General features: G+C 72.7%; 48 protein-coding genes and 2 pseudogenes (1 of these 50 running past the window's edge). 13 read left to right on the top strand and 37 right to left on the bottom strand.

Annotation, left to right across the window (positions count from 1 at the left end):
* Positions 1-1,290 carry the 5' portion of an FAD-binding dehydrogenase gene (locus tag FFT21_RS20460; protein ID WP_137815528.1) on the bottom strand. 360 nt of this gene lie to the left of the window's left edge, so 1,290 of the gene's 1,650 nt are visible here — the first part of the coding sequence; the start codon lies at positions 1,288-1,290; its stop codon lies beyond the left edge, outside the window.
* 140 nt (positions 1,291-1,430) lie between these two features.
* Here FFT21_RS20460 and FFT21_RS20455 point away from each other — a divergent pair, with 140 nt between their 5' ends.
* Positions 1,431-2,660, top strand: a complete 1,230-nt coding sequence (locus FFT21_RS20455) for an alpha-hydroxy acid oxidase (protein ID WP_137815527.1) — start codon at positions 1,431-1,433, stop codon at positions 2,658-2,660.
* 42 nt (positions 2,661-2,702) lie between these two features.
* On the opposite strand, the gene FFT21_RS20450 is transcribed toward FFT21_RS20455, so the two are convergent.
* A complete protein-coding gene (locus FFT21_RS20450) occupies positions 2,703-3,896 on the bottom strand; it encodes a M20 metallopeptidase family protein (protein WP_137815526.1) in 1,194 nt (397 codons plus the stop codon).
* Positions 3,897-4,185: 289 nt separating this feature from the next.
* Here FFT21_RS20450 and FFT21_RS20445 point away from each other — a divergent pair, with 289 nt between their 5' ends.
* The gene (locus FFT21_RS20445) at positions 4,186-4,398 is read left to right on the top strand and encodes a hypothetical protein (protein ID WP_137815525.1); all 213 of its coding nucleotides are present in this window, start codon (positions 4,186-4,188) and stop codon (positions 4,396-4,398) included.
* Positions 4,399-4,429: 31 nt separating this feature from the next.
* On the opposite strand, the gene FFT21_RS20440 is transcribed toward FFT21_RS20445, so the two are convergent.
* The 3 genes from FFT21_RS20440 to FFT21_RS20430 form a co-directional block, all read right to left on the bottom strand.
* Positions 4,430-4,972 (bottom strand): hypothetical protein, encoded by a 543-nt coding sequence (locus FFT21_RS20440; protein ID WP_137815524.1) that lies wholly within the window; start codon positions 4,970-4,972, stop codon positions 4,430-4,432.
* A 271-nt stretch (positions 4,973-5,243) separates the two neighbouring features.
* Positions 5,244-5,459 (bottom strand): hypothetical protein, encoded by a 216-nt coding sequence (locus FFT21_RS20435; protein WP_137815523.1) that lies wholly within the window; start codon positions 5,457-5,459, stop codon positions 5,244-5,246.
* A gap of 77 nt (positions 5,460-5,536) precedes the next feature.
* Complete coding sequence (locus tag FFT21_RS20430; protein WP_137815522.1) at positions 5,537-5,938, bottom strand: hypothetical protein; 402 nt, start codon at positions 5,936-5,938, stop codon at positions 5,537-5,539.
* 406 nt (positions 5,939-6,344) lie between these two features.
* Between FFT21_RS20430 and FFT21_RS20425 the strand changes: the two genes are divergently transcribed.
* Positions 6,345-7,610: a cytochrome P450 gene (locus FFT21_RS20425; protein WP_371856844.1), complete on the top strand. Its 1,266-nt coding sequence runs from the start codon at positions 6,345-6,347 to the stop codon at positions 7,608-7,610.
* A 108-nt stretch (positions 7,611-7,718) separates the two neighbouring features.
* Here the strand turns inward: FFT21_RS20425 and FFT21_RS20420 are convergent, their stop codons facing one another.
* Positions 7,719-8,054, bottom strand: coding sequence for a hypothetical protein (locus tag FFT21_RS20420; RefSeq protein ID WP_137815520.1), 336 nt, complete (start codon positions 8,052-8,054; stop codon positions 7,719-7,721).
* Between the two features lie 358 nt (positions 8,055-8,412).
* On the opposite strand from FFT21_RS20420, the gene FFT21_RS20415 reads away from it, so the two are divergent.
* Both FFT21_RS20415 and FFT21_RS20410 read left to right on the top strand, forming a co-directional pair.
* Positions 8,413-8,874 carry a MarR family winged helix-turn-helix transcriptional regulator gene (locus FFT21_RS20415; RefSeq protein ID WP_137815519.1) on the top strand — a complete coding sequence of 154 codons (462 nt, stop codon included), beginning with the start codon at positions 8,413-8,415 and terminating at the stop codon, positions 8,872-8,874.
* Between the two features lie 101 nt (positions 8,875-8,975).
* Positions 8,976-9,563, top strand: coding sequence for a hemerythrin domain-containing protein (locus FFT21_RS20410; RefSeq protein WP_225978589.1), 588 nt, complete (start codon positions 8,976-8,978; stop codon positions 9,561-9,563).
* Between the two features lie 88 nt (positions 9,564-9,651).
* Here the strand turns inward: FFT21_RS20410 and FFT21_RS20405 are convergent, their stop codons facing one another.
* The 3 genes from FFT21_RS20405 to FFT21_RS20395 all read right to left on the bottom strand — a co-directional run bounded on the left by FFT21_RS20405 (position 9,652) and on the right by FFT21_RS20395 (position 11,888).
* Positions 9,652-10,176, bottom strand: coding sequence for a hypothetical protein (locus FFT21_RS20405; protein WP_137815517.1), 525 nt, complete (start codon positions 10,174-10,176; stop codon positions 9,652-9,654).
* A gap of 203 nt (positions 10,177-10,379) precedes the next feature.
* Complete coding sequence (locus tag FFT21_RS20400) at positions 10,380-11,282, bottom strand: oxygenase MpaB family protein (protein WP_137815516.1); 903 nt, start codon at positions 11,280-11,282, stop codon at positions 10,380-10,382.
* A gap of 27 nt (positions 11,283-11,309) precedes the next feature.
* On the bottom strand, positions 11,310-11,888 hold the full coding sequence (locus tag FFT21_RS20395; protein ID WP_137815515.1) for an acyltransferase: 579 nt from the start codon (positions 11,886-11,888) through the stop codon (positions 11,310-11,312).
* Between the two features lie 422 nt (positions 11,889-12,310).
* On the opposite strand from FFT21_RS20395, the gene FFT21_RS20390 reads away from it, so the two are divergent.
* Together FFT21_RS20390 and FFT21_RS20385 are read left to right on the top strand one after the other, a co-directional pair.
* Positions 12,311-14,011, top strand: a complete 1,701-nt coding sequence (locus FFT21_RS20390; RefSeq protein WP_137815514.1) for a hypothetical protein — start codon at positions 12,311-12,313, stop codon at positions 14,009-14,011.
* Positions 13,995-14,657 carry a phosphatase PAP2 family protein gene (locus FFT21_RS20385; protein WP_137815513.1) on the top strand — a complete coding sequence of 221 codons (663 nt, stop codon included), beginning with the start codon at positions 13,995-13,997 and terminating at the stop codon, positions 14,655-14,657. The genes FFT21_RS20390 and FFT21_RS20385 overlap by 17 nt, the downstream gene beginning before the upstream one ends.
* Before the next feature lie 238 nt (positions 14,658-14,895).
* Here FFT21_RS20385 and FFT21_RS20380 read toward each other — a convergent pair whose 3' ends face one another.
* The 23 genes and pseudogenes from FFT21_RS20380 to FFT21_RS20270 form a co-directional block, all read right to left on the bottom strand.
* The gene (locus FFT21_RS20380) at positions 14,896-16,218 is read right to left on the bottom strand and encodes a glutamate-1-semialdehyde 2,1-aminomutase (protein ID WP_225978588.1); all 1,323 of its coding nucleotides are present in this window, start codon (positions 16,216-16,218) and stop codon (positions 14,896-14,898) included.
* 5 nt (positions 16,219-16,223) lie between these two features.
* Positions 16,224-16,772 (bottom strand): dTDP-4-dehydrorhamnose 3,5-epimerase, encoded by a 549-nt coding sequence (rfbC, locus tag FFT21_RS20375; protein ID WP_137815512.1) that lies wholly within the window; start codon positions 16,770-16,772, stop codon positions 16,224-16,226.
* Entirely contained in the window at positions 16,769-18,007 is a 1,239-nt protein-coding gene (locus FFT21_RS20370) for a polysaccharide pyruvyl transferase family protein (RefSeq protein ID WP_137815511.1), read from the bottom strand. Before FFT21_RS20370 ends, rfbC begins: the two co-directional genes overlap by 4 nt.
* Entirely contained in the window at positions 18,004-18,954 is a 951-nt protein-coding gene (locus tag FFT21_RS20365) for a glycosyltransferase family 2 protein (RefSeq protein WP_137815510.1), read from the bottom strand. Before FFT21_RS20365 ends, FFT21_RS20370 begins: the two co-directional genes overlap by 4 nt.
* Positions 18,951-20,210 carry an MATE family efflux transporter gene (locus FFT21_RS20360; protein ID WP_137815509.1) on the bottom strand — a complete coding sequence of 420 codons (1,260 nt, stop codon included), beginning with the start codon at positions 20,208-20,210 and terminating at the stop codon, positions 18,951-18,953. The genes FFT21_RS20365 and FFT21_RS20360 overlap by 4 nt, the downstream gene beginning before the upstream one ends.
* Positions 20,207-21,517: a DUF4910 domain-containing protein gene (locus FFT21_RS20355; RefSeq protein WP_225978597.1), complete on the bottom strand. Its 1,311-nt coding sequence runs from the start codon at positions 21,515-21,517 to the stop codon at positions 20,207-20,209. Before FFT21_RS20355 ends, FFT21_RS20360 begins: the two co-directional genes overlap by 4 nt.
* Positions 21,517-22,539, bottom strand: coding sequence for an NAD-dependent epimerase/dehydratase family protein (locus FFT21_RS20350; RefSeq protein WP_137815508.1), 1,023 nt, complete (start codon positions 22,537-22,539; stop codon positions 21,517-21,519). Before FFT21_RS20350 ends, FFT21_RS20355 begins: the two co-directional genes overlap by 1 nt.
* A 3-nt stretch (positions 22,540-22,542) precedes the next feature.
* Complete coding sequence (locus FFT21_RS20345) at positions 22,543-23,190, bottom strand: PIG-L deacetylase family protein (protein WP_137815507.1); 648 nt, start codon at positions 23,188-23,190, stop codon at positions 22,543-22,545.
* Positions 23,187-23,984 (bottom strand): glycosyltransferase family protein, encoded by a 798-nt coding sequence (locus tag FFT21_RS20340; protein WP_137815506.1) that lies wholly within the window; start codon positions 23,982-23,984, stop codon positions 23,187-23,189. Before FFT21_RS20340 ends, FFT21_RS20345 begins: the two co-directional genes overlap by 4 nt.
* The gene (locus tag FFT21_RS20335) at positions 23,981-25,216 is read right to left on the bottom strand and encodes a class I SAM-dependent methyltransferase (protein WP_137815505.1); all 1,236 of its coding nucleotides are present in this window, start codon (positions 25,214-25,216) and stop codon (positions 23,981-23,983) included. The genes FFT21_RS20340 and FFT21_RS20335 overlap by 4 nt, the downstream gene beginning before the upstream one ends.
* A 199-nt stretch (positions 25,217-25,415) precedes the next feature.
* Positions 25,416-26,618, bottom strand: a complete 1,203-nt coding sequence (locus tag FFT21_RS20330; protein ID WP_137815504.1) for a glycosyltransferase — start codon at positions 26,616-26,618, stop codon at positions 25,416-25,418.
* Positions 26,615-27,847, bottom strand: a complete 1,233-nt coding sequence (locus tag FFT21_RS20325; protein WP_225978587.1) for an O-antigen ligase family protein — start codon at positions 27,845-27,847, stop codon at positions 26,615-26,617. Before FFT21_RS20325 ends, FFT21_RS20330 begins: the two co-directional genes overlap by 4 nt.
* A gap of 1 nt (position 27,848) precedes the next feature.
* Positions 27,849-29,378 (bottom strand): right-handed parallel beta-helix repeat-containing protein, encoded by a 1,530-nt coding sequence (locus tag FFT21_RS20320; protein WP_225978596.1) that lies wholly within the window; start codon positions 29,376-29,378, stop codon positions 27,849-27,851.
* A gap of 18 nt (positions 29,379-29,396) precedes the next feature.
* The gene (locus FFT21_RS20315) at positions 29,397-31,343 is read right to left on the bottom strand and encodes an alginate lyase family protein (protein WP_137815503.1); all 1,947 of its coding nucleotides are present in this window, start codon (positions 31,341-31,343) and stop codon (positions 29,397-29,399) included.
* A complete protein-coding gene (locus FFT21_RS20310) occupies positions 31,340-33,511 on the bottom strand; it encodes a bi-domain-containing oxidoreductase (protein WP_137815502.1) in 2,172 nt (723 codons plus the stop codon). Before FFT21_RS20310 ends, FFT21_RS20315 begins: the two co-directional genes overlap by 4 nt.
* Positions 33,512-33,526: 15 nt before the next feature.
* Positions 33,527-35,437 carry an asparagine synthase (glutamine-hydrolyzing) gene (gene asnB, locus FFT21_RS20305; RefSeq protein ID WP_137815501.1) on the bottom strand — a complete coding sequence of 637 codons (1,911 nt, stop codon included), beginning with the start codon at positions 35,435-35,437 and terminating at the stop codon, positions 33,527-33,529.
* A gap of 4 nt (positions 35,438-35,441) precedes the next feature.
* Entirely contained in the window at positions 35,442-37,064 is a 1,623-nt protein-coding gene (locus FFT21_RS20300) for a Wzz/FepE/Etk N-terminal domain-containing protein (RefSeq protein ID WP_225978586.1), read from the bottom strand.
* A complete protein-coding gene (locus FFT21_RS20295) occupies positions 37,061-38,488 on the bottom strand; it encodes a GumC domain-containing protein (protein ID WP_137815500.1) in 1,428 nt (475 codons plus the stop codon). Before FFT21_RS20295 ends, FFT21_RS20300 begins: the two co-directional genes overlap by 4 nt.
* A 40-nt stretch (positions 38,489-38,528) precedes the next feature.
* Positions 38,529-39,707: a glycosyltransferase family 4 protein gene (locus FFT21_RS20290; protein ID WP_137815499.1), complete on the bottom strand. Its 1,179-nt coding sequence runs from the start codon at positions 39,705-39,707 to the stop codon at positions 38,529-38,531.
* On the bottom strand, positions 39,697-41,013 hold the full coding sequence (locus tag FFT21_RS20285) for a nucleotide sugar dehydrogenase (protein ID WP_137815498.1): 1,317 nt from the start codon (positions 41,011-41,013) through the stop codon (positions 39,697-39,699). The genes FFT21_RS20290 and FFT21_RS20285 overlap by 11 nt, the downstream gene beginning before the upstream one ends.
* Positions 41,014-41,053: 40 nt before the next feature.
* Positions 41,054-42,517, bottom strand: a complete 1,464-nt coding sequence (locus FFT21_RS20280; protein ID WP_225978595.1) for a sugar transferase — start codon at positions 42,515-42,517, stop codon at positions 41,054-41,056.
* Positions 42,518-43,657: 1,140 nt separating this feature from the next.
* A pseudogene (locus tag FFT21_RS20275) lies at positions 43,658-45,280 on the bottom strand (monocarboxylic acid transporter); the annotation flags it as partial.
* A gap of 5 nt (positions 45,281-45,285) precedes the next feature.
* Positions 45,286-45,630 carry a DUF485 domain-containing protein gene (locus FFT21_RS20270; protein WP_192909654.1) on the bottom strand — a complete coding sequence of 115 codons (345 nt, stop codon included), beginning with the start codon at positions 45,628-45,630 and terminating at the stop codon, positions 45,286-45,288.
* Between the two features lie 176 nt (positions 45,631-45,806).
* Here FFT21_RS20270 and FFT21_RS20265 point away from each other — a divergent pair, with 176 nt between their 5' ends.
* On the top strand, positions 45,807-47,786 hold the full coding sequence (locus FFT21_RS20265; RefSeq protein ID WP_192909653.1) for an amino acid transporter: 1,980 nt from the start codon (positions 45,807-45,809) through the stop codon (positions 47,784-47,786).
* 224 nt (positions 47,787-48,010) lie between these two features.
* Positions 48,011-49,342 carry an MFS transporter gene (locus FFT21_RS20260; protein WP_137815496.1) on the top strand — a complete coding sequence of 444 codons (1,332 nt, stop codon included), beginning with the start codon at positions 48,011-48,013 and terminating at the stop codon, positions 49,340-49,342.
* On the opposite strand, the gene FFT21_RS20255 is transcribed toward FFT21_RS20260, so the two are convergent.
* Positions 49,339-49,731 (bottom strand): type III secretion system chaperone family protein, encoded by a 393-nt coding sequence (locus FFT21_RS20255; RefSeq protein WP_137815495.1) that lies wholly within the window; start codon positions 49,729-49,731, stop codon positions 49,339-49,341. The genes FFT21_RS20260 and FFT21_RS20255 overlap by 4 nt on opposite strands.
* A 235-nt stretch (positions 49,732-49,966) precedes the next feature.
* Here FFT21_RS20255 and FFT21_RS20250 point away from each other — a divergent pair, with 235 nt between their 5' ends.
* From FFT21_RS20250 to FFT21_RS20240, 3 genes are all read left to right on the top strand, one after another.
* Positions 49,967-50,821, top strand: coding sequence for a S1 family serine peptidase (locus FFT21_RS20250; protein ID WP_137815494.1), 855 nt, complete (start codon positions 49,967-49,969; stop codon positions 50,819-50,821).
* Positions 50,822-51,057: 236 nt separating this feature from the next.
* Complete coding sequence (locus FFT21_RS20245; protein WP_137815493.1) at positions 51,058-52,002, top strand: S1C family serine protease; 945 nt, start codon at positions 51,058-51,060, stop codon at positions 52,000-52,002.
* Positions 52,003-52,220: 218 nt separating this feature from the next.
* On the top strand, positions 52,221-53,639 hold the full coding sequence (locus FFT21_RS20240) for a sialidase family protein (protein ID WP_137815492.1): 1,419 nt from the start codon (positions 52,221-52,223) through the stop codon (positions 53,637-53,639).
* A gap of 4 nt (positions 53,640-53,643) precedes the next feature.
* On the opposite strand, the gene FFT21_RS20235 is transcribed toward FFT21_RS20240, so the two are convergent.
* Genes FFT21_RS20235 through FFT21_RS20225 form a run of 3 tightly spaced genes read right to left on the bottom strand, consistent with a single transcriptional unit; the run spans position 53,644 to position 56,658 of the window.
* A complete protein-coding gene (locus tag FFT21_RS20235) occupies positions 53,644-54,480 on the bottom strand; it encodes an alpha/beta hydrolase family protein (protein ID WP_137815491.1) in 837 nt (278 codons plus the stop codon).
* Complete coding sequence (kynU, locus tag FFT21_RS20230; RefSeq protein WP_137815490.1) at positions 54,477-55,700, bottom strand: kynureninase; 1,224 nt, start codon at positions 55,698-55,700, stop codon at positions 54,477-54,479. The genes FFT21_RS20235 and kynU overlap by 4 nt, the downstream gene beginning before the upstream one ends.
* A complete protein-coding gene (locus FFT21_RS20225; protein WP_137815489.1) occupies positions 55,693-56,658 on the bottom strand; it encodes a tryptophan 2,3-dioxygenase in 966 nt (321 codons plus the stop codon). Before FFT21_RS20225 ends, kynU begins: the two co-directional genes overlap by 8 nt.
* A gap of 138 nt (positions 56,659-56,796) precedes the next feature.
* Between FFT21_RS20225 and FFT21_RS20220 the strand changes: the two genes are divergently transcribed.
* Positions 56,797-57,249 (top strand): Lrp/AsnC family transcriptional regulator, encoded by a 453-nt coding sequence (locus tag FFT21_RS20220; protein WP_225978585.1) that lies wholly within the window; start codon positions 56,797-56,799, stop codon positions 57,247-57,249.
* Positions 57,250-57,526: 277 nt separating this feature from the next.
* On the opposite strand, the pseudogene FFT21_RS20215 reads toward FFT21_RS20220, so the two are convergent.
* Positions 57,527-57,671, bottom strand: a pseudogene (locus FFT21_RS20215) (IS30 family transposase); the annotation flags it as partial.

Raw genomic sequence — 57,671 nt, 5'->3', positions numbered from 1 at the left:
GTCGATCTCGCGGTCCCGGGCGACGATCTCCCGCTCCAGGTCGGCGAGGTCGATCAGCTTCTCGCCGGTGAGCGCGTTCATCCGGTCCACCAGCGCCGGCAGGCCGCGCTCCACGACGAAGTCCTCGCCGTGCTCCAGGAAAGCGGTGACCGGTCCGGGCGCGCCCTTCTTCACGCGCTGCAGCACCTTGCCGATGTCCTTGCCGGTCAGGTCAGGGTTCTGCTCGGAACCGGACAGCGCGAACTCCCGCTCGATGATCTTCTGGGTGAGCACGAACCAGGTGTGCTCGTAGCCGGTGGACATGATGTGCTCGAGCGTGCCGAGCGTGTCGAAGCCGGGGAACAGCGGCACCGGCAGCCGCCGGCCGCGCGCGTCGAACCACAGCGACGACGGGCCGGGCAGGATGCGGATGCCGTGCAGCGGCCAGATCGGGTTCCAGTTCTGGATGCCCTCGGTGTAGTGCCACATCCGGTCCGGGTTGATCACGGTTCCGCCGGCGGCCTCGGTGATCTCCAGCATGCGCCCGTCCACGTGCGCCGGCACTCCGGACAGCAGGTGCTTCGGCGGCTGGCCCAGCCGGGCCGGCCAGTTGCGGCGGACCAGGTCGTGGTTGCCGCCGATGCCGCCGGAGGTGACGATCACGGCCTGGGCGCGCAGTTCGAAGTCGCCGACCACGGTGCGCGAACTCGCCTCGCCGCGGGCCGCGTCGCTGGGTTCCAGCACGCTGCCGCGCACCCCGTCGACCGCGCCGCCGGTGACGGTCAACTCGTCCACCCGGTGCCGGAACCGCAGCTCCACCAGGCCCCGCTCGGCGGCGGCACGCACCGCGCGCTCGAACGGCGCGACCACGCCCGGGCCGGTACCCCAGGTGATGTGGAAGCGCGGCACCGAGTTGCCGTGCCCGACGGCGCCGTAGCCGCCGCGCTCGGCCCAGCCGACCACCGGGAAGAAGCGGATGCCCTTGCTGGTCAGCCAGCGCCGCTTCTCGCCGGCGGCGAAGTGCACGTACGCCTCGGCCCAGCGGCGCGGCCAGTGGTCCTCCTCCCGGTCGAACGCGGCCGTGCCCATCCAGTCCTGCAGCGCCAGGTCGAGCGAGTCCTTCACGCCCATGCGGCGCTGCTCCGGCGAGTCCACCAGGAACAGCCCGCCGAACGACCAGAACGCCTGGCCGCCCAGCGACGCCTCCGGCTCCTGGTCCAGCACGATCACCCGGCGGCCGGCGGCGGCGAGTTCCGCCGTGGCCACCAGCCCGGCGAGTCCCGCGCCGACGACGATGACGTCCGCGTCCATAGCCCGGTTCATAGCGTGCTATCGAAACATGTTCGCGTTGTGCCCGGGAGTCCACCCGGCCCCGGGGTCCGAGTCGATCTGCCAATCGCTCTCCCGGCCGATCTTTGACCCTCCGCGGGCCCGGATGCAGGATGCTTCGCGTGACGAAGCGCCGTCTGCCCCGCTGGTCCGAGCTGAAACCCCTGCTGCGCACGGAAGGCTTCGACGCCTCGGCCACCAACAGGAGGCTGCGGCGCGCGGCGTCGATCTCCGACCTGCGCGAGATCGCCCGCCGGCGCACGCCACGGGCGGTGTTCGACTACACCGACGGCGCTGCCGGCGACGAGGTGTCCGCGGCCCGGTCCCGCCGGGCGTTCGAGCGGGTGGAGTTCGTGCCCCGGGTGCTGCGCGACGTCTCCGTGGTGGACACCAGCACGAGGATGCTCGGCAAGCCGGTGCCCATCCCGCTGGCGCTGGGACCGACCGGGTTCACCAGGATGATGCACCACGCCGGCGAGCCGGCGGTGGCGCGGGCGGCGGGCCGGTTCGGGCTGCCCTACACGCTGTCCACCATGGGCACCACCTCGCTGGAGCGCCTCGCCGCGCAGGCGCCGAGCACCCGGCGCTGGTTCCAGCTCTACCTGTGGCGGGACCGGGACGCGAGCGCGGACTTCGTCAAGCGAGCGATCGACTGCGGCTACGACACGCTGATGCTCACCGTGGACACCCCGATCGGCGGGGCGCGGCTGCGGGATGCGCGCAACGGCATGACCATCCCGCCGGCGCTGCGGCTGCGCACCTTCGTGGACGGGGCGCGGCACCCGCACTGGTGGTTCAATTTCCTGACCACCGAGCCGCTGGAGTTCGCCTCGCTGAAGCACTTCGCCGGCACCCCGGCGGAGCTGTCCAACAAGATCTTCGACCCCAGCGCCACCATCGACGACGTGCGCTGGCTGCGCGAGGCGTGGCCGGGCAAGCTGGTCGTCAAGGGCGTGCAGACCGTCGAGGACGCCGAGGCGTGCGTGGCCGCCGGGGCGGACGCGCTGGTGGTGTCCAACCACGGCGCCCGGCAACTGGACCGCTCGCCCACGCCGCTGGAGCTGCTGCCGGGCATCGCGGCCCGGTGCGGCGAGCGCGCGGAGATCTACCTGGACGGCGGGGTGCGGTCCGGCGGCGACATCGCCGCCGCCGTGGCGCTGGGCGCGCGAGGCGTGCTGATCGGCCGGGCCTACCTGTACGGGCTGATGGCCGGCGGGGAGCGCGGCGTCGACCACGCCCTGCGGCTGCTCACCACCGAGTTCACCGCGACCATGCGGCTGCTCGGCGTCACCTCCGTCGCCGAGTTGACCGGGGAGCGGGTGCGGATGCGCGGCTGCCCGTGCTGCTCGTGACCGGCCGCTGCTGACCGGCGACCGGGGTCGGCCGGCTCATGGTCAGTCGGCCCGGTTGAGCCGGCGGACGGCGAGTTCGGCCAGCAGCGCCGCACCGTCGGCGAGCACCCGGTCGTCGAAGGCGGCCAGCGGGGAGTGGTTGTTCGGCGCGGACTCCGGCTCGCCGGAGAGGCACGCGCCGAGGAACACGTACGCACCGGGCACCTCGCGCAGCACCCGGGAGAAGTCCTCGGAGCCGGGCAGCGGGTTCTCCATCGGGGCGAACCGGTCCTCGCCGAACACCTCCCGCACGGTGTCCGCGACCAAGTCGTACTCGGCCGGGTCGTTCACGGTGGCCGGGTACTCGTCGGCGTACTCCACGTCGGCGCGCAGGCCGTGCGCGGCCGCGATCTCCCGGCAGACCCGCACGGCCGCGTCCCGCACCCGCGCCCTGGCCGCCTCGGAGAAGGTGCGCACGGTCGCCTCGAACACCGCCTCGTCCGGGATGACGTTGCGGCGCGTGCCGGCGTGGAACGTGCCGACGGTGACCACCACCGGATCGAACACGTCGATCGAGCGGGTCACCATGGTCTGCAGCGCGGTGACCATCTCGCAGGCCGCCGGCACCGGGTCCAGCGCGCGGTGCGGCATGGAGCCGTGCCCGCCGCTGCCGTGCACGCGCACCAGTAACGCGTCGGAGGCAGCCATCATGGTGCCGGGGCGGCAGACGAACCGCCCGGCCGGGAACAGCGCGGAGAACACATGCAGCCCGTACGCGGCCGCGAGCGGCCGGCCGGCGGCGTCCAGGACGCCCTCCCGGATCATGTGGCCCGCGCCGTCCCAGCCCTCCTCGCCGGGCTGGAACATGAACACCACGTCCCCGGCCAGTTCCTCGCGCCGGGCGGCGAGCAGCCGGGCGGCGCCGACCAGACCGGCGGTGTGCAGGTCGTGCCCGCAGGCGTGCATCGCGCCGTCGTGCCGGGAGGTGAAGGGCAGCCCGGTGCGCTCGGTCACCGGCAGCGCGTCCATGTCCCCGCGCAGCAGCACCGCCGGACCCGGCCGGCCGCCGCGCAGCACCGCGGTCACCGAGGACAGCGCCGACCCGGTGCTGACCTCCAGGGGCAGGCCGTCGAGCGCGGCGAGCACCCGCTCCCGGGTGCGCGGCAGTTCGAGGCCGACCTCGGGGATCTGGTGCAGCTCGCGGCGCAGCGCCACGAGGTCGTCCTGCAGTGCCGCCGCATCCTCCACCAGGCTCATCCGGGTACTCCTCGGCTCGCGGGTTCGCTCACTCGGCCGGGCCATCATGCGCGGCCGGACCCGACCGGCTCAACGCGCCGCCGGCCACCGACCGCCGGTGCTCGCCGGCCGCCGTCCCCGCGGGCCGCGCCGGTACCGCCGGTCGGGTCCCGCGTGTCACGGGGGTCATGCTTCCCCCCGCTGCGGATTTCCGGCATGGTGACCAACGCACCGGGAAGGAGTCTCGGAGAGGGCGGCGCGGAAGGCACCGTCGGGAGCAGGCCCGTCAACCACCAGCAGGGGTGTTTCGATGCCGACCATTGTGCTGATCCTGGCCACCGTGGCCGTGGTGTTCGGCGTGATGAAGAAACATCACCATGGTTGGGTCGCCTTCGCCGCGGTCGTGCTCGGCATCGCACTGATGCACTCCCCGCTCGCGGGTCCCGCCGACCAGATCGTGAACGCCTTCTCCAGCGCCGGCGCCAGCCTGCTGCACGCCATCGGCCTGCGTCCCAACGGCTGACGGCCGGCTGACCACCGGTCCGCGGTTGGACTCAGACCCGCTGGCCCGGCGGTTGGTCCGGGAGCAGGTCCTCGTCGCCGCCGTGCGCGGCGACCTCGCAGGCCGCCAGGGCGGCACGGACCGCCCGCATGCCGCGCCGCGGTGCCCCCGGCTCGGTCTGGACCACGTCGGGATGGACCACCAGCGCACTCATGAACAACCGCATGGTGGTCTCGCTCAACGTCGGCAGCAGCGTCCACACCGCGAAGACCACGCCGATCACCACGAGCTCGCGCAGGTGCCGCCCGTCCAGCGGGGCCCGGCGGAAGATGGCCAGCTGCAGCTGCCGCAGCCGCGGATCGGTCAGCGCCGCCGCCCGGATGCCCGGGTCGGTCTCGGTGGCCGCGACCAGCTCGGCCGGGACCAGGCCCACCACCACGGCGATGCCGATCGGGGGACCCTCGCCGCCTCCCGTGCCGGTCTGGTCGGCGGCATGCCTGATCACCCCGCGCACCACCTCGGGCACCGCGGCGGCGAGGTCTAACCGGCGCGGCCACCGGCCGCCGACGAGAAACGGGTGGACGATCGTTGCCACGCGGGCATGAGAACCAACATCACCTGCCCGTGGAAAGGATCAGCGGCGAATTGATCGAATCGTGTCCCTTCCGTCACCGACCACACCGGGCCGGCTGGCCATGCCGGCTGACCAGCACATCCCTCGACTCGGTCTGACGCGCGTGTTGTCCCGGTCCCCGGGCACCCCGCCCGCCGGGACGTCGGCGCGCCCAGCGGGCGGGGTCGGGCGGCGCGCGGTGAGGCACGCCTCGCCGCGGGCGGCGCGCCGCCACCCGCGGCGAGGGTCCGGGTCAGCCGCGGCGGCGCACGGCGCGCAGCGCGGCCGCTAACCACCGGCCGAGCTTGCTCGGCCGGTGCGCGCCCCGGGGTTCGGCCGCGGAGCGAACACGGGCCGGCCGGTCGGCCGGGCCGGTCTGGTCACCGCCCACGCCGCCGGTCGCCCCGAACCGACGGATCGCCTCGGCGTGCACGATCGCGGCGATCGCCGCGAGAACATCCCTGGGCATGGCGCTCTCCTGCGCGAGATCGGGTGGTGGCTGGCCGGCAGGTCACACCGGCGCCGCTCCGGTGCGACCGGGCCCGATCAGCAGCGCAGTACCGTGTCCCCGGTGGAGCCGGCGAGCGGCGGTGTGCCCGACGCAGGTGGACGCGCGTGGCCGCCCACCCCGCCGCTGCCGGCCCCGGCGGGCGCACCCACCCACGCCACCCACCTCGCCCGGGCCGGACCGGCGCAGGCCGGCTCGGTGACCGCGCACGGCGGCCACCCCGGCCGCCGCCGCGCGATCTCCGGCAGGGACGGCGAGGCGGCCCACCGGGCGGCCGCCTCGTCGGCGTCCGCGCACGCGCTCGCACACCGGTCGGCGTCCGGCATCGGCGAATCCCCGGAGCCAACCGCGCCCAGGGCACCCAGCAACCCGAGCAGCGCGGCGAGCGCCAGCGCGACCACGCACCGGCGCGGTACCACGATGCCCACGGCGACGGCCATGCCGACCCTCCCGGTGTTGTCCCGGCCTCCAGCTAAGCCCGGGACGCCACGGGCGGATCGGGATGTCGCCCGGCAGGGACGGGAGTCCACTCGAACCGCCCAAACCGCCGGCACCGTGCGCAACCACCCAAACCAGCCACGCCGGGGCAGCGCACCCATGGCGCGGGCATCTACCGGGCGCTGCGGCGGTTACCCAGCGGATGCGCTCGGTTCGTCACCGAAGGGATTCGAAACGGCAATCCCGACAACGGCGACGGTGCGCCCGCGCGGGCAGCACACACGTGAGAACCGGATTCGCCTCCATTCGGCATCGGCGCCAACCCCGGTAACGAGGACGGTCCCTCCCGATCGGCCGCCGCTCAGCCACCGGTACCATCCATTCGTGATCAAGCTACGGTCGCATGTCATTAACTGGCTGGGGCGCAAGTATCTCGCGAGGACACAACGAAAAGGCTTCGACCTCACGCGGATGCCCTTCCTGCCCAGGTCCGCGCTGCTGCCGCTGCGGCGTGACGGCCTCGACCCGGTACCCGCACTGGCCCGCAGGCGGAACGAACACCCGGTGTCCCGGTTGCCGCTTCCGTTCGGGGTGAACGTGTGGTTGGTCACAGGTTACGACGAGGTCAAGGCGGTGTTGAGTAATACCAAAGACTTCAGCAACGACTTCACCAACCTGACCATGAATTTCGGGTTCGCCGACCAGCAGAACCCCGGCGGTCTCGGTTTCAGCGACCCGCCTGCGCACACCCGGCTGCGCCGGATGCTCACGCCGGAATTCACGGTCCGCCGGCTGGCCCGGCTCAAGCCGCGAATTCGGGACATCGTCGACGGGCAACTCGACGAGATGGCCGCGCGCGCCGGTGACACCAACGCCGCCGTCGACCTGGTGCAGAGCTTTGCCCTGCCCATTCCGTCGCTGACGATCTGCGAACTGCTCGGTGTTCCGTACGAGGACCGCGCCGACTTCCAGCGGCTCAGCACGACCCGCTTCGACCTCTTCGGCGGGGCCACCGCCTCGCTCGGCGCGATCAGCGAGTCGCTGTCCTACCTGACCGACATCGTCAAGAAGCAGCGCGAGACGCCCGGCGACGGGCTGCTCGGCATGCTGGTCCGGGAGCACGGCGAGGACATCGACGACCAGGAACTCGCCGGGCTGGCCGACGGGCTGCTGACCGGAGGGCTGGAAACCACCGCGAGCATGCTGGCGCTGGGCACCCTCATCCTGCTGCGCGACCCGGCGTACTTCCGGCTGGTGCACGACTCCGACGACGCGATCGAGCCGTTCGTGGAGGAGTTACTGCGCTACCTCACCGTGGTGCAGGTGGCGTTCCCGCGCTTCGCCAGGAACGACGTCGACATCGCCGGCACCCGGGTGTCCAGCGGCGACGTGGTGCTCTGCTCGCTGTCCGGGGCGGATCGGGACGACGCCCTGGGCCCGGACATGGAACGCTTCGACCCGACCCGCCCCGCCACCTCGCATCTGGCCTTCGGCTACGGCGCCCATCGCTGCATCGGCGCCGAACTGGCCCGGATGGAGCTGCGCACCGCGTACCCCGCGCTGGTGCGGCGCTTTCCGAACATGCGCCTCGCGGTCGCCCCGGAGCAACTGTCGTTCCGGAAGCTGTCCATCGTCTACGGCGTGGACTCGGTGCCGGTGCTCCTCGGGTCGTAGCCGGTGCCGCGGCACCCGCCCATTCGGCACCACCGGGACCGGCCGCCCGGTGGCCCGTGACGGCGGGCCCCGGCGACGGACCGGCGGCCACGGTGCCGGCAGCGGCGGTCAGTACCCGTGGCCGGCCCGCGCGTTGGCCCGCCCCGGCCCGCGGGGACGCGGGTCGCTCCTCCTCGGGGCGGCAGCGGCGCGCGGAGCGCGGTCGTCGTCCCAGCCGCCTTGCGGCGACCGCCAACGGGCCGGCGACGGCTCGTCCCGGTTCACCCACGAGTCGAAGCCCAGGACCAGCAGCGCGAGCACCCCGAGGGGAATGCCCAGCATCGGCACGCCGCCCGCGGTGACGATCACCGCGAGCAGCAGCATCGAGGCCACCGCGACCCAGCAGAACGGGTCGACCCGGCCGAGAGCCGACCGAGTTTCGTATCTTTCCGGATCACGCGCCATCGTCGTTCACCTCTGCACCCGCAGCCGCACCCACGGCTGCCCCCGCCGTCCCCTCAGTCGCACCCACAGCGTCTACCGCGGCGGGCCGCACCAACCGCCCCCCATGCGTCCACCGCCACGGCGCCGAACAGATCGCCACGACCGTGAACAGTACGGGTAGCCCGAATCCACGCGACCTCCGGCCCTCCGCGGCACCGGCCCGGCACCGCCGAGCGCGCCTCCGGGTACCGGTGGTGACGCATCCCTGCCGGGTGCGGGCGGTGTACGGCCAGGCGGTGCGCAACCGCCCGGTCGAACCCCTGCGGTGAAAGCGGTAGAAAAGGGCGTGCCACCCGCTCGAACATCCACCCACGGTGGAATGCCGACCGAGGACGTGGACGCGGTGACCGAGGCGGTACTCACCGCGTCGCGCCTGCTCGTCGCGATCTCCGCACGGTCGATCGCCGCCGTGGACGAGTCCGTCACCCTCCCCCAGTTCCGGCTGCTCGTGGTGCTGGACACGCGAGGGTCCCTCAAGCTCTCCGCGCTCGCCGACCACCTGGGCGTGAACCCGTCGACGGCCACCCGAATGGTCGACCGACTGATCGCCGCCGGGATGGTGGCCCGGGACGTCAACCCGGCGTCCCGCCGCGAGGTCGTGGTGCGACTCACCGGCGAGGGCAGCCGGGTGGTGCGGGACGTGACCGAGCAACGACGCAGGGAAATCTCCGCGATCGTGGCCCGGATGCCCGCCCGGAGCCGGCAGGGCCTGGTCGCCGCGCTCACCGCGTTCGCCGAGGCCGGTGGCGAGCCGTCGGCACGGCCCGACCCGCCGGCGTGACGCGGTGCGTGGCCCCCGCCACGGCCCCGTGCATGACCTCGGCGATTCGGGGGAAAGCCAAGGACAGCGGCACGACGGAGGCCGTGACGGAGGTGAGGCACGTGGCGAAGACCGGCAGCACGGGGGCGCAGACTCAGGACAAGGACGTGGTCGAGCTGCTGCTCGACCAGCACAACCAGATCAAGGCCCTGTTCCGCCAGATCTCCGGCGAGCGCGGGCGGAGGAAGCAGGAGCTGTTCGAGGACCTGGTGCGGCTGCTGGCGGTGCACGAGACGGCCGAGGAGATCGTGGTGCACCCGACCGCGCGCACCGAGATACCGAACGGCGAGAAGGTGGTGTCCGGCCGGCTGCACGAGGAGGACGAGGCGAAGCACGTGCTGGCCGAGCTGCACGGCATGGGCGTGGACCACCCCGACTTCGACCGGAAGATGACGGAGTTCGCCGAGTCGGTGGTCGAGCACGCCACGCACGAGGAGAAGGACGAGTTCCCGCAGCTTCGCAAGAAGCTGTCCGCCGACCGGCTGCGGCAGATGGCCGGGGCGGTCCGGGCGGCCGAGGCGACCGCGCCGACACGGCCGCACCCCGCCGCCGGCGAGTCGGCGGTGGCCAACCTGCTGGCCGGTCCGCCACTGGCGGTGTTCGACCGGGTGCAGGACGCGATCCGCGACTGGAGGCGTTCCGGGCGCTGAGACCCCACGGCATGGGATGGTGCCGGGCGGCGCACCTGCCCGGCACCGTCGTGCCGCCGCCGGGCGACTCGGAAGCCTCGCGGAACCGTCAGGCGGCCTCGACCGAGTCGAGGTTGAGGCGCTCCCGCAGCGGACCGCGATGCAGGTCCGCCACCGGGGCGAGGAGGTCGGGATGCCGGAGCAGCGCCGCCGCCTTCCGGTCCTTCTCGTCCGGCCGGACCAGCCGGCGGAAGTCGCAGTGGATGCCGGAGGCGTGCTCCGAGCCCTTGACCGCGGTGACCGCGGCGGCGGCCAGCGCCTCGTCGCCGAGCAGGCAGGCCGCCCAGCTCGCGACCACCTCGTCCACCCAGCTACGCCAGGCGTGCTCGTCCTCGGCCGGCGGCGCGGTGTCCGCGCCGACCAGCCAGTCCAGCCGGGCGGAGCCGCCGGGGCCGACCATGGTGACCAGGCCGGCGTCCAGCGCGGTCGGGTAGCGCAGCCACGCCGCGACGGTGGCCGCCTGCCGCGCCTGCGCCTCCGCGAGCGTCGCACCGAACACGCCGCCGGTGGGCGGGTACGCGCGGAGCAGCCAGTGGGTCGTGGCCGCGATCATCGGTGAGAGGTCGACGGGCACCGGGGAACCTCACTTACCGCGGGGCCGCCGCGCCATGCCAGGAACCGCGAGGAATTAATTACGGAGAGTAGGCGCCGGGCCCTGCTTTTACGGGGCTCAAGCCACCATAGCAAGTCCGCATCGCCCTATCCGGTGGTTCTGGTCACTGTCCGCGTTGTCAGCGCCTGTTCCTGAACGCGCGCCACGATCGCGTTGACACCCACTCACCGTGACTCCGGCCGCTCGCCGCCGCGCAGCCAGCGCCGGTCCAGATCAGCCGGGGGCTCGGGAGCACCCAGATCGCCCGGCGTATAGCCGTGCGGGTAGCCACGGTAGGTGCGGTTGCGGGGTTCCCGGGTGAGCCGTGACCGCCGGCGGCGGGGCAGCAGCCGCACCACCGCGGACCGGGCCCGCAGCCCTGCGCGGGCGACCGGGCCCACCCAGGCCGGGGCGGGCGGGAAGCCGAACGCGGCGAGCATCGCCGGGTCGAGCAGGCCGCGGGCCGCGGTGGCGACCGCCGGCCGCAGCGGCCGGGGATACCAGGAGCAGAACAGGTCGAGGGTGTAGCCGCCGATCTGCCGGTTGGTGTCGGAGTAGCGGAAGTGTTCTCGCTCGTAGTCGGTTTTGAACCGGCGGAACTCCGCGTCGTCGGCCGGGATGTCCTTGATCGCCATCCGCGCGCCGATCGCCCGGAAGTGATGGAACGCGGCCAGGCGCTCGTGCTCGTGCAGCCGGCGCCAGCCGAACCGGTCGATCCAGTCGATCGGGTCGTAGACGAACGTGGACAGTACGTAGCGCATGTCGTCGTTGCTGATCGCGTACCGGCCGTGCATCCGGTTGATCATCCGGATCGCCTCCCGGCCGCGCGGTGAGTCGTAGCCGTGCTCGCTGATCTCCTGCATCAGCAACGACGTGTCGTCGTAACGCTTCTGGGTGCGCTTCTCGAACTCCCCGGTCGCGGCGAGCAGGCCGGAGATGCTGGGCACGCAGTACGTGCGGAACAGCGCGAACTCCAGCGCGCGCGTGTAGTCCCACGGGAACTCGAACCCGGCGGAGATCCGGTAGATCTCCTGGTGGTCGGCCACCGGGTCGAGCCGCTGGATACGGCGCAACCAGTACCCGGTCATCGTGACTCCCCCCGTCGGGACATCTCTTCAGGACACCGCGGTCAGCCCGGCATCGCCGCGGATGTGCACGGTGCCGCAGTCCGGGCACTGCAACAGCCCGTCCAGGCGGCAGCCGCACGCGCACACCCAGCCCTTGACGCCAGCGGGGTCGCCGGCGACGAAGGCGTGCGCGGGCACGTCCTTGGTGATCACCGAGCCGGCCGCGGTGAACGCGTGCGGGCCGATGGTCACGCCGCAGACGACCAGCGTGCCCGCGCCCAGGCTGGCGCCCCGACCCACCACAGTGGACCGGAGCTGCTCCGGCTCCTCGCGCAGGTGCGCCCGCGGCCGCAGGTCGTTGGTGAACAGCACGTTGGGTCCGAGCAGGACGTCGTCCTCGCAGGTCACGCCGGCGAACACCAGGGTGCCGTTCTTCACCGTGACCCGGTCGCCGAGCACCGCGCCGGTCTCCACGAAGGCGCAGTCGCAGATGGTGCAGTCCCGACCGACGCGAGCACCGGGCAACACGTGCGCGAAGGCCGACACCCGCGTGCCGGCGCCCACGTCGTCGCTCTCGCACAGGCCCAGCGGATGTACCCGCACCCCATCGACGGCTTCCACGGTCATCGCAACGCCTCCGCCCGTGTCGTGCCCACCCGCTTCTGCTGCACGGCGTGCTGTCCCTCCACCGGACGCCTCCGGAAAAGCGCTCGGGAAAGCGCTCCGGAAGGGCGCGTTCCGGAAAGATCGGCAGGGACAATAGTTGACCCGCGATCGGGTCGGCCACCGGGAAGGTCCGGTCGTGGCCGGGACGGAACACACCCGGTGCGCAGGTGTTCCCGCTGACCGGCTGCTTACTTGGTCGCCGGGGACCCGGCCCGCGTTACCCCGACCGGGTCCATCAGCCGTCGCGCCCGGATCGGTCCGCGGTCGCCGCCGGCCCGCCCTGGACCCGGTGGTAACGAATCCACGCGGCCTGGCGAGTCATCTATGACGGCCGACGTCGGGGCGCACCGAGGATGTCGGGCAGCCGAGGGGGCGCACCGGGAATGGCGAATCCAGCAGTCGACGAACGCGACGATCGTGCTGGCGCGGGAATCGGCGGCCACCGGCCGATCGCCGGCCGGGACATGAGTCGGAGCCCGTTCTGGGCGCTGCTGGCATTCGGCGCGGTGGCCGCCCTCGGCGGCATCACCCTCTGGTCCGCGCCCGCGCCGATGATGGCGCCCTGGGACAACTTCATCCTGCTCGACGGCGCGTACCGGATCCTCCAGGGTCAGGCGCCCAGCACCGACTTCGCCAGCCCCATCGGGCCGCTGGTGTACGGGCTGACCGCGATCGGCATGCGGATGCAGCGGGTACCGTCCCTCGCCGCGGTCGGCTACGGCAGCGTGGTCTTCCTCGGGATCGTCGCGGTGCTCGGCTGGCTGGTCGCGCGGCGGCGTCTGCCCGCTCCGCTCGCCGCGGGGTTCACCGTCTTCGTCGCCGTCGTGGTGGTCGCGGTTCGGCCGCTCGGCTACTCGGCGGGCAACACCACCTACGCGATGCTCTACAACCGGTACGGCTGGGCGCTGTACGCGACGCTGCTCGTGCTCGCGCTGCTACGGCCGCGGGTCCCGATGCCACCACGCGCGCTGGCCGGCGACGGGCTGATCCTCGGGGCGCTGCTGGGCCTGCTGTGCTACTGCAAGATCAGTTTCTTGCTGGTCGGGGTGGGCGCGGTCGGCGCCGGCCTGCTGCTGGGCACCCTTCCCCGCCGGCTGCTGCTCGCGCTGTGGGCCGTCGTCGGCTTCCTGCTCGTCGGGATCGCGATGTGGCTCGCGTTCGGCGCCCGCGCGCCGGACTACCTGGCCGACTTCGTGGCCACCGCCCGGGCGCAGCGCGACGGGCAGCGGCTGTCCGTGCTGGTGCGCAGCGTGGCGGTCAACCTCCCGGTGGGGCTGGTCGCCGCCGCGGTCATCGGCGGGCTGCTGGTGTCCGCCCGCCGGCATGGCCGGCCAGCCCGACCGATCTGGCGGCTGGCGGCGGCGGCCGGCTACGTCCTCGGCTCCAGCGTGCTGGTCTCGGTCACCAACTCGCAGGAGAAGGTCGACCTGCCGGCGCTGGTGCTGATCCCGCTGCTGCTGGCCGGATACGCCGTCGGCGACGCCGCACCGGCCGGCGCGCGCCCGTTCCGCCCGCCGAAACCGCTGCTGGCCGGCGTCGCCGTGCTGCTGGTCGGCACGGCCGGCCTGGTCGCCGCGCGGGACATGGTGGCCATCGGCAGGGCGGTGGCGCTGCGCGGCGAGGTCGCCGCCCCGGCGCCGAGCCAGCGGATGGCCAGCGACCGGCTGCGCGACTTCGTCGTACCGGCCGACGCGACCTGGCAGACGGCCTACCGCACCGCCAACGAGGTTCCGGCCATGATGAACGACGGCATGGCATTGCTGCGACGGCACGTCGCCCCGCGCGACACGGTGTTCACCGTCGCGCTCGCCAACCCGTTCTCCTTCGCGCTGTCCCTGCCGCCCAGCCGGGGCGAGCCGCTGTGGTGGGACGTCGGCATCGACTTCGACCGCGCCAGCCATCCCAGCGCCGACCGGGCCTTCGGCAACGCGCGCTGGGTGATGGTCCCGCGCATGGTGCCCGGGCGGGGCTGCTGCCAGCAGACGGTTCAGACGATGCTCGACCTCTACCAGCCCTACCTGGACCGGCACTTCACCGAAACCGAGCGCACCACCGACTGGATTCTCCTTGCCCGCACCCAGTGAACGGCACAGCGAACGACCGGCCCTGCCCCCGGGCCTCGGACTGCCGCTCGGGGTGCTGGCGGTCCTCGGCGCGCTGGTGGTCGCCGCCCTCGGCGTCCACTACGCCGGTCATCGCACCCCGGGGGCGGTCGACGGGTGGATCCTGCCCGGCGTCGACGGTGTGCGGCCGCCGTGGCGCTACGCCGCGCTGGCCATCGACTTCTGCGGCGAACCGGTCGGCGCGACCATCCTGGTCGCCGCGGCGGTAGCCGCCTGCCTGCTGCTCCGGCGGCCGCGCGCCGCGGTGCTCACGCTCGCCGGTGCCGGCCTCACCGTCGGGTCGACGTCTCTGCTCAAGCACGTGGTGGGCCGCACGATTCACGGTGGCTACCTGTCGTTTCCCAGCGGGCACACCGCGCTGGCCACCGCGCTCGCCCTCGTCGCGGCGCTGGTCGCCACGGGGATGCTCCGGCTTCGCCGCCGGGCCGCGACGCTGCTGCCGCTGGTCGCGGCCGCACTGGCGGGGGCGGCGATGGGGTGGGCCGAGGTCGCCCTCGGCGCCCACTACCCCACCGACGCACTCGGCGGCTACGCCACCGCGCTGGCGGTGGTGCCGGCCACCGCGTGGCTGGTCGACCGCGTCGCCGGTATTCGCTCCGGGCGCTGATCAAGGCCGCAGTCAGTCGCTGTCGGGTGCCAGATCGGCGCGCCGGAGACGAACTCGGTCGGTAGCAGGGTCACGCTGGTGAGCTGGGCGCAAGAGCCACCGCGATGGCTCTGCCGATTTCGCCGCTCGCGCCGGTGACGAGGGCGGCCCGCCCGCACAGCTCGTCCGCTGCGAATACATCCATCCGTTCACCGATCTCCTCTCTGCCCCAAGGCCCCCGCCAACAGTCGCCGGCGCGTCACACGAAGCGGCGGAACACCGGCTTCACCGGTCGACCGCCCAGCCAGGGAGTGGGGTCTCCGCAGTCGAGCGCCTTGCGATACACCGCGCAGGCCTCGGCGACGATGTCGACGGTGCGGTCGATGTCGGCGTCGTCGAGCGCGCCACTGACCACAAAGGACGGTGCGAGCACGCCGCCGGCGAGTAGCTGGCGCAGGAAGAGCGTGCGGTACCGCTGCGACGGCTGCCGGTTCTCGTCCAGGGTGGCGAACACCAGGTTGCTGGCCCGGCCGCGGACCACGACGTGGTCGCCGACGCCCATGCCGGAGGCGACCTCCCGGACGCCGGCGGCGAGCCGCTCGCCGAGAGCGTGCAGCCGCGCGGTGATGCCCTCCTCGACGTAGGTGTCCAGCACCGCCATGGCGGCGGCCAGCGAGTGCGTCTCCGCCCCGTGCGTGGTGGACAGCAGGAACACCCGGTCCCGGGAGTCGCGTAGGCCACCCCGCTCCATCAGTTCCCTGCGGCCGGCCAGCGCGGCGACGGCGAAGCCGTTGCCCAGCGCCTTACCGAACGTGGACAGGTCCGGGACGACGCCGTACAGGCCCTGGGCGCCCGCGGCGGACCAGCGGAAGCCGGTGATCATCTCGTCGAAGACGAGCACGCAGCCGTGCCGGTCGGCGAGTTCGCGCAGCCCGGCGAGGTACCCGGGCGGCGGATCCTGCTGGGTGGCGGGTTCGAGGACGAGGCAGGCGATCCGCCCCTCGTGCCGGTTGAGCAGGTCCTCGGTAGCGGCCAGGTCGCCGTACGGGAAGGTGACGGTCAGCTCGGTGGTCGCCGCGGGAACGCCGGCTGACATCGCCGTGGTGCCGATGAACCAGTCGTCGGTGGAGAAGAACGGGTGATCGCGGCAGATCGCCACCATGGGGCGGCCGGTGACCGCGCGGGCCAGCCGCACGGCGGCCGTGGTGACATCGGAGCCGTTCTTCGCGAACTTCACCATCTCCGCGGTCGGCACGGTGGTAAGGAACCGTTCGGCCGCCTCGACTTCCACGATGGAGGGCCGGACGAAGTTGCTGCCCCGGTCGAGTTCCCGTCGCACCGCCGCGAGGACGCGCGGGTGCGCGTGGCCGAGGCTGACCGAGCGCAGCCCGGAGCCGTACTCGATGTACTCGTTACCGTCGACGTCCCATACGTGCGCGCCACGGCCGTGGCTGATCACCGGCGCGAGGTCCTCGGGGTACTGGTCGTCCCCCTTGGCGTAGGTGTGCGCGCCCCCCGGAATCATGGTGTGCAGCCGCTCGTTGGCCAGCCGTGACCGGAGCAGCGGTCGGTTCGTGTCCACGGTGCTCACCTCACCCTCGGCAGGACCTCGGCGAGTGGCGGTGCCTGCCGATCCCGGTCGGACATGGACGTGACCGGAAGCGGCCACGGAATGGCCAGTTCGGGATCGTCAAACGCGATCGTCACGTCCTCGGCCGGGTCGTGCCTGCGGTCGATCCGGTAGGAGACGTCCGCCGGATCGGTCAGCGCCTGGAACCCGTGCGCGCAGCCGGCCGGGATGTACAGGGTGACCTGGGTGTCTCCGGACAGTTCGAACAAGGCGGTGTTGCGATAGGTCGGCGAGCCGGGGCGCAGGTCGACGACGACGTCGAAGACCGCGCCGGACGAGCACCGGACCAGCTTGGCCTCGCCGGCACCGGAGCGCAGGTGCAGCCCGCGCAGCACGCCCCTGCCGGAGCGGGACACGCTGTCCTGGACGAAGGCGTTCGGGTCGATGCCCACCGAGCGGACCACGTCGGCGTCGAAAGTGCGGCAGAAGAAGCCGCGGTGGTCGGCGTGCGGCGCCGGTTCGAACAGGTACGCGCCGGCGATCGCCGGCACCTCGGTGGCCTTCATCGGATCTCCTGGGAGGCGGCCGTGGGGAACTCCGCCGGGGCGGACCCGGCCGCGGAACGGGTCGGCGGGAGGACCGCGGCGGACAGGGCGGTGAGCTGGTGCTCGATCCGTTTCGCGACGGCCAGGTTGCGCTCAGCCAGCGTCCGCCGCAGCTCCGGCGCCCGCTGTTCGAGCCGGGTGAACTGCTCGATCAACCGGCCGGCGTCGACGGCACGGGCCGGGTGACGGAACTCGGCCAGCCCCATCTCGGCCATGAGCACGTCGTTCTTGGCGGCGTAGCCGACCGACAGCGTCGGCGTGCCGACCTTCAGCGCGCACAGCACGTTGTGGTAGCGCGTGGCCACCACGGTGTCGACCGCCGCCATCTCCCGCATCAGCTCGTCCAGAGAGGACACCGAGGCGGCGGACACCCGCGGCGAGCCGACCGTGGCGATGATCTCGGCGACCACCGGCTGGTCGACCTCGTCGCCGGTGAACAGCCGCACCGACCGTCCACTGTCGACCAGGTGGCGGACGAAGCGGGTCATCCCGTCGACGTAGCGGCGGTAGATCTGCTCGGCCCGTGCCCGGTCGTCGTTGCCGCCGCGGAAGGCCATCACGCCGACCCCGACCGTGCCCGGCTCGGCGTACGACCGGGGGGTCGGCAGCGCGAACGCCAGATCGGGGTGGACCTCGTCGCGCGCGGTGTCCACGCCCATGGCCCGCATCGCGTCCCGGGACAGCGTGTCCCGGTAGGACCGGTAGGCGGCCAGCCGGGCCGCGGCGCGCACCAGTGCCCGGGTGGCCCGGTGACTGATCACGTCCGCGCCGACGCTGACCAGTGCGACCCGGGTGCCGAGCAGCCGGCCGGCCGCGCACAGCAGGAACAGCGAGTACGGGAACCCCCACGGCCGCAGCGGAAGGGTGGCCTCCAGCACGCCCATCCCCGGCACGATCACCACCTCGTGCCGGCGCACCCACGCCGCGGTGCGGGCGATGTCGACGAGCTTGCCGAGCAGCTTCCCGGCCATCGCGGCGACGCTGGAGGCGGTCCGGTACTCCGCGTGATACCAGTGCAGCCGGGTGGCGGGGATGCCGTACCGGGCGGTGACCCGCTCCGGGCCGCCGCACAGCGCGTCCACGACCGCGTCCGGATGGGCGGTGCGCAGGTGGTGGAGCACCGCCTCGAGCGATCCGTCGTTGCCGAGGTTGCCGGAGCCGAGCAGGCCGAACACGCCCACGCGCAGCCTCCTCATGTGGACCTCCCCTCGCGGCCGGCGACGATCGCGTCGACGGACAGGGACAGCTCGCCGGCATCCACCGGCGCGCGGTCCTCGACCCGCTCGCCGGCGCCGGGCCGGGTCCGGCTGGCCAGCCACGCGGCCAGCGCGCGGTAGCACGCGGCACGTTCGCCCGGGGGCAGCGGGGCCCGGCGGATCGCCGCCAGGTAGCCCCACACGTACTCGGCGAGCAGCCGCGCGGTCGGGTGCCGCAGCGGGTCGGCCCGGCGCGGGTCCAGGTTGGCGCACCGGCTGCGCTTGCCGGGGTTGGCCCGCTCGGCCCGGGTGGGGTGGTCGCGGCGGAAGTACAGCAGCTCGGGCACCTGGTGGAACGGCCCGTGCAGGGCGATCTCCGCGACGAACGTGCGGTCCGCGTGGTGGTAGCTGTCGTGCGGCTTGACCCGGCGCAGCACGTCGGCGCGGATCACCCCGTAGAAGTCGTCGCCGCCGGGTTCGAACAGCAGGCTGCGGAACCGCTCGGACGCGCGCGGCGAGTCGGTGGCCAGCCGGTAGTCGAACGGCACCGTCACCCGGCCGCCGCCGTCGATGATGGCCTGCCAGGCGTGCGCGAGCACCATGTGCGGCCGCGCGTCCAGCGCCTCGACGCAGGCCCGCAGCAGGTCCCGGCCGTACAGGTCGTCGTGCGAGGCCCACTTGAACAGCTCCCCGCGGGCCTCGCGGAACACGAAGTTGTGGTTCGGCGCGGCACCGATGTTCCGCGCCAGCCGGATGTAGCGGATGCGCGGGTCGCGGGCCGCGTAGTCCCGGCAGATGTCCGCGGTGCCGTCGGTGGACGCGTTGTCCGAGATGATCAGCTCGAAGTCGGCGTAGGTCTGGCCGAGCAGCGCGTCCAGCGCCTCGGCCAGGTACTCCTCGCCGTTGTACACGGGCAGGCCGATGGAGAGTCGGGGTGTGGCGGTCATGGGCTCCTCACTTCGTTCTCGCGCAGGCCGGCGCGCAGGTGTAGCCACCAGACGGCCGAGCCGGTGATGGTGGCGGTGGCGACGCCCCAGGCGGAGCCGACCGCGCCGGCCACGGCCGCGCCGGCCAGCCCGCCGGTGACGTAGCAGGTCGAGGCGAGCAGTTGGGAGCGCAGGCTGCGGCGGGCCGCGCCGAGCGCGCGCAACCCGGCCGCCGCGCCGCTGGCCAGGCTGGCGCCCATCACGCCGAGCGTGGCCGGCACGATCAGTGCCGAGGCGGTGGGCCAGACCCCGCCGAGCACGAACTCACCGGCGCGGTCCGGCAGCAGCAGCAGCGCGCCGCCCCACAGCAGCGCGGCGGCGGCCTGGCCGGCGCCGAGCAGCAGGCAGAAGAACCGCAGCCGGTGCGGGGCGCGGCGCAGCACCCGGGCCGCCTCGGCGACGGTGACCAGGGACAGTCCCATCAGGACGGCGAGGAACGGGCCGAGCAGGAGTTCGGCGCCGCGCACCGTGCCCACGGCGGCGAGCCCGGCGATCGCGCCCAACCCGTAGGCGCGTAGCTGCGAGGCGCCGCTGTTGCTGACGTTCTCCACCAGGTAGCGGGACCCGAGGTCGCGCTGCTCGCGCAGCCAGCCGAGCGCGCGGGACACCCGGGGCGGGATGCCCGCCTGGACGCAGCCGTAGCCGGCGGCCACCGCACCGGAGCCGCCCCAGGCCAGCACGAAGGCGACCACGCTGCCGTCGCGGGCGGCCAGCACCATCGCCGGGATGAGCGCGGCGCCCCACACGGTGTCGTTGAGGAACGCCTTGCGGCCGGCGCCGGCGGCGAAGAAACCGAACCGCCAGGCGTCCTGCAGCAGCAGCGCGGGCAGCACGACGCCGAGACCGACGAACGCGGGCCCCACCGAGCCGCCGATGGCGAGCCCGGCTAGCACGCTCACCGCGCCGGTGACCACGCCCACGCCGAGCGCGGTCCCCGACGAGCGGGCCACCGCACCGCGCCACGCCGCGGCGGGCACCCCGCTGAACCGGACCATCAGCGGGTCGGTGGCGAGCCCCCGGGACACGTTGAGCACCACGCCGTAGGTCACCCAGGCGAGGCTGAACACGCCGAACGCGGTCACCCCGAGCGAGCGGGCCACGGAGATGCCGACCGCGAAGTTGGTCATGCTGGACACCGCCTGGTCGGCCAGCCCCCAGGACAGCCGACCGGCCATGGCCCGGAGCGCGGTGTTTCCGCGGTTCTGCGTGGTAGTCATGGTTTGACCAGGCCGGCGTCGTGCAGCGCGCGGGCCGCGTCGGCGACGGCGTCGAACGGCAACCCGGACCGTTCGGCCATGTCCAGCAGGCTGTGCTCGCCGTCGGCGAGGTTGAGCACCCACAGCATGGCCAGCTGGGCCTGCTTGGCGTCGCTGCGGCCGCCGAGCGAGTCGTACAGCCCGCGCCGGCCGAGTTGCGGTTCGCCGTACGGGCTGAGGTTGACGTAGCGGCGGTTGCGGTCCAGCAGTCCGAACGCCTCGCGGCACACCGCGAGCGTGTCGGCCATCGCGTCCGGGGAGACGAAGTCGAGGTTGTCCGCGGAGGTGTGGTACTCGGGATAGCCGGCGTACGGGGTGCGGGTGAGCGAGCCGACACCGAGGTTGAAGCCGGGCGAGCAGAACTGCCGCTCGTCGTAGCCGTACGGGGAGAAGTCGACCACCCGGTGCGGCCGGCCGGACGCGGCCAGCACGTGCGCCATCACCCGGTCGATCTCCGCGTCGCCGCGCCGGCTGCGCTTGTAGGTCAGCGGCCCGCGGTCGCCGGCGCAAGCCAGCACCAGCCCGTGCCTGATTCGGTCGATGCGGTCGGCGTTGCGGGCCAGCCAGGTGATCGCGCCGATGGTGCCGGGCGCGAACAGGAACCGGTACGTGTACCAGGGGTCGCGTTCGGACAGTGCCCTGGCGAGGAAGGCGGCCACCGCGATGCCGGCCAGGTTGTCGTTGGCCAGCGAGGGGTGACACACGTGGCAGGAGACGATCACCTCGTCGGTGACCCGGCCGGGGACCACGTGCTCGGCGTAGGTGAGGTGGCCGTCCGCGAGCGTCGAGTCGATCTCGACCCGGTACTCGCCGTCCGGCAGGGCGTCCAGCGTCTCCTGGGCGAGGCAGAAGCCCCAGGTGGGCGCGTAGTAGCTGGTGCGGTAGGGGATCCAGGTCGGGTGGTCCGGCAGGGTGTGCAGGTGCGGGCGCAACTCGGCGAGCGTCATCGTCGCCGACACCGGCACGCTGTAGCCGACCACGTGCAGGGTGGACGCGGCGAAGTCGACGACCCGGCGGCCGGTGGCGTCGGCGATGTAGGCGTCCCGGATGTTCCACTCCGGCGGCACCGTCCAGTCCAGCACCGGGGTGCCTGTCGGCACCTCGTGCACCTGAAGCGGCAGGTACTCGCCGACGATGTCGAGGGTGCGGCGCACCCCGTCGCCGGTGATGCTGCGGCACACCGGGTACAGCCGCTCGACCAGCGCGTACATCTCCGCGCCGGCGTCCCCCACCGGCCAGGCCGCCGGCCCGTCCATCAGCATCGCCATCAGCACCGCCGCAACGTGTCGTCGACGGCGCCGGCCTCGGACCGCTCGCGCAGCCAGGCCAGCCGGGTGAAGCGACGCTCGAAGTCCCGCTGGGTCAGGCCGTGCCGCTGGTAGGCGTCGGCCAGTTCCAGCGCGCCCTGCTTGACCGTCCACTCGCAGTCGAAGCCGGGCACGGCGGCGCGGAACCGGGAGAAGTCGACGCGGTAGGAGCGCGGGTCCGCGCCGGTCTCCCCGGTGATCAGCAGCCGGGACCCGGGCACCGCCTCGACCACCTGCCCGGCGATCTCCGCGACGGTCACGTTGTTCCGCTCGGTGCCAACGTTGAACGCCCGGTCGTGCACCGCGTCCCGCGGCGCGGCCAGCGCGGCGGCGAAGGCCCGCGCGATGTCCGCGGCGTGCACCAGCGGCCGCCACGGGGTGCCGTCGGAGAGCACCCGCACCTGCCCGGTCAGGTGGGCGTGCGCCACCAGGTTGTTCAGCACGATGTCCGCGCGCAGCCGGGGCGAGTAGCCGAACGCGGTGGCGTTGCGCAGGTACACCGGGGTGAAGTCGGCGTCGGCCAGGCCGTGCAGATCGTCCTCCACCCGCACCTTGGACTCCGCGTACGGCGTCACCGGCCGCAGCGGGGCGTCCTCTGTGACCAGGTCGTCCCCGCCGGACGCGCCGTACACGGAGCAGGTGGACGCGTACAGGAAGCGGCGCACCCCGGCGTCCCTGGCCAGTTTGGCCAGCCGCACGGACGCGTGGTGGTTGATGTCGTAGGTGAGTTCGGGGGCCAGCGCCCCCAGCGGGTCGTTGGACAGCGCGGCCAGGTGGATCACGGCGTCCACTCCGGACAGATGTGCGGCGGTGACGTCACGCAGGTCCACCCGGTGACCGGGCGGGTCGTCCGGTGCCGGGCCCAACACGCAACCGTCGAACAGGCCCGCGTCGAGGCCGACGACCTCGTGCCCGGCGGCCGCGAGGACCGGGGCCATCACCGTGCCCAGGTATCCCTGGTGGCCGGTCAGCAGCACACGCATTTCTCAGCCCTCCAGGCCAAGAGTCAGTTTGGTGGTGAAGAACGCCTCGGCGTAGCGGGTGCGGCATTCGATGCCGCGGATGCGGGCCAGGCCGAGGAAGGCCTCCCGGTCGTACCAGGGCCGGTGCCGCTGTGACGGGTAGTGCTGCTGGAGCAGCCGCGCCTTGCGTTCCGCGATCTCCGCCGACAGCGGCTGGTACGCCACCGGCCGGCCGAGGTCGGCGTCCCACTTGACGATCTCGTAGCCGAGCACGAGGTGATCGCGGAAGGCGGTGGTCACCAGCCGGGCCAGCCCGCGGTGGTCCTGGTGCGCGTCCTCGGCGCGCGGGGCCAGCACCAGGTCCGGGTCGGTGCGGGCGCGCAGGTCCTCGACCGCGGACTTGGCCTCGTCCCAGTGCGCGGGCAGCCGGCCGTCGGGCAGCTTGAGCACGGTCAGCCGCAGGCCGGCACCGGGACAGAAGGCAGCGAGCGCGGCCTCCTCCTCGCGCTCGCGCTCGCCGCCGCCGCCGGAGAGCACCAGCGCGTCGACGCGGATCCCGGGCCGCGCCGTGCAGATCGTCAGCAGGGTGCCGCCCGCGCCGATGGCGATGTCGTCGCAGTGCGCGCCGAGCGCGACCACCGAGTCCAGCCGGGACGCCCCGAGCCGGATCACGCCGTCCTCACCGTGGCGTGGTCGCGTTCCCACAGCGCCCACGGGCGCTCGCCGCGGGAGTACGCGGCGTCGAGCGCGAACCGCTCCTTGACCGTGTCGGTCGGCTTCCAGAACCCGCGGTACGGGTAGGCGAGCAGCCGGCCGCGCTTGGCCAGCTCGGCGCACCCGTCGGCGACCAGGTCGCCGTTCTCCGGAATGTGGTCGAACACCTCCTGGCGGAGCACGAAGTAGCCGCCGTTCTCCCACAGCGGCATGTCGCTGACCGCGGTGATCCCGCCGACCATGCCGTCCTCGGTCATCTCGACGCAGTGGAACGACGACTGCGGCGGCACCACCATCATCGACGCGCCGGCGTCCCGCGCCGCGAACCGGTCGATCATCTCCGGCAGCGGGGCGTCGGTGAGCACGTCCGCGTAGTTGGCGAGAAACATCTCGTCGCCGTCCAGGTACTCGCGCACCCGGCGCAGCCGCTCCCCGATCGCCGACTCGATCCCGGTCTGCACGAAGGTGATCGACCAGTCGGAGATGTCGGTGGACAGCAGCTCCGCCCTGCCGCCGCGGAGCACGAAGTCGTTGGAGGTGGTCTCCTCGTAGGTGAGGAAGAAGTTCTTGATGTGGTGCGCGCCGTAGCCGAGGCACAGGATGAAGTCGGTGTGCCCGAAGTGCGCGTAGTAGCGCATCACATGCCAGATCAGCGGTCGCGGGCCGACCATCGCCATCGGTTTGGGCACGTCGTCCGACGCGCCGCTGCGCATCCGCATGCCGTACCCGCCGCAGAACAGGACGACCTTCACGGCTTCACCTCCACGATCTCCAGCTCCGGAATCGGGAAGACCAGCCGGCCGCCCCAGGTGTGCACAAAGGACAGTTGGTCGGTGAGTTCCTCGCGCAGGTTCCACGGGAGGACGAGCACGTAGTCCGGCTTGTCGGCGGCGATCCGCTCGGGCGGCAGGATGGGAATCCGGGTGCCCGGCGTGTACCGGCCGTGCTTGTACGGGTTGCGGTCGACCGTGTAGGCGAGCAGGTCGGGCCGGATGCCGCAGTGGTTGAGCAGCGTGTTGCCCTTGCCCGGGGCGCCGTAGCCGACCACCGTCTCGCCGCGGCCGGCCGCGTCGACCAGGAAGCGCAGCAGGTCCCCGCGCACCCTGGCGACCCGGGCGGCGAACTCGGCGTAGCCGGACAGTTCCCGCAGTCCGGCGGCCTTCTCCCGGGCCAGCACGTCGACCATCCGCGCGCTCGGCTCACCGGCGGCCTCGGCCGGCCGGGCCCACAGCCGGATGGAGCCGCCGTGGGTGGGCAGCAGTTCGACGTCCACCAGGCTCAGCCCGCCGCTGGCCAGCGCGCGCGCCGCGGAGGCCACCGTGTAGTACTGGAAGTGTTCGTGGTAGATCGTGTCGAACTGGTTGCGCTCGATCAGCGTGAGCAGGTGCTGCACTTCGATCGACACCCAGCCGTCGTCGGCGACCAGGGCGCGCAGCCCGCGGGTGAATCCGACCACGTCGGGGATGTGCGCGTAGACGTTGTTCGCCACCACCAGCTCGGCGGGGCCGTGCTCGGCGCGGACCGCCGCACCGGTGCCCGGATGCAGGAACGCGGTCAGCGTGGGGACACCCGCGTCCCGCGCGGCCTGGCCGACGTTCACGGACGGCTCGACGCCGAGGCAGCGAATACCGCGAGCGACCACGTGCCTCAGCAGGTACCCGTCATTGCTGGCGACCTCCACCACGAAGGAATCCGGGCCGAGCCCGAGCCTTTCCACGGCGCCGTCGACAAAGTTTCGTGCGTGCTCCACCCAGGAGGTGGAGTACGACGAAAAATAGGCATACTGGGTGAATGTTTCCTCCGGCGTGATCAGCGGAGGAATCTGCGCCAGCCAGCACTCCGTACAGACCCGCAGGTGTAACGGGTAGGTCAGTTCAGGCTGGTCGAGTTGGTCCGCCGTGAGAAAACTCTCGCAGGGCGGTGTCGCCCCGAGATCCACCACGCTGGCCAGGCTCGACGAACCGCAGAGTCGGCATTTCGTCATCGACAGGCTCCTTTTTGCCCGCGCCAGGCGGCGCGCGGGCATCCCCTCGGTTAAGTCGCCGAACACGGGACCCTTGTTACACGTTTTGACCGGCGATACCCGGCCATTCCGGAAAAGCGTCGCCGCGGCGCTCGGCCACGCCGCGAACCAGGGCCACAAGACCCGAAAATTCCCCCGTTGAACGGGAGCGTCGCCGGTATCATGCGCGCTCCCCGACGGTTTCCCCGGCGATGGCCGCGCGGTAGCCGGCGAGCAGCCGGTCCAGCCCGACCGCGGGGGTGAAGTCCCGTTCGTAGCGGCGCCGGGCGGCCGCACCCATCTCCCGGTTCCGCGCCGGCGCGGCCGCCACCCGGCGCAGGCAGGACGCGAGCGAGCCGGCGTCGCCGGGTGCGTGCAGCAACCCGGTCACGCCGTCCTCGACCAGTTCCGCGAAGGCGCCGTGCCCGGCGGCGACCGCGGGCACACCCGCCGCCATCGCCTCCACCACCACCAGCCCGAACGCCTCCAGCCAGGTGGACGGCGCCACCACGGCCACCGACCGGGACAGCAGGTCGCGGCAGGCCGCGGTGTCGCGCAGGCCCAGGTACCGCACGTCGTCCCGGCCCGCCGCCCACCGCGCCACCGCGGCTTGCAGCGGCCCGGCGCCGGCGATGGCCAGCGGCACGCCCAACCCGCCGGCGGCGGCGAGTTGGTCCCACGCGGCCATCAGCAGTCCGACGCCCTTCTCCTCGGCCAGCCGGCCGAGGTAGAGCACGTGCTCGCCGGTGCCCGCGCGGCGGACACCAGGGTCCGGCACGAAGTTGTGCTTCACCGCCAGCTTCGCGGCCGGCATGCCGGCCCGGCGCAGGATGTCCCGCTGCGCCGCGGAGATGCAGAAGAACCGGGCCACGGTCGACCACCAGCGGCGGCGGTTGGCGGCCAGGCCGACCGCCACCGGCGCGGTAGCCAGCGGGGAATCCCGGTAGCAGCCGTGCCGGATCGCCGGCAGCGGCGTGCCGCCGACGCATTCGGTGCACGTCCGGCCGTCCCGGTGCAGCGTGCCGGGCGGGCACACCTGCCCGTAGTTGTGGAGGGTGGCCACCGTGGGCACGCCCGCGCCGGCGCACGCGGCCAGCACCGACGGCGACAGCAGCGGGAACGTGTTGTGCACGTGCACCACGTCTGGCGCCTCGGCGCGCAGCCGGGCGGCGAGTTCCCGGCGGGCGGCCGGATTCCACGGCACCAGCAGCGGTACCGCGGCCCGGCCGAGCAGGGACCGGCCGGCGATGTCGTCGCTGCGCCGCTCGAACAGGTCGACGTCGTGGCCGGCGTCGCGCAGCAGCGCCACCTCCCGGTCGACCACGTTGTTCTCGCCGCTCGGCTGCGCCGACCGGTACCGGTTGTGCACCACCAGGACCTTCATGTCACCTCCGGTTCGGGTGCGGCTGGCAGGGCGAGCAGCGCGGCGGCGACGGCGAGGTGCAGCAGGTACGGGGACGCGTCGCCCAGCCCCGCCTCGGTGTAGGAGGCGGTGACGCAGTAGGTGATCAGGAAGATCGCGCACGCCCTTGCCAGCGACGGCGGTCGCAGCACGGCGACCAGCACGAGCACCACGAGGAACGCCGCGACCAGGGTGATGCCGGCGAAGCCCTGCTCGTTGTAGACGGCCAGCCAGCTGTTGTCGATCGGCAGCCCGCCGAAGGACTTGTCCCCCAGGCCGACGCCGAACACCTGCTCGGTGGTGGTGCGGGGCGCGGCGAGCAGGGCGTCCCACACCTTGGCCCGGCCGGTGAGGCTGGAGAAGTTCTCCTCGCTCTGCCCGCGAAGGAACCACGCCTGCAGCACCGGCCCGAGCGCGACCGCGGCCACCCCGGCGCACGGCACCGTCCAGGCGAACAGCCGGCGCGCGCGGGCACTGGTCAGCAGCAGCGAGCCGATCGCCACGGCCAGCCCGACGAGCATGCCGACCGTGGCCGTGCGAGTGTGGGTCAGCAGGAGCAGCACCATCGACGGCACGATCACCACCACGGCGCTCCACCGGTCGGTGCGCCGGCCCAGCAGGAGCAGCACGGTCAGCCCGGCGATCACGGCGGCGTACTGCCCGACCTGCGGCGGGGTGAGCGGCCACAGCGCGCCGACCAGCCGGCCGCCGTAGAGGTCCGGCATGGCCGCGCCGGGCGAGATCACCAACCCGGCCGCTACCGAGGCGAGCACCGCGCCGAACATCCGGATGTGGTACCGGACGAACGTCAGGTCACCGTCCCACCAGCGGCTGAGCAGCCACAGGGTGGCGACGAACAGGGCGAACCTGGCGCAGCGGAACAGCGCGCCGAGCCCCGACTCCAGGTGCGCGCTGGAGATCACGCTCACCGCGAGCAGCAGGCTGAGCAGGAACAGGTAGGCGCTGGGCCGCACCCGCAGCCGCGGGTTGAGCAGCAGCGCCAGCGCGAACGCGGTGACCAGCGAGCCCATCGTGGCCAGCTGGATGAGCGAGCGGGGCAGCGGCACGATCGTCTTCGCGCCGGCCGAGCCGAGCGTGTTGAGGATCAGCAGCGCCCACGCCACGCCGGCCAACCGCGGCACCCGAGGCCGCGCTCCCGGTTCGGGTCGGCTCGCGGTGCGGTACGCGACGCCGGTGGACTCGACGGCCATGTCAGCCACCGCCCCGGGTGAACGTGCTGCCCTGGTCCTGCTGGTACGGCGCGGCCTGCCACTGCAGGTGGTCGAGCACCTGGCTGGTGTCGTGCGCGACGAACGTCCACGGGCCGACGTAGGCGTTGTCGTGCCAGCGGTTGTCCTGGCGGGCGATGATCGCCTGCTCGACGCCGTCGCCCCGGTACGGCGACCAGTCCGGGTAGCTGCCGAAGTTGGCCAGCAACGCCATCCGGCCGCAGGTGACCTCGCAGCCGACCACCGAGGTGTCCAGCGTGAACCGGTTGCCGTGGATGTCCACCCGCTGCGTCTTCCACCGGCAGTCGTCGCGCAGCGGGGCGGTGTCGATCGCCGGCTGCGTGCACCGGGACCTGTCCGGCACGAGCAGCGTGCAGCTTCCGCTGGAGGTGTTGGCCGGGCTGTTGCAGAACCGGTCGGCGTTCTCCCACAGGGTGATCCCGGACCAGTTGTCCTCCAGCGTGTTCGCGGAGATGTCGAGCCTGTCCGTGCGGGCCCGCACGCGTGGTTCACCGCCCGACTCGGACACGTAGACGGTGGCCACCGGGAAGCTGTCGCCCCGGTCGGCGTACCGGCGGCCGTCCACCCAGTTGTTCCTGCGGATGGTGTTGTTCCGGATGACCGCGTTGTAGCTGGCCTCGTAGATGATCGCGGCGCCGTCGTTGGCCTCGATGAGGTTGCCCTCGACGAGGAAGTCGTTGTCGTCGGTGTCCGCCCACAGCCCGGCGCCCCGGTTGTCGTGCACCCAGTTGCCGCGCACGTCCGCGCCGTCGACGGCCCAGAACTTCACGCCGCCAGTGCAGCCGCAGCCCGGTTCCCGACTCTCCCAGTCGTCGGCGTTGTTGCCGACGATCTCGTTGCCCTCGACCACCAGCCCGGTGATGCCGCCGCGTTCCTGGTAGGCGTTCATGCCGTACTGCCCGTTGCCGCGCAGGCAGTCGCCGCGGACCCGCTGGTGGGCGCCGGCCATCAGCCCGGCGCCGGCGTTGTGCTGGATAGTGCTGTGCTCGACCACCCAGCCGTCCGCCGAGTCGTGGTTGACCACGCCCTCGTCGCGCGGGGCGACGAAGCCCTGCACGGTGAGGTTGCGGATGGTGACGTCGCGGGCGGCGCCGGCGAAGGCGTACTGGTTGATCCGCCGGCCGTCCAGCACCGCTCCGGGCGCCCCGAGGTAGGTGTCCCCGTCCTTCGGGGTGACCTGGGCGTACCGGTCGTCGGGCAGCCGGTGCGTGCCCGGTGCCAGCCAGAACGTCGTCCCGGCCGGGCTGGCCTGCGTCTTCGCGGCCAGGTCGCCCGGCACGGCCGGGTCGACGGTGACCGCACCGGCCGGTGCGGTCGTCGGACCGGGCGGCATCCGGTCGCACACCGCGGCGGCGGCCGGGGCCGGCGACCCCGAGGAGTTCACCGTCGGCGCGACGCTCGCCTCCGGGGTGGTCGAGCACCCGGCCACCACCAGCGGTGCCAGCACGGCGAGCAGCGCCGCGCGCCAGCGCCCGCCGGCGGTCCGCAGCAGCCCGTTCACGACGCCCTCCTACCCGTCGAACCGCAGCACGGTGGCGAACCCGCCGGCGGCACCGGTCGGCCCCGTCCCGACGAGCACCGTCGCCGGTTCCTTGCGCCCGAAGCCCGCGGAGTACCAGCCCAGCGGCGGATCGGTGTCCCCGCGGTGCGCCCGCCAGGAAAGGCCCTCCGGCAGGTCGAGCGCGGCGGAGCGCTCCGCGCCGTCCCTGCTCCAGGTCAGCGTCGCCCGGGTGCCGGAAAGGGACGCGGCGACCGCGGGACCGAGGTGGAAGGCCAGCCGTACCCGCCGGCCCGCCGAGCGCGGCCCGCGGATCTCGTCGAACACCCGCAGTTCCCGCCGGGCGCCGTCGAGTTCCACCCAGCGCCGGTGCACCGCCGGCGCGTACCCGTCGTGCTCCGCGCACCAGCGGGCGACGCCATGCTCCGGTGTCTCCGCGACCAGCACCCGGCTGCGTGCCTGCCGGGTCCACAGGAACGGGCCGCCGGAGACCGACTGGTCCCGCCCGTCCAGTTCCAGGGTGTTGTGGCCGATCGTGGAACGGAAGTACCGCCGCCACTCGGGCTGGCCGTGGTAGCAGAACGTTCCCGGGTCGGCGAGCACGTCCACGCCGTCGTGCCGCACCTCCAGCGACAGCGCGTCGGCGTGCGCGTGCGCGGCGATGGACAGGAAGCCGTGCGGCCCGCCGTCGCAGCGGCACCACACCTCCCCCGCGCGCAGGATGGTCATGCCCGCGTCGGGGAAGTGCGCCGGCCGGCTCGCCGGGCGGGTGCGCGCCGGGCTGGACCGGCGGAGCAGCGTGGCCAGCAGCGGGGTGCGGGCGTCGGTACCGCTGGGGCGCGGCCACCAGTCCAGCCGGCCGAACACCGCCTCCCCGGTGGCCAGCAGCGAGGCCCAGCGGTCGGTGCCGGTGCCGTCCAGGACCAGCCCGTGGCCGTCGTCCGCGTCGCCCTGCCGGGGCGGCCGCAGCCGACCGTCCACGATGGACGCCAGCGCGTCGGTCATCCGCAGCAACACCAGCCGGGTGGTCGCCGGCACCGGAACTCCGGCGGCGTCCGCCTCGGCCACCGCGGCCAGGCCCAGCTCCAGCACCAGGCCGTGGTACTCGGTGGCCAGCTCGCGGTTGAGCCCGGACAGGAACGTGTTGCGGCGCAGGTGGACGTCCAGTGCGCGCAGCGCGGCCGCCCGCCACCGCCGCGACTGCGGGAACCACGGGAACGCGCAGGCGGCCGCGAGCTGCCCGGCGGCCTCGGCGATGACGTGGTTGTTCGCCGACGATCCACGGCTTCCGAACGCGGCCAGCCAGCGCTGGTGGTGCCAGATCTGGTGCCGCGCCACCGGGTTGCCCTCGAATAGCGCGGCCGCCCCCGGCCAGCCGTGCAGCAGCCGGCGCGCCCACACCCAGGACAGCAGGCGGATGCCCAGCTCGATACCGCTGACCCAGTGCACCCCGCGCAGCGGCGGGTTGTCCGCCCACCAGGACCGCAGGTGCTCGGCGACCCGGGCGGCGTACCGGTCGTTGCCGGTGACCGCGTACGCCGCGGCCAGCACGGTGAGGTGCTGGTGCCGGGACGGTTCCCAGATCTGCTTGATGTCGCCGACGGTGTCCTCGTCCCGGTACGGGATGTCGAAGGCGTAGCCGGACGGGGCGCGGCGATGCGTCTTCGGATCGTACGCCCAGTCCGGCGCCACCATGTCGGCGCGGGCCACGCCGAAGTACTCGGCGTGCCCGTCCATCAGCCGGTCCGCGGTGGCGACCAGCCGCTTCGCCGCGTCCGCCGGGATTCCGGCGAGCGCCCGGTCCGGCAGCGTCGCACCGAACCGGGCGCCCGGCGCGGCGGGGCAGGCCGGCGGGGCCGCGCGCCACCGGCGCTTGCGCAGCGTGTCACCGGCGCGGCCGGCGATCTCGGCGGGCCCCATCCGGGACAGCCGGCGCAGGTACCAGCCGGGGCTCGTCATCGGGTGCGCTCCAGCTTCACCGGCACCCCGGTGGCCAGGCTGGTCCGCACCGCCAGGGTGGCCGCGGTGGTGGCGGCCAGCGAGTCCAGCGACACCGGCATCGGCGCGCCGGTGCGCACCGCGTCGAGGAAGGCGTCCAGTTCGGCGCGCTGGCCCTTGTCCCGCCCGCGCGGCAGCCGCGAGCTGGTCCACCGCCCGCGGCCGTACACCGAGGCGCGGGCGAAGTCGTCGAACCGCAGCACCTTGCCGTCCGCGACCAGGTCCAGCGTCTCCTTGGGGAAGCTGGCCGCTCCACTGGTGACGTAGCTGATCGTGGCGGTGGACCCGGCGGGATACCGCAGCACCACCTGCAGGTCGTGGTGGCCGGGGGTGGCGGCGGCGTACACCGAGGTCGGGTCGGCGGCGAGCAGCCAGCTCACCGTGTCGACGAAGTGCCCGCCCTCGCCGGTGAACCGGGACCCCTCCCTGTCCTGCTGCGCGTACCAGCTCCCCTGCTCGAGCCGGCCGGCGTTGACCAGGTAGCGCACCGACGCCGGGCCGACGCGCGCGCCGAAGCGGTCCACGGCCTCGCGCAGCAGCGGCGCGAAGCGGCGGTTGAAACCGACCTGCAGCCGGTCGTTGCCGGACTCCTCGACAGCGGCGAGCACGTCGGCCAGCTCGGATTCGGTCAGCGCCAGCGGTTTCTCCACGAACACCGCCTTGCCGGCCAGCAGCGCCCGCCTGGTCAGCGCGGCGTGCGAGCTGTGCCGGGTCACCACGAACACCGCGTCGACCGCGGGGTCGGCGAGCATGGCGTCCAGGTCGGTGGACGCGGTGGCGAAGCCGAACTTGCGCCGGGCGTTCGCCGCGGACAGCGCGGACGTGGTCACCACCTGGCGGAGTTCCACGTCGTCCCGCTCCACCAGGTGCGGCAGCAGCATGGAGGACGCGTAGTTGCCCGCGCCGACGAAGGCGACCCGCACCGTGGCCGACCGCGCCGGGCGCCGGACGTGGCCGTTGCGCGCCACCGGCACGGTGAGCGCGGGATGCTCCACTGTGGACTCGCCGTCGGGGTAGCGGAACAGCACGGCGACCGCCTTCAGCTCGCCGGCGGCGAGCCGCTGGTAGGTGTCCACCGCGGTGTCGAAGTCGGCCACGTGCGAGATCAGCGGCTCGACGTCGACCCGGCCGCGGGCCACCAGGTCGAGGAAGCACGCGAGGTTGCGGCGCTCGGTCCAGCGCACGTACCCGATCGGGTAGTCCCGGCCGTTCAGCTCGTACTCGGGGTCGTAGCGGCCCGGCCCGTAGGAGCGGGAGAACCGGACGTCCAGCTCCTTCTCGTAGTAGGCGTTCCACGGCAGGTCGAGGCGGCACTTGCCGATGTCGACCACCCGGCCTCGGTCCCGGCTCAACCGGGCGGCCAGCTCCACCGGCTCGTTGCTGCCGCCGCCGGCGGCCAGGTACACCTGGTCCACCCCGCGCCCGCCGGTGAGGTCGGCGACCGCGCTCTGCACCGCCGCCGAGCCGGGGTCGCCGCAGGCCACCGCGCCCAGCCGCGCGGCAAGCGTGCAGCGGGCCGGGTCCGGGTCGACGCCGACCACCCGGGCGCCCGAGGCGGTGAGCAACTGCACCACCAGCTGCCCGATCAGCCCGAGCCCGATGACCAGCGTTACGTCCCCGAGCTGCGGCTCGCCGCGGCGGACGCCCTGCAGCGCGATGGAGCCGACGGTGCCGAACGCAGCGTGCCGGGCCGCCAGGCCGGCCGGCACCGGCGCGTAGAGATTCCTCGGCACCCAGTTCAGCTCGGAGTGCAGCGCGTGCTCGTTGCCGGCGCAGGCCACCAGGTCGCCGACGGCCACGTCCTCGATGCCCGCGCCGACCTGCTCCACCACGCCGGCCAGCGAGTAGCCGAGCGGCGTGTAGGAGTCCAGCCGGTTGATCACCTTGCGGTAGGTGGCGGCCACCCCGTTGGTGGCCACGCTCTGCATGACCTTGGCGACCTGGTCCGGCCGGGAGCGGGCCTTGCCCAGCATGGACATGCCGGCCTCGGACACCTTCATCATCTCCGTGCCGGTGGAGATCAGCGAGAAGGCGGACCGGACCAGCACGCCGCCCGGTTTGCACGCCGGCACCGGCACGTCGAGCAGCGTCAGCTCGCCGCTCTTGTAGTTCTGCACAACCTGCTTCACGAACGCTCCCTTTGCTTATGCGGCCTGGCGCACTGATGTGGTCGCGGCGCGGTACCAGTGCTCGAGGGTCAGCACGTGCCAGAGATGCTTCGACCGGTCCTGCTGCCCGGCGGCGTCCTCGGCGACCAGGCGGTGCAGCGCCTCCCGGCGCAGCAGCCCGGACCGCACCAGCACCCCGTTTTGCACCACCTCGCGGACCAGCGGCGCCAGGTCGCGGCTCATCCACGCCCGCAGCGGCGCGCTGAACAGTCCCTTGGGCCGGTACACGATCTCGGCGGGCAGGATCGACGTGGCGGCACGCTTGAGTGCCGCCTTGCCCTGCCGGCCGACGATCTTGCGTTTGCCCGGGACGGCGAACGCCGCCCTCACCACCTCGACGTCCACGAACGGCACCCGCACCTCGGTGGACGCGGCCATGCTGGACCGGTCGGTGTAGGCCAGGTTCAGGCCGGGCAAGAACAGCCGCGCGTCGGCCAGGCACATCCGGTTGACGAAGTCCTCCAGGGCGTTGTCGTGGTAGGTGTCCGCGTGCTCGGCGAGCACGTCGTCCACTGTGGACGCCAGGTCCGGGTTGACCAGGTCGAGCAGTTCCCGCCGGTCGTACATGGTGTAGCTGCGCCGGAACGCGGTCTCCTCGGGCAGCTCGGCGAAGGACAGGAACCGCTTGGCGAAGCGCACCGACCGGTACCCGCGCCGGGAGCTGGCCACCGGCAGCCGGTCCACCGCCGCCGACAGTCCCCTTCGGACGGCGCGGGGGACGCGCTGGTAGCGCAGCGCGAGCAGGTTGGCCAGGTGCTTGCGGTATCCGGCGAACAGCTCGTCGGCGCCCATCCCGGACAGCATCACCTTGACCCCGGCCTCCCGGGCGGCGGTGCAGATCAGGAAGGTGTTGATCGCGGCGGGGTCGCCGATCGGCTCGTCCAGGTGGTAGGTCATCTTCGGCAGCAGGTCCAGCACCCGCGGCGCGATCTCGATCTCGTGCAGCTGGACGCCGAACCGCTCGGCCACCCGCCGCGCGTAGCGCAGGTCGTCCGGCATCGCCTCGAACCGGGTGTCCTCGGCGCGGAACCCGATGGTGTACGCGGAGATGCCGGGCGAGTGGCGGGCGGCGAGCGCGGTCAGGTAGCTCGAGTCCAGGCCGCCGGAGAGGAACGTCGCGACCGGCACGTCGGCGAGCAGGTGCCGCCGGGTGGCGTCCTCGACCACCGCGGCCAGGTCCGGCACCGGGCCGTCCTGCGCCTCGGCGGCGACGTCGCGCAGCGACCAGAACCGGCCGCGCTCCACCCGGCCGTCCGGCCGGCAGCGCAGCCAGCTTCCCGGCGGCAGCTTCTCCGCGCCGCGGAACGCGCACCGGGAGTCCGGCACCCAGTAGTACAGCAGCGAGGCGACCAGCGCGGCGTGGTCCACCTGGAGCGACCCGCCGAGCGCGGCGGCCAGCGCCTTGAGCTCGGAGGCGAACACCAGCCCGCCGCCGCGGCGCAGCAGGAACAGCGGCTTGATACCGAGCTGGTCGCGCGCCAGCACCAGCTCCCCGCTGCGCTCGTCGAACACGGCGAAGGCGAACATGCCGCGCAGTCGGGGCAGGCAGCCGATGCCCCAGCGTCGCCACGCCTCCAGCAACACCTCGGTGTCCGAGCTGCCTCGGAAGCGGACCCCGGCGGCTGCGAGTTCGGCGCGCAGCTCCGGCGCGTTGTACAGCTCGCCGTTGTAGGACAGGGCGAGACCGCCGGAGACCATCGGCTGGGCGCCGGCCTCGGACAGGTCGACGATGGCCAGCCGGCGGTGTCCCAGGTGGACCTCGCCGTCCCCGGCGGGGTGGTGGTACCGCCCGGCCCCGTCGGGGCCGCGGTGGGCCAGGATGTCGGTGAGCCGGTCGGTCAGCGGGCCGCCGTCCGGCCAGCGGTAGGTGCCTGCGATGCCGCACATGCGCTTACGAGACCTCCACGTCGGTGGCCCGGACCGGGGCGAACTTCACGGTGGGCAGTTCGGTCGCTATCTCGGCCGGTGAGCCGGCCGGGCGTTCCGCCGGCCGCTCGGCCAGCCGGGGTGCCGCTGGCCGGCGGGCGGCGCGGCCGCGCAGCGCGATGTGCAGCTCGTCCCAGAGGGTGCCGTCGGTGCGGTCCCGCGGGTCGGGGTCGACCAGGACCACTCCGATCACCGGGATACGCAGGTCGGCGAGCTGGCGGGCGACGGTGTGCAGCCACGCGGTGCTGCCGTGCCCGGCGCGGACCACGAGCAGGGTCTCCGCGCCGAGGTGTCCGAGGTCCGTCCACGCGGTGCCGGGCGCGACCGAGCCGACGCCGACCTGGCGCTCCCGGTGGTCGGCGGGGTGGCCGGGGGAAAGCTCACCGCCGTCCACCATCCGGATCGGGCGTTCCGGCCCGCGGCCGAGCCGGCCGAGGTCTCGGCCGGGCAGGTCGTCGACGACCACCACCGGCCCGTCCAGGGCGAGCTGCTCGGCCAGGTCCATGGCGAGCGCGGCGGCGGTGCGCGCGCAGCCCAGCTCCAGCACGGACACCGACCCGGCCATGCCGCCGGCTCCCGGGAAGCCACGCACGGCGCGGGCGAGGGTGGCGGCGGCCCGCCGGCGTTCGTCGCGTGCCCGGGAACGCCGCCACGGCAGGGCCAGCCCGCGGCGCGCCGCCGGCAGTTGCGCGATCACCGACGCGCCCAGGTTGGCCGCGATCTCCCGGCGCAGCAGCGGGCGGTCCCGCACCACGGTGCCGACCGCGGTCACGGCGAGGCCCATCACCAGGCCCAGCGCGAGACCGATACCGGCGTCCGTGGCGCCGGCCCTGGCCAGCGAGCGGCGCTGCAGCCGCGGGGCGTCCACGATCTGCGTGCCGGCGGCGACCTGGGGCGTGCCGATCCGGGCCTCGTCGGCGCGCCGGCCGAAGTCGGAGATCTGCGAGGTCAGCTCGGCGCGGCGGGCGTAGAGCGCCTCCAGGTCGCCCGGGGTGGTCCTGCTGCCCCTGGACGTGGCGTCCGCGATCGCCGCGTCCACCTTGGACAGTTCGGCCCGCGCCTGGTCGCGCTGGTCGACCAGGGCCTGGGCCTGCGCGCCGGCAGCGTCCTTCATCCGCCGCACGTGGTCCGCGATGAACGCGTCGGCCAGTGCCCCGGCCCTGGCCACCGCCTCCGCCGCGCTGCTCGCCTGCACGGTGATCTGCAGAACGTTGTTGGTCAGCCCGCTGCCGGTGTAGTCCTTGAGGAAGTCCTCGGGGCGCTGGTCGGAGTGCAGCGCCTGCAGCGCCGCGCCGGCGATCCGGGTGGTCTCCAGCACCGCGACATCGGTCCGGATCAGCGTGCCGGCGTCGTTTGCCTGGTCGGCCTGGTGCGCCACGAGCAGCTTGGCGGTCGCGGTGGGCGGGGACGGCACGAGCACCGCGACCGCGGCGCCGGCGAGCAGGCCCAGCAGCGCGCAGGACAGCCAGAACCGGCGGCGCCGCCGCACCGCGACCACCAGCCGCTGCAGGTCCAGCAGCGGCTGGGCCGCCGGGGCGGCGCCGGGTGTACCGGCCTGCGCGCCGCCTGGAATACCGCTTGTCGTCACGCGGAACCTGCCATCATCGTGCCGCCGACGTCGTGTGTCGGAATGGGTTCGGTGGGCCGCACGGGCGGCGCGGGTGCCGCCGGGCGGCGCGAGGTTTTCCCGGCCGGGTGGGCGACGACGGCGCCGACCACGTGGTGACCGGCGTCGGCGCACGCCTCGGTGATGCCGACGAGTTCCCACGCGGTGCGGGTGCCGGCGGTGACCACGACCAGGACGCCGGAGACGTCCGCGAGGTCGGGCACGGCGGGCTGGTCGGCGGTGACCTCGGCAACCCGCAGCTGCGGCCCGGGCCGGGCGGCGCCGTTGGCCTCGCCGGGCGGGTCGGCCACGGCGGCCAGGTGACCCGCCGCCCCTCGGGCGATCGGGTCGTCGTCCGGGACGACCAGCAGCACCCGGCGGGCGGCCGGCGCGCCGTCCCGGAGCCGGGTCAGCACGCGCCGGTAGCGGATGTGCCGGCTGCGGTCGTCACCGGAGGCCGGCAGTCGGGGCAGGTGCCACGGCGTGTCCATGCCCAGCAGCCGGCGGATCCGGCCGCCGGGGCCCGGGGCGCGCGGCCGGTCCCCGGCGTCCCCGCCGGGCACGTCGACGCTGCCCAGCGGCGCGGCGTCGAGCGCGGCGGCGATCTCCGCCGGGTTGCGCAGCCGGCGGTCGGCGCGGGCCGCGAAGAGGTGACCGATCACGCCGAGCACGAGGAACAGCAGCGCGCCGGCGGCGATCAGTTGCACCCGGGTCGGCGGCGCCTGGCTGGTGGGCCGCTCGGACCCGCCCATCAGCACCATGTTCGCCCGGCCGGTCGCCGCGTCGGCCTGGTCGAGGGCGTTCATGGCCTGGTTCAGCGCGGTGCGCAGCGCCTCGAGTTGGGTGCGGGCCTGCACGCTCTCCACGGTCTGCCCCTGGTTGGCCGACTTGGCCAGGTCGATGATGCGCTGGTTGGTCTGCGCGACCTGCTGCCGCAGCGCCTCGCGCTGCTCCTGCGCGACCTGCGCCGAGGCGTCCCCGGTGTTGGAGACGAGCTGGGTGGAGAACCGGACGAACTGCTGGGCCACCTGGTCGGTGAGCCGTTGCGCCCGCTCCGGGGTGTCGGCCTCACCGGTGATCTGGATGACGTTGCCGCCGGCCACCTTGGCGATCACCGACTTCTGCAGCTCGACGCCGGTGACCCGCCAGCCGAGCGCGGCGGCCGCCCGGTCCAGCACCACCGAACTGGTCGCCACCTCGGCCTCGGTGAGCAGTTCGTCGGCCTGCCGGGGTCCCTGCAGCAGCACGGTCGCCGAGGTCGCGTAGCCCGGCGACAGCACCAGCGAGGCACCGAAGCCGGCGAGCGCGCCCACCACGGTGAGCACGGTGAGCACGCGCCAGCGCCCGCGGAGCACCTGACCGACGGTGGCCAGGCGGACGGTGTCGTCGCTCGACGGCGGGTTCAACGGTGTGGCCTCCCCCCTGCATGGATGAGCGTCACGGCGGTCACCGGACGGCCGCCGCGTACGCGGCGAGCAGCGCCCGCTGGGAGTTCGCCCAGGACAGCGGCCCGTTGATCCGGTGGAGGCCGACCCGGCCCATCCGGTCCCGCTCCTCCGGGTCGTCCAGCAGCCGGGCGACGAGCTTGGCGAACTCCCGCTCGTCGTTGGCCGGCGCGTAGACGGCGGCGTCCCCGGCGGACACCCGTGCCTCGCGGAGGTCGAAGGAGACGATCGGCCGACCCATCGCCATGTATTCCAGGACCTTGTTCATGGTGGACACGTCGTTCAGCGGGTTGTGCGGGTCCGGGGACAGGCACACGTCCGCGGTGGACAGGTAGCGCACCAGGTCGACGTCCGGGATGCGGCCGGTGAACTCCACCCGGTCGGCCAGCCCGAGCCGCCGGGACAGCTCGACCATCGCGTCGAAGGTGTCGCCGGCGCCGACGAACACCGCGTGCCAGTCGGTGCGGCCGAGGTCGTCACGCAGCGCGGCGAGCGCCCGCAGGGCGTAGTCCACGCCGTCCTGCGGGCCCATCACGCCCAGGTAGCACAGCAGGTGCGGCCGGCCCCGCTTCAGCGCCGGCTCGGCAGGCACCCGCCGGAACCGGTCGACGGCGGGCGCGCTGCGCACCACGAACACGTCTTCCGGCCGCTTGCCGCCGCGGCGCAGCGCCACCTCCCGGTAGCTCTCGTTGGTCGCGATGACCACGTCCGCGGCCCGGTAGGTCAGCCGCTCCAGCGCGCACACCGCGCGGTAGAGCAGGTCCTTGCCGCGGTCGAACCGGGACAGGTACAGCTCGGGCACCAGGTCGTGCTGGTCGAACACGAACCGGGCGCCGCGCCGCTTGGCCAGCAGCGCGACCAGGAAGAGCAGGTCGGGCGGATTGCAGGCGTGCACCACGTCGACCGGGCCGATCCGGCGGGCCAGCCGGGCGGTGTGCCACAGCGCCGTTCCGTACTCCCGCAGGTAGCCGGCGGGTCCGCCGGTGGCGGCGCGTAGCGGGTAGCGGTGGATCCGCACCCCGTCGATCTCCGCCTCCGGCTCGGTGTCCCGCCTCGTCCCCTGTGGACAGATGACATGCACCTGCCAGCCGGCGTCGCGCAGCGTGGTGCACTCCTGCCACACCCGCCGGTCGAACGGCACCGACAGGTTCTCGACGAGGACCAGCGCTTTACCAGGCAAGGCCCACGTATCCCGGTTCGGCCCGGCGCGCCTCGGCGTCGGGGAGGCGGACGAGGTCGATCAGCACCCGGCCGTCGCCGTGCGGCAGCGCGCCGAGCACCTCCGGGTCGGTGCACCCGACCAGGCACACCTCGGCGTGCGCGAGCACCTCGTCGACCGAGCCGGCGAGTAGCTGGCCGAGGTGCGGCAGCCGGCCCTCGATGTACTCGCGGTTGGCGCCCAGCAACCGGGACAGGCTCACGTTGGCGTCGTAGATGCGCAGGTCGTAGCCCTTGCCGAAGAGCCGCTCGGCCAGCTCGACCAGCGGGCTCTCCCGCAGGTCGTCGGTGCCCGGCTTGAACGACAACCCGAACAGCCCGACCCGGCGCCGGCCGGTGCGCTCGACCAATTCCACCGCGCGCCGCAGGTGCTCCTCATTGGACGGCAGCACGTGCGCGAGGATCGGCACCGCGACGTCCGCCCGGTGCGCCGCGTACACCAGGCCGCGCAGGTCCTTGGGCAGGCAGGAACCGCCGAAGGCGAACCCGGGACGCAGGTAGGCGGGGCTGATGTTGAGCTTGCGGTCGGCCAGGAAGACGTCCATCACCCGGTGTGAGTCCAGGCCCAGCGCCCGGCACACCGCGCCCAGCTCGTTCGCGAAGCCGATCTTGAGGCCGTGGAACGCGTTGTCCGCGTACTTGGTCATCTCCGCGACCGGGATCGGCACCCGGAACATCTCGCCGGGCAGCCCGCCGTACAGCTCGGCGACCACGTCCCCGCTGGCCGCGTCCAACTCGCCGATCACCGTCTTCGGCGGGTCGAAGAAGTCCCGCACGCTGCTGCCCTCGCGGAGGAACTCCGGGTTGACCGCGACGCCGAAGTCCACCCCGGCGGTGCCACCGGAGGACTTCTCCAGGATCGGCACCAGCTTCTCCAGGCAGGTACCCGGGAGCATGGTGCTGCGGAAGACCACCGTGTGCCGTCCGTCCTTTTCGGACAGTGCGGCGCCGATCTGCTCGGTGACCCGCTCCAGGTAGGCGGTGGACAGGCTGCCGTTCGGCGCGGACGGGGTGCCCACGCAGACCAGGGACACCTCGCTGCCGGCGATCGCTTCGGCGACGTCGGCGGTGGCGCGCAGCGCGCCGGTGCGCACCACCTCGGCGGTCAGCTCACCGATGCGTTCCTCGACCACCGGCGCCCTGCCCCGGCGGACCAGGTCGATCTTCACCGGGTTCACGTCCACCCCGATGACCTGGTGTCCGCGGCTGGCCAGGCACGCGGCCGACACGCAGCCCACGTAGCCGAGCCCGAAAACGCTGACCCTCATGCGAAGTCCCTTCCACCGCGGGTTTTCTCTGCACCGGCCATCAGTAGGCCCCTTCCCCGTAGAAGACCGCGCGCAGCGTCTTCCACAAGATCACCGCGTCCAGTGCGAGCGACCAGTCCTCCACGTACCGCAGGTCCAACCGGACCGCCTCCTCCCACGGCAGGTCGCTGCGCCCGCTGACCTGCCACAGCCCGGTCAGCCCCGGTTTGACCAGCAGCCGCCGCCGGATGTCCGGGCCGTAGGCGGCGCTCTCCTCCGGCAGCGGCGGCCGCGGCCCCACCAGCGACATCGAGCCGGTGAGCACGTTGAACAGTTGGGGCAACTCGTCGATGGAGAACCGCCGCAACACCGCGCCGACCCGGGTCACCCTCGGGTCCTTGCGTAGCTTGAACAGCAGGCCGGCGCCCTCGTTCCGGTCGGCGAGCTGGGCCCGCAGCGCGTCGGCGTCCCGCACCATGGTGCGGAACTTGACGATCGTGAACTCCCGGCCGTCCTTGCCGACCCGGCGCTGGCGGTAGAACGCCCCGCCCCGGCTCTCCACCATCACCAGCAGGCCGACCAGCATCATCAGCGGGGCGAACAGCATCAACAGCACAGTCGCGCCGACCCGGTCGACGACCTCCTTCACCGCCCGCCGCACCCCGGTGAAGGTGGGCAGGCTGACCCGCAACAGCGGGATGCCGAGCACGCCGCTGACGTGCAGCCGCGGCCCCGCGACCTCCATCAGCACCGGCGCGACGACCATCTCCGCCTCGCTGCCCTCCAGGTGCCAGGCGAGGCGCTGCAACCGGTCCGGCGACCAGTGCGGGTCCGGGGTCACCGCGACCACCCGGTAGCCGCCGCGCCGTACGTGGTCGGCGACCTCCGTTAACCGGCCGACGACCGGCACGTCGTCCACGTGGTCGCCACCCTGCCCGTCACCGTCCACGCCGCGGCCGTCCACGGTGCACACCGCGTCCACCCGCCAGCCCAGGTGCGGCGACTTCCGCGTGCGCGCGATCAGGTCCCGCACCGTGGCCACGCTGCCCGCGGCCAGCACCGGCAGCAGGCAGCGGCCGTCCTGGCGCTGCCGGTGCAGCCAACGGCGCAGCAGGTACCGCTCCGGCAGGGTGACCGCGGCGATCGCCGGGATCGCGACGAAGATCCACAACCGGATGTTGTGTGAGGTGAGGGCGATCCCGCCGAGCGCGAGCACGACCGCCGCGGTGAACAGCGACCGGCCCAGGCGGCGGAACTCCTCGGCGCCCTGGCCGAGCACCGTCGAGTGCCAGGCCCGACCGACGGCGAGCGCGCCGAGCACCAGCACCTCGGTGCCGGCGGCCAGGATGCCCCACCGATCGTGCCAGTTCGACGCGCCGCGCGCGCCGAAGAGTCCGCCGATCACGCCCACCACGACGACGGTGGCCAGGACGTCGCTGACGATCACGGCGCGGCGGTACCGCGGCTCCCAGTCGCTCGCGGACTGAGCGGCGGAGCCACGCGCTGGGCGGCGGCCCCGGCCCAGCGGAAGAGGGTCGACATACTGCACCCGCGACAGCCAGTCACCGACATGGTCGCGAGTGGGCCCGACGTGTTCGCTCAACCGTGTTCCCCCCGGTTCTGCCGGTTTTTTTGCAAGCGGAATTGGTGGACGCCCCCGCGGCCCCACGCGTTCGGATCAAGCACGTACTGCCAAACGGATTCCGGTTGGCGGCCCGGAACCGTCGTGACTACCCATCATTCGTTCCACCCGTCGCTGCCGTTACACGGTGCGTTAGTTGGGCGCTCAACGACGCCCGATCGGGTGGCGGGGGACGTGCCGACCAGGGCATTGGCGCCGGCCAACCCGGCCGGTCACCTCGAAGACACATTCGCTTGCCCTTCGGTAGGGCCGTTCGGCCCTACCGAAGGTCCCTCTTCCATACGCCGGACGAATCGGGCAACGGATCGAAACGAATTGACAGCCTGCTTCCAGAACCGGGCCGGCCCGCACTGACAAGTATGGGAACGCGCCGGTGAAGCCCCAACGCGCGCCCGGGGGGCGAAGCTCGGAGTGTCACGTCCCCGTCGCAGCCCGGCGACGCCGTGGCGGCGCGTGTTCGCAATACGGCCAACCGACAGGGCGCCGAAAAAGCGATCCGCCCCGCCGGCGGTTGCCGGCGGGGCGGATCACGGTCGGGCACGCCGCGCGCGGGGCGCGGCCGGCCGGGCGACGGGGCGGTCAGGTGCTGGCAGCCTGCCCGTCACCCGCCTGCGCGGCGGTCCCGGCCGCGGCCTCGGACTCCGGCTCCGTTTCCGGCTCGGCCCCGTTCGGCGATTCCTCGGGCGATTCGCCCGCCGAGTCCTCGGTGGCGTCCTCACCGGAACCATCGGCGGAATCCTTGGCCGACTCCTTGACGGAATCCTTGGCGGAATCCTTGGCGGAATCCTTGGCCGACTCCTTGACGGAATCCTTGGCGGAATCCTTGGCGGAATCCTTGGCCGACTCCTTGACGGAATCCTTGGCGGAATCCTTGGCCGACTCCGCCGAATCCGACGAGGAGTTCTCCGTCGGGTCCGCCGCCGCTTCACCGGTCGAACCCGCGGCCGAGACCGCCTCGGCCGGTTCGGCGGCCGGTTCGGAGATCTCCGAGGCGGTTTCCGCGACGGTAGCCGTCACGGACTCGGCCTTTTCGGCGCCGGCACCGGTCAGCGCCCGAACCTCCATCTCCACGAACTTCGCCTCGTCGGAGCGTTCCTTGGTCAACACCGTACCGAGGTAGCCGAGCAGGAAGGACAGCGGAATGGAGACGATGCCGGGATTGTCCAGCGGGAACCAGTGGAAGTCGACGCCCTGGAGCATCGAGTCGCTCTTGTGCGTCGTCGGGGAAACCGGCTTACCGGAGACGACCGGCGAGAACACGATCAGCACCACGGTGGAGATCAGACCGCCGTAGATGCTCCACAGCGCGCCGCTGGTGTTGAACCGCTTCCAGAAGAGCGTGTAGAGGATCGTGGGCAGATTGGCCGACGCGGCCACCGCGAACGCGAGCGCGACCAGGAAGGCCACGTTCTGCCCGTTGGCCAGGATGCCGCCGGCGATCGCCAGAATGCCGATCACCACGGCCGTCCACCGCGCGACCCTGACCTCCGAGGCCTTGTCCTCGGCGGCACCGCCCTTGATGACGTTCGCGTAGATGTCGTGCGCGAACGACGTCGCCGCGGTAATCGTCAGCCCGGCGACCACGGCCAGGATGGTGGCGAAGGCGACCGCGGAGACGAACCCGAGCAACACGGTGCCGCCGAGGGCGTTGGCCAGCAGCGGCGCGGCGGAGTTCACCCCGCCGGGCGCCGCCTTGATCGCGGTCGGGCCGACCAGCGCCGCCGCCCCGTACCCGAGCACCAGGGTGAACAGGTAGAAGATGCCGATCAACGCGATCGCCCACACCACCGAGCGGCGCGCCTCCCGGGCGCTGGGCACGGTGTAGAAGCGGCTGAGCACGTGCGGCAGCCCGGCGGTGCCCAGCACCAGCGCCAGGCCCAGGGACAGGAAGTCCAGCTTGGTGGTGCCGGTCTTGCCGTACTGCAGGCCGGGTGCGAGCACCTTCGCGCCGTTGCTGCCGGCGTGGTCCGCCGCGCTGCCGAGCAGGGTGGACAGGTTCAGCCCGAACCTGCCCAGCACCCACACCGTCATCGCGGCGGCACCGACGATCAGCAACGCCGCCTTGATGATCTGCACCCAGGTGGTGCCGCGCATGCCGCCGATCAGCACGTAGAGGATCATCAGCGCGCCGACCACCGCGATCACCACGGCCTGCCCGGTCTTGTTGGACACGTTGAGCAGCAGCGCGACCAGCCCGCCGGCGCCGGCCATCTGCGCGAGCAGGTAGAAGAACGACACCGCGAGGGTGGAGATGGCCGCCGCGGTCCGCACCGGCTTCTGCCGCATGCGGAAGCTGAGCACGTCGGCCATGGTGAACTTGCCGGTGTTCCGCAGCAGTTCCGCGACCAGCAGCAGAGCCACCAGCCACGCCACCAGGAACCCGATGGAGTACAGGAACCCGTCGTAGCCGTTGACCGCGATGGCGCCGGCGATACCGAGGAACGACGCCGCGGAAAGGTAGTCGCCGGAGATGGCGATGCCGTTCTGCGGGCCGGTGAAGGCGCGTCCGGCCGCGTAGTAGTCGGCCGTGGTCCGGGTGCTTCGGCTGGCCCGGAACACCACGACCAGCGTGATCAGGACGAAGACCGCGAAGATACCGATGTTCAACGTGGGGTTGCTGCCGGCCACTCCGGCCGCCAGGACCATTCGGCTCATCGGTCGCCCTCCTCGATCCGGGCCCGGATGCGTTCCGCGGCGGGGTCGATGCGCCGGTTCGCGAAGCGCACGTACCAGCCGGTAATGACGAACGTCGAGACGAACTGGAGCAGGCCGAGAACGAGACCGACGTTGATGTTGCCGAGCACCTTCGTGGCCATGAAGCCGTGCGCGTAGTCAGCGAGCAGAACGTAGAGCACGTACCAGAGCAGGAACAGCGCGGTCATGGGAAACACGAAGCCGCGCAGCCGGCGCCGCAACTCGGCGAACTCGGGGCTGGCATGCACGGTGGACCACGTGTCGGTCCCGGGAGAGCCGCTCGTCGGCTCGGTGGTCGTCACAACTCCTCCTTCGGCGGTTCGTTGCTGCCGCGAGCGTACGCAGGTTAGCGTTTGGACGACCTTTGTCCACCCTTTGCGTCGCTGCATTTTCGCAACGAATGGTGACAATCCGGTGACATGTGAGCGCCGTGGCGATCCCGGGGAGCATCGGGCAGATCGCTAGGGTGGCCCGCGTGGTGACCGAGACCCGACCCGAGATTGAGCCGACCCGCGACGGCCGGTTCCGAGACTGGCTGTTCGAGGGCCTCGCACACCGCAACCAGAAGCTCGCGGGCCCGCACAAGCGGCCGGAGGAGCACGAGCACCAGCCGTGGTGGAAGGTGATGTGCCTCACCGGCGTGGATTACTTTTCCACCCTGGGCTACCAGCCGGGCATCGCCGCGCTCGCCGCCGGAGTGGTGTCCCCGGTGGCGACCGTGGTGCTGGTGCTGCTCACGCTGCTCGGCGCGCTGCCGGTGTACCGCAGGGTGGCCAGGGAGAGCCCGTACGGCCAGGGCTCGCTGTCCATGCTGGAGAAGCTGCTGCCCCGGTGGCGCGGCAAGCTGCTGGTGCTGTTTCTGCTCGGGTTCGTGGCCACCGACTTCATCATCACGGTCACCCTGTCCGCCGCGGACGCCAGCGCGCACCTGCTGGAGAACCCATTCACCCCGAACGTCCTGCACGGCCATCAGGTGCTGGTCACCCTGGTGCTGGTGGCGCTGCTCGGCGTGGTGTTCCTGGTCGGCTTCACCGAGGCCATCGGGGTGGCCGTCGGCCTGGTCGCGGTCTACCTCGCGTTGAACGCCGTCGTGGTGGCGGTTTCGGTGGCCCGGGTGGTGGCCGCGCCGCACCTGGTGGTGGACTGGCGCAACCTGCTGCTGGCCCAGCAGGGCAGCCCGGCCGCGGTGGTGGCGATCGCGTTACTGGTCTTCCCCAAGCTGGCGCTGGGACTGTCCGGCTTCGAGACCGGGGTGGCGGTGATGCCGCTGGTGCGCGGCGTGGATCGGGACGGCCGCCCGGCCATGCGGCTGCGCATCCGCAACACCCGCAAGCTGCTGGTCACCGCCGCGCTGATCATGAGCGTGTTCCTGATCAGCAGCAGTTTCACCACCACACTGCTGATCCCGCAGCAGGAGTTCCAGCCCGGTGGGCGGGCCAACGGCCGGGCGCTGGCCTACCTGGCGCACGAGGAACTCGGCTCCGCCTTCGGCACCGTCTACGACCTGAGCACCATCGGCATCCTGTGGTTCGCCGGCGCGTCGGCGCTGGCCGGGCTGCTCAACATCGTGCCGAGGTACCTGCCTCGGTACGGCATGGCGCCGGACTGGACGCGGGCCATGCGGCCGCTGGTGCTCGTGTTCACCGCCATCGCATTCGTCATTACGGTCATCTTCGGCGCGGACGTGGACGCGCAGGGCGGCGCGTACGCCACCGGTGTGCTGGTGCTGATCTCGTCGGCGGCGGTCGCGGTGACGCTGTCCGCGGGGCGGGAGCGTGCCAGGGCGGGATCGACGGCACCGGCCACGGCGCGGACCGTCCTCTACGGCGCCATCGCGGTGGTGTTCCTCTACACGACCGCCGCCAACATCGTCGAGCGGCCGGACGGCGTGAAGATCGCGACGTTCTTCATCGTGGCGATCGTGGTCACCTCGCTGGTCTCCCGGGCCACCCGGTCCACCGAACTGCGGGTCACCACCGTGGAGATGGACCCGCTGGCGCGGGAGTTCGTGCACGGCGCGGCGGGCGACCGGCTACGCATCATCGCCAACGAGCCCGACGCGCGGGACGAGCGGGAGTACCGGGAGAAGGAGCGCGAGCAGCGCACCCACCACGACATCCCGGACCGCGATCCGGTGCTGTTCGTCGAGGTGACCGTGCGGGATGCCTCGGAGTTCGAGTCGACCGTCGTGGTCACCGGCGAGCAGCGGTTCGGCTACCGCATCCTGCGCGCGGAAAGCGCCAGCGTGCCGAACGGCATCGCCGCCGTGCTGCTGCACATCCGGGACGAGTTGGGCGTGCTGCCGCACGTCTACTTCGCCTGGATCGAGGGCAACCCGGTGCTCGCGCTGCTGCGCTACCTGGTCTTCGGCGGTGGCGACATCGCGCCGCTCACCCGCGAGGTGATCCGCCGCGCGGAGCCCGACCCCGAGCGCCGGCCCCGGGTGCACGTCGGCTGACCCGGCACCGCCGCTCGGAGCCGGCCGCTCGGCCGGCGCCGAGCGGGGCCCGGCCCGCGGCCCGGTCGATCCCCCCTTTACCGACCGGTCGGTATCAATTCCCGTTCAGGGCCGAGCCGAACTCTTGACGACATACTAAGCGGTTGCTAACTTCCAGCGACCAACGTGACGCATGCCACGTCGGCCCCCCCGTTTCCGGCTCCCCACGCGGAGGACGAGACGCGATGGAAACGACCCCAACCGCCGCCACCACCAGCACCAACCAGGCGATTTCGGATTCGGCCCGCCGCCGCCGGGTCGCCACCGCCGCCGCACTGGCATCCGCCGTGGAGTGGTACGACTACTTCATCTTCGGCACCGCGGCCGCACTGATTTTCGGCAAGCAGTTCTTCCCCGCCTTCAGCCCGGTCGCCGGCGTCCTCGCCTCCTTCGCGACCTTCGCGGTCGGGTTCGGCGCGCGACCGCTGGGCGGGATCATCGCCGGCCACCTCGGCGACAAGCGAGGCCGCAAACCGATGCTGGTGCTCGCCCTGGCCAGCATGGGCGCGGCCACCACGCTGATCGGACTGCTGCCGCCCTACGCCGCCATCGGCATCGCCGCCCCCGTCGCGCTCGTCGTGCTACGACTGGTGCAGGGCATCGCGGTGGGCGCCCAGTGGGGCGGGGCCATGCTGCTGGCCACCGAGTACGCGCCGGCCGGCCGGCGCGGCATCTACGGCAGCCTGGTCCAGTTGGGCGTGCCGATCGGCGTGGTGCTCTCCAACACCACCTTCCTCGTCGCCACCGCGGTGACCTCGGCCAGCGCGTTCGGCAGTTGGGGCTGGCGGCTGCCGTTCTTCGTCGGCGTGCTGGTGATGATCCTGGCGTGGTACATCCACACGCGGGTGGAGGAGACGCCGGAGTTCCGGGAGGCCGAGGCCAGGCTGGCGGAGCAGGAACGCGCCCGCGGCCACTCGCCGCTCGGCCAGGTGCTGCGCCACAACCTGGGTACGGTGCTGCTCGCCGCCGGGTCGTTCGTGGTCAACCACGCGACGTTCTACATCCTCATCACCGGCGTGCTCGACTACACCACCCGCGAGCTACACATGTCCCGCAGCACCGTGCTGCTGGTGTCGCTGGCGGTCAGCGCGACCCAGTTGGCGGTGATCCCGTCGGCGGCCGGACTGTCCGACCGGGTCGGCCGGCTGCGGGTCTACACCGCGGGCGCCGTGGGGCTGCTCGTCTGGGCGGTGCCGATGTTCCTGCTCATCGACACCGCGAGCGTGGTGAACCTGGCGATCGCCACGTTCGTCGGCAGCATGTTCCTCAGCATCATGTACGGCCCGCAGGCGGCGCTGTTCGCCGAACTGTTCAACGCGGAGACCCGGTACACCGGAGCGTCGCTGGGCTACCAGATCAGCGGCGTGATCGGCGGCGGGCTGGCGCCGTTCATCATGGTGCTGCTGCTGGAGTCCACGGGCACCTCGATGGCCGTGTCCGGATACATCATCGCGATGGCCGCCGTCGCGCTGTTGTGCATCGCCGTGCTGGCGCGCCGCGCCCGCCGGGCCGGCTAGTACCCGTCGCCGCCGAAGAACTTCTCCTCCAGTTCGTCCGCCGTTGTGGCCACCAGGTGGAGTGGGTCGACGAACTCGTTGGTATCGAGGTTCGCCAGCGGCAGGGAATGGCGTACCACCACGTGTTCCCCGATGATGGCGGCACCGCCCACCACGGCGGTGGCACCGATTTCCACGAGGAGGTCGTGCAGATCGACGTCGCCGGCGAGCCCGCACGGCGACGCGATCTGCACCCACTCGTCGCGACGGTCGAGCATCTCGCGGAACACCATCACGGTCTGGCTGCGCTCGTCGTCGAACTCCACCAGGATCCGAATCTCGTCGGCCCGTTCCGCCACCACGCGGTACCGCGACCGCACGAACGCCGCCAGATCAGCCCATGAGGCCATGTCCGCCCTTTCCGTACCGCGGGAATGTCCGCGCGACACCAGGTCTCGTTGATCGTCGCGGGCCGGCGCGTCGCACCGTGATCCAGTACTGACGCTCCGTACACTCACCATGATCGCGCAGGCGCCGACTTGGCGCGAGGGGGTGGTCTTCGTCCGGCAGGATCACTAGCTTACCTACGAGTAACACACGTTCGAGTGACACCGCTCACGGTGCCACGACGGTCCAGGAGGTCGCATGGGCTCGTTAACTCTCCGGCGCGCCGGCTGGTTCGCCGCTGGTACGGCCGCGGTACTGGTCGCCGCGTCCGGAGCCGCCATCGGCACCGCGACGGCGGCCACGCCCAGCTGGGCCCCCGCCAGCACCGCCGCCATCCATCCCGGCGTCCAGACACATACCAACGGTGCTCAATGCACATCCAACTTCGTGTTCACCGACGGCACGTCGGTGTACCTCGGGCAGGCCGCGCACTGCTCGGGGACGGGCGGCAGCACGTCCACCAACGGCTGCACCTCCGGATCGCTCCCGCTGGGCACCCAGGTGCAGGTCGACGGCGCCAGCAAACCCGGCACGATGGTCTACAACTCGTGGCTGACCATGCAGGCCAACGGGGAGAAGGACCCGGACACCTGCGCGTACAACGACCTCGCGCTGATCCGGCTCGACCCGGCGGACGTCAGCAAGGTCAACCCGTCCGTGCCGTTCTGGGGCGGGCCCATCGGCCTGAACACCGCCGGCACGTCGTCCGGGGACACCGTGCTGTCCTACGGCAACTCGGAGCTGCGCGGCGGCGTGGCGCTGCTCAGCCCGAAGCAGGGCATCAGCCTGGGCGACACCGGCAGCGGATGGAGCCACTCCGTGGAGACCGTGACCCCGGGCATCCCGGGTGACTCCGGCAGCGCCTTCCTCGACGCCGGCGGCAAGGCGCTGGGCATTCTTTCCACGCTGGAGCTGGCGCCGACGCCGACCAGCAACGGCGTGGGCGACCTCGCCCACGAGCTGGCCTACCTGCACAGCCACTCGTCGTTCGGCAGCGTCACCCTGGTGCCGGGGACCGAGGCGTTCCGCGGCCCGCTGGTGTCCCTGCCCTGACCCGAACCCGCCCAGCGGCCTGCCCAGGCCGGACGTCGAGGCACAGGTGGGGGAGGCGGTTCGCCGCCTCCCCCACTTTCATGCCCGGCGGGGCGAACGGCCGGCGGGTGGCGCCATGCGCTACGCGCACAGTGAACGGGGTGGCCGGGAACGGGGCGGCGGGCGCACTCTCGATGGCGGTGCAACGGTGTCATCGCGCGCGACCGCGTGCGACGGCGGCCCGGGCGGTGATGACGATGGGGAGCGACCCGGAGACCACGGCTGCGGATGCCACCGCGCTGGACGCGTACTCCCGCACGGTGATCGCGGTCGCCGCCTCGGTGACGCCGCACGTGGCGAGCGTGCGCATGCGGCGCGCGGGCGGCTCGGCCGTGGTGTTCACCGACGAGGGTTTCCTGCTGACCAACGCGCACGTCGTCGGATCGAGCGGCGGCGGGACGGTGACCTTCGCGGACGGCACCGAGTCCGGTTTCGACGTGGTCGGCGCCGACCGGCTGTCCGACCTCGCGGTGATCGCGGCGCGCGGTCCGGCCCCGAAGGCGGCCGTGCTGGGAGACGCCGACACGCTGTCCGTGGGCCAACTCGTGGTCGCCGTGGGCAGTCCGCTCGGCCTCGCCGGCTCGGTCACCGCCGGGGTGGTCAGCGCGCTCGGCCGGGCGCTGCCGGTGGGCCAGGGCGGGACGATCCGGGTGGTGGAGGACGTCATCCAGACCGACGCGGCGCTCAACCCGGGCAACTCCGGAGGGGCGCTCGCCGACTCGGCCGGCCGGGTGGTCGGGGTCAACACCGCGGTGGCCGGCGTCGGGCTCGGGCTCGCCATTCCGATCAACGCGACCACCCGGCGGATCATCGCCACGCTGATCGCCGAGGGCCGGGTACGCCGCGCCTACCTCGGCCTGGTCGGTGCGCCCGCGCCACTGCCGGGCGCCCTTGCCGAACGCACCGGGCAGCGCGCCGGGCTGCGCGTGGTCCAGGTGGTTCCCGGCGGGCCGGCCGACCGGGCCGGGCTGCACTCCGGCGACCTGATTCTCAGCGTCGGCCGTGCCCCGGTCGCCAACGCCCAGGACATCCAGCGCCAGCTTTTCGCCAAGGCGATCGGAAAGCCCTTGCCGGTCACCGTGTTCCGCAACGGGGCCATGGTCGACGTGATCGCCGAACCGGTCGAACTCACCGAGGGCTGACCGGAAACGCGCCGGAAAGCGCCGCGCATCGCGTAACGAACTCGATCGGCGCCAGTGCGGCCACGCGAACAATCACCAACGTAACAACCGGGCAACAAAGCGCCGCCGATCATAACGACCGGTCGGTTGGCCCTTTGTGCCTGATTGACCGTGCCCGAACGCGCCGTGGCCCGCCCGGGCCACCGGCACGACCACGGGCAACGGGCGGTTGGCGACCCATGCCGCAGGAGGCGATCATCGTGCTGGGCAAGCGAACGTGGCGGCGCACCGCGATCCTCGGAGCCGTCGCCGGCGCGGCGGTCACCGGCCTCGTGCTGGCCTCGCTCCCGGCGTCCGGAGCGCTCACCGTCGGCGCGGCGGCCACGGTCGGCGGGTTCTCCTACGGCCAGTTGCAGACCCAGACGGTCGGGGCCGCGGGGTGCGGCACGAACACCGCCGCGGAGCCCTCCGTGCACGTCTCCCGGGGCAACCTGGTCGGGGTGGCGTCCGAGGAGGGGCTCGGCGGCGGCAGCGAGTACTGGCGCGCGCACCAGGTCGGCGGCGCCAGCGGTGCCGGCGCCTGCCAGCTCGCCTACTCCGGGCAGCCGAACGCGGTGCACGGGGTGGGCGCCTCCGGCGGTGACGTGGACACCGCGTTCGCCCCGGCGCTGTCCTCGCACGGCACGTACCGGATCTACGTGGCCAGCCTGAACCTCGGTTCGGTGAACGTGGCCACCTCCGACGACGACGGTGCCACGTTCAGCCAGACGCCGGTGCAGGGCGGGCTGCCGCTGGACGACCGGGAATGGATCGCGGCGTACGGCGCGGACACCTCGCTGCTGAGCTACCACGACATCGCCACCAACAACATCGACATCCTTCGCTCGGACAACGGCGGTCAGCTCTACACGCAGATCGCGCAGGCCATCCCGCCCACCGACGACAAGGCGTCCAGCAACGAGCTGGGCAACCTGGTCATCGACCACGACAACGCCAGCCCCACCCCCGGCGGCTTCTGGGCGTACCAGTCGTTCGTCGCGCCGAGCACGGCCACCGGCAGCGAGGAGAACGAGGCGTTCCTCGCGGTGTCCTCGGACGGTGGGCACACCTGGACCGACAAGCCGATCCCGTGCACCACGAAGTTCGGCAAGAACGGCCTGGCACACAACTTCCCGAACGTCTCCGTCGCGCCGAACGGCACGCTGTTCTACGCGGTGTCCAACGACTCCGCCGTGTACGTCGCCAAGTCCACCGACCACGGCAACACCTGGAGCTGCTCGGCGCCGGTGAGCACCAGCAAGCGGGCCATCTTCCCGTGGATCGTGGCCACCTCGGCGGGCGAGGACCTGGTCTACTACGGCACCGACGGGACCGGGCCGTCCGCGGTGTGGTCCGTCTACTTCGCACAGAACCGCACCCAGTCGCTGACCGGGTGGTCGAACAGCAAGCTGATGCCGGTCCACCAGGGTGACGTCTGCGAGGGCGGCATCAGCTGCAGCGGCGGTCGGCAGCTTTTCGACGACTTCGGCGTGGACACCGACCAGTCCGGCTGGGCGCACATCACCTACTCCCACGACGCGCCCGACCTGGGCGGCTCCGGCAGCTACACCGGGTACGCCGTGCAGCAGACCGGTCGGCCGGTGGGCCGGCCCAACTGATCGCTCAGCGGGCGCCGAGCACGGCGCGTGCGACGGCGTCGGCCGCGGCGGTGGCCGGGTCGATGGGCTCGAAGTGGTCGACGCCGTCCAGGATGACCAGGTCGGTCTGGTCGCCGGCGCGCCGGGCGGCCGCGGCGAACCGCTCGGACAGCGCGACGGGCACGATGGTGTCCGCCGCGCCGTGCACCAGGGTTGTGGGGATTCCGGTGGGGAGCAGGCCCACCGGGTCCGCCTCGGCGATCCGGCCGGTGCGCCGCACCTGGTCACTGTCCTCGCCGCCGCTGCGCTGGCCGCCGCCGAGCAGGGCGGCGACGGCGTGATCGCTCAGGCCGAGCCGGTCGGCGAGTACCAGGTCGGCGACCGGGGCGACGGCGACCACCGAGGCGACCGCGGGCGGGTCGGGGCGATGCCACCGGCTCGTGGTGAGCAGCCGGTGGCGGGCGGCCGCCCAGAGCGCGAGGTGGCCACCGGCGGAGTGGCCGAGCAGCGTGACTCGGCTCCGGTCCGCGTGCCGGCAGGCGTCGCCGACCAGGCTCGGCGCCGCGTCGACGGCCCACGCCACGTCGTCGAAGGTCGCCGGCCAGCCGCCGGCGCCGCCCACCCTGCGGTACTCCACCGACGCGGCGACCGCACCGCGGGCGGACAGGTACGCGGCCAGCCCGGACAGATGCCGCCGGTCGTACGCCTGCCGCCAGAACCCGCCGTGCAGCAGCACCACGATCGGCGCGCCGCGGTCGTCCGGTGGGAACCAGAGATCCACGACCTGATCGGGATGACCGCCGTAGTGGAGGCTGGCCTGCGGTGGCACCGGCTTGCGGAGCAGCACCGCGGGCTCGGTCATGATGCCAGCACCTCGGCCAGCACCTCGGCCGCGTGCAGCGCGTCGGCGAACCGTGTGTAGAGCGGCGCGAACCCGAAGCGGAGGATGTCCGGCTCCCGGAAGTCGCCGACCACGCCACGGTCGATCAGCCGCCGCATCACGCCCGCCGCACCGGCGCAGCGCAGCGACACCTGGCTACCGCGCCGCTCGCCGGTCGGAGTCGCGCAGGTCACCCGGCCGGACGGCAGCAGCGCCGTCACGCAGTCGACGAAGAAGCCGGTGAGTGCCAGGCTCTTGTCCCGGACCGCGGCGATCTCCACCCCGTCCCAGACGTCCAGCGCGGCGTCGAGCGCCAGCAGCGACAGGATCTCCGGCGTCCCGGCCCTGGCCCGGCTGATCCCGGTGGCGGCACGGTAGTCCGACTCCATGGCGAACGGTTCGGCGTGCGAGCACCAGCCGGGCAGCGGCTGGTCGAGCCGGGACAGCAGATCGGCGCGAACGTACACATAGGACGGTGCGCCGGGACCGCCGTTGAGGTACTTGTAGGTGCAGCCGACGGCGAGGTCGACGCCGTGCTCGTCCAGCCCGACCGGGAGTGCACCCGCGCTGTGCGAGAGATCCCAGACCACGCGGGCGCCGGCGGCGTGCACCATGCCGGTGATCTCCGGGAGGTCCCACAGCCGGCCCGTGCGGTAGTCGACGTGGTTGACCAAAACCGCGGCCGTGGCCGGGCCGAGCACGCCGGCCAGGTCGTCGGGGCTCGCGCTGCGCAGCCGGCAGCCGGTCATCCTGGCCGCCGACCCGGCGATATAGCCGTCGGTGGGGAACGTGGTCGCGTCCACCACGATCTCGGCGCGGCCCGGGCCGTCCTGCTGGGCCAGCCGGACGGCGGAAACCAGCGCGCGGAACACGTTGACGCTGGTCGAGTCGCCGACCACGATCTGCCCGGGCGCGGCGCCGACGATCGGGCCGATCCGGTCGCCGACCCGTTCCGGCGCGGTCCACCAGCCGCTTTCCGTCCACGAGCGGATCCGCAGCCGGCCCCACTCGTGCCGGATCACGTGCGCGACGCGGTCGGGTACCGCGCGGGGCAGCGCGCCGAGCGAGTTGCCGTCCAGGTAGGTGACGCCGTCGTCGAGGTCGAAACGGTCCCGTACGCGCGCCAGCGGGTCGGCGCGGTCCGCCTCGGCGGCGCGGTCGGCGAGTGCGGTGCGGGGGTGCGAGCGCAGCGCCTCAGACATGGCCGCGCGCCGTCCACAGCTCGGGGAACACCAGCCTGGCCGCCCGCTTCTCCAGCCAGGCCACACCCGAGGACCCGCCGGTGCCGCGCTTCGCTCCCATCGCGCGCCGGGTGGCCATCAGGTGGTCGGTGCGCCACCGCCCGAACAGTTCGGCGATGTCGGTGAGCACCTCGCCGAGTTGCACCAGCGGCTCGTCGCCGGTCGTGTAGATCCGCACCCAGACGGCCTCCACGCCGGGGTGCGGCTCGTAACGCTGGGAGAGGTCCCGGTCGAGCACCTCGCGCGGCACGTCGAAACCCCTGCGGTGCAGGAAATCCAGCACGGTGTCGTAGAGGCTAGGCGCGTGGAGCGCCTGTTCCAGTTGAGCGTACGCGTGCGGCGCATCGGCGTGCGGCTGGAGCAGTGAGGCGCTCTTCTCGCCGAGCAGGAACTCCATCTCACGGTAGGCGGCCGACTGGAATCCGGACGCCTCGCCGAGGGCCGATCGGTACGCGTTGAACTGCGCCGGTGTGAGCGAGCTGACCGGCGTCCACGACGCCGCCAACGCCCTCAGCTCGGCGACGCTGCGCCGCAACGAGGCCAGCGCATCGTCCAGGCGGTCCTCGGCCAGCGCCCCGCAGGCGGTGTGCCACTCATAGACCAGCAGCCCGAACCACAGCTCCATGACTTGCGTGGTCACCAGGAACGCCATCTCGCCCGGGTCAGCGGACCGCGGCTGCTGGAGCCGGTGCAGCGTGGAGGCCTTCACGTACTCGTCGTACGGGGTCAGGCCCGCGAAGTCCAGCCTCGGTTCGTTGACCGGTTCGCCCGCCGATCGGGCCCCGGCCGCACGTTCGTTCGCGGGTCCGGCCGCGCGTTCGTTCGCCGGCTCGGCCGCGCGTTCGTTCGCCGGCTCGGTCGCGTGCTCGAACGGCGCTCCGGCTCTCGGTGCGGTCGTCTGCGGAGACGACGCGGCCACGGTCACCACCTCCTGATGCTCCTGCCGACGGTCATGGTTGCCTCGCAGCCAGCGGAACGGAATGGTCGATGCCGACCACGAAGGGCGCAGTTCTTTTTGATCGCAAGCAGATCGGTCCCGACCGTTTACGATTGCCAGATGACGCTGGATGACCTGGACTGGCGGCTGCTGACCGAGTTGCAGCGGGACGCCCGCGCGTCGTTCAACGAACTCGCCCGGCGGCTCGGGGTGTCCGCGCCGACGGTGGCGCAGCGGGTTCGCCGCCTGGAGAGCGGCGGCGCCATCACCGGCTACCACGCCGTCGTCGACCCGACCGTGGTCGGCCGGCCGGTCCAGGCGCTGGTGAGCATGCGCTGCTACGGGCCGCGCTGCATCACGCTGCGGCCGGAGCGCGTCGCCGACTGGCCGGAGATCCTCTCCGTGGTCCGCCTGACCGGCGATATCTGCTCCCTCGTTCACGTCGCCACCGCAAACGTGGACGAGCTGCGCGAACTGTTGGAACGGTTGTGGGAATACGGCGAGACGGCCAGCGCGATGATCCTCTCGTGGCCACTGCCACCGAAGCCCGTCCAGCCACCACGGACGCACTGATGCGTCGCGATTTCGCGGAGGGTGGGCGCCGCCCTACCCGGTGTCCCGCGTCCCGTTGGAGCCATCCGGTTGGCTGGATGGTTGCTACTCACGCTGAACGCCCAAAGGGCAATTGCCGCCGCACCGGTCGGCCTATATCGCTCCCTGACCGCCGTTTCCGGTGACGCCGACCGGCCTGCCACCGAATATTCGGAAACCGGTCTTCCTCACCGAAGCACGGGCACCGTGCTCGGGTGGTTACCCGACCGTGGTCCCAAAAAAGAGGTGGAGGGCGATGTCAACTGATGGGTGCACCACCTGCCTCAAGCAGCAATTTGTTGAGAACCTCGGTCGGTTTGAGCCAGCCCAGAGTCCGCCGAGGCCGATCGTTGAGTTCGTCGGCGACGGCGTCAAGCTCGGCTTGGGTGTAGACGGACAGGTCG

The organism is Gandjariella thermophila (assembly GCF_005405885.1).
Taxonomy (GTDB): domain Bacteria; phylum Actinomycetota; class Actinomycetes; order Mycobacteriales; family Pseudonocardiaceae; genus Gandjariella; species Gandjariella thermophila.
The sequence above is the reverse complement of the archived record's forward strand: the minus strand, read 5'-3'. Positions and strand labels throughout refer to the sequence as shown.

Excerpts from the sequence above, each read along its gene's own strand:
- FFT21_RS20360 (WP_137815509.1), bottom strand. The coding sequence starts at position 20,210 with ATGACTACCACGCAGAACCGCGGAAACACCGCGCTCCGGGCCATGGCC.
- kynU (WP_137815490.1), bottom strand. The coding sequence starts at position 55,700 with ATGTCTGAGGCGCTGCGCTCGCACCCCCGCACCGCACTCGCCGACCGC.
- FFT21_RS20395 (WP_137815515.1), bottom strand. The coding sequence starts at position 11,888 with ATGACCGTGGAAGCCGTCGATGGGGTGCGGGTACATCCGCTGGGCCTG.
- FFT21_RS20285 (WP_137815498.1), bottom strand. The coding sequence starts at position 41,013 with ATGAGGGTCAGCGTTTTCGGGCTCGGCTACGTGGGCTGCGTGTCGGCC.
- FFT21_RS20255 (WP_137815495.1), bottom strand. The coding sequence starts at position 49,731 with ATGGCCTCATGGGCTGATCTGGCGGCGTTCGTGCGGTCGCGGTACCGC.
- FFT21_RS20435 (WP_137815523.1), bottom strand. The coding sequence starts at position 5,459 with ATGCCCAGGGATGTTCTCGCGGCGATCGCCGCGATCGTGCACGCCGAG.
- FFT21_RS20415 (WP_137815519.1), top strand. The coding sequence starts at position 8,413 with ATGCCGACCGAGGACGTGGACGCGGTGACCGAGGCGGTACTCACCGCG.
- FFT21_RS20450 (WP_137815526.1), bottom strand. The coding sequence starts at position 3,896 with ATGAGCCTGGTGGAGGATGCGGCGGCACTGCAGGACGACCTCGTGGCG.
- FFT21_RS20260 (WP_137815496.1), top strand. The coding sequence starts at position 48,011 with ATGGAAACGACCCCAACCGCCGCCACCACCAGCACCAACCAGGCGATT.
- FFT21_RS20445 (WP_137815525.1), top strand. The coding sequence starts at position 4,186 with ATGCCGACCATTGTGCTGATCCTGGCCACCGTGGCCGTGGTGTTCGGC.
- FFT21_RS20330 (WP_137815504.1), bottom strand. The coding sequence starts at position 26,618 with ATGAAGGTCCTGGTGGTGCACAACCGGTACCGGTCGGCGCAGCCGAGC.
- FFT21_RS20335 (WP_137815505.1), bottom strand. The coding sequence starts at position 25,216 with ATGACGAAATGCCGACTCTGCGGTTCGTCGAGCCTGGCCAGCGTGGTG.
- FFT21_RS20370 (WP_137815511.1), bottom strand. The coding sequence starts at position 18,007 with ATGAGGAGGCTGCGCGTGGGCGTGTTCGGCCTGCTCGGCTCCGGCAAC.
- asnB (WP_137815501.1), bottom strand. The coding sequence starts at position 35,437 with ATGTGCGGCATCGCAGGCACCTACCGCTGGCCGGACGGCGGCCCGCTG.
- FFT21_RS20355 (WP_225978597.1), bottom strand. The coding sequence starts at position 21,517 with ATGGCGATGCTGATGGACGGGCCGGCGGCCTGGCCGGTGGGGGACGCC.
- FFT21_RS20430 (WP_137815522.1), bottom strand. The coding sequence starts at position 5,938 with ATGGCCGTCGCCGTGGGCATCGTGGTACCGCGCCGGTGCGTGGTCGCG.
- FFT21_RS20325 (WP_225978587.1), bottom strand. The coding sequence starts at position 27,847 with ATGGCCGTCGAGTCCACCGGCGTCGCGTACCGCACCGCGAGCCGACCC.
- FFT21_RS20365 (WP_137815510.1), bottom strand. The coding sequence starts at position 18,954 with ATGACCGCCACACCCCGACTCTCCATCGGCCTGCCCGTGTACAACGGC.
- FFT21_RS20240 (WP_137815492.1), top strand. The coding sequence starts at position 52,221 with ATGCCGCAGGAGGCGATCATCGTGCTGGGCAAGCGAACGTGGCGGCGC.
- FFT21_RS20235 (WP_137815491.1), bottom strand. The coding sequence starts at position 54,480 with ATGACCGAGCCCGCGGTGCTGCTCCGCAAGCCGGTGCCACCGCAGGCC.
- FFT21_RS20250 (WP_137815494.1), top strand. The coding sequence starts at position 49,967 with ATGGGCTCGTTAACTCTCCGGCGCGCCGGCTGGTTCGCCGCTGGTACG.
- FFT21_RS20400 (WP_137815516.1), bottom strand. The coding sequence starts at position 11,282 with ATGACCGGGTACTGGTTGCGCCGTATCCAGCGGCTCGACCCGGTGGCC.
- FFT21_RS20420 (WP_137815520.1), bottom strand. The coding sequence starts at position 8,054 with ATGGCGCGTGATCCGGAAAGATACGAAACTCGGTCGGCTCTCGGCCGG.
- FFT21_RS20245 (WP_137815493.1), top strand. The coding sequence starts at position 51,058 with ATGGGGAGCGACCCGGAGACCACGGCTGCGGATGCCACCGCGCTGGAC.
- FFT21_RS20315 (WP_137815503.1), bottom strand. The coding sequence starts at position 31,343 with ATGACGAGCCCCGGCTGGTACCTGCGCCGGCTGTCCCGGATGGGGCCC.
- FFT21_RS20350 (WP_137815508.1), bottom strand. The coding sequence starts at position 22,539 with ATGCGTGTGCTGCTGACCGGCCACCAGGGATACCTGGGCACGGTGATG.
- FFT21_RS20390 (WP_137815514.1), top strand. The coding sequence starts at position 12,311 with ATGGCGAATCCAGCAGTCGACGAACGCGACGATCGTGCTGGCGCGGGA.
- rfbC (WP_137815512.1), bottom strand. The coding sequence starts at position 16,772 with ATGAAGGCCACCGAGGTGCCGGCGATCGCCGGCGCGTACCTGTTCGAA.
- FFT21_RS20220 (WP_225978585.1), top strand. The coding sequence starts at position 56,797 with ATGACGCTGGATGACCTGGACTGGCGGCTGCTGACCGAGTTGCAGCGG.